Genomic DNA, 56,839 nt, shown 5'->3' on the forward strand with positions numbered 1-56,839 from the left:
ACGCGCTTTCAGATGCGCAGGGAGAACGATGTGATGACCTTGGAGCTACGGTATTGAGCGTCACACCCCCTTGCCTGCGGGTGGCGGCCAGCCACCAAAGCAGCGCCGGGCTTGTGGGTGGAACGTATGATTGCCGCAATGCCCCAGCCAACAACTGCCCCCATGCCTCGCGCCGATCAGACCCCGGCCCGTACCCGCCCGCGGTGGCCGCAGCGCCGACTTGCAAGCTTGCTGCTTGTAGGCCTGAGCCTGGCTTCGCAAGCCTGTCTGGCCAATTCGGGCAAGGCCGCCGCCTTCTACGAAGATGCCCTGAGCCGCTACCAGCGCAAGGACATGTCTGGCGCCATCATCCAGCTGAAGAACGCCTTGCAGCAGGACAAGAATCTACTTCCGGTGCAGGTGTTGCTGGGACGAGCACTGCTCGCCAACGGCGATGCGGCCGGCGCCGAGATTGCCTTTGGCGAGGCCCTGCGCCTGGGTGTGGATCGCAGCGAAATTGCCCTCGCATTGGCTCAATCGCTGGCGGCTCAGGGCAAGCCTGGCCAGCTGTTGGAGCGAACTGAACTCAAGCCTGATGGCCTGCCTTCGGCACTGCGGCAGAAAATGCTCTTGCAATATGCGTCGGCCCATGCCGACAGGGGCGATCTCCGTGCGGCTTTTATGGTGCTGGAAGAGGCACGCGGCATCGACAGGAACAATCTTGAAGTTTGGTTGATGGAAGCGCCGCTGCGCGTGCGAGCGCGGCAACTCGATGAAGCCTTGAAAGTCGCCGAGGGCGCCGTGCGCCTGGCCCCCAATTCGGCCGAAGCACACTATCAGAAAGGCACGGTTCTCCACGCTCGCGGAGATATCGCGGCTGCCGTGGCTGCGTACGACCAGGCTTTGCGTATTGACGCCGCGCACATCGATGCCCGCCTAGCACGGGTCGGCGTACAGATCGACCAGGGCCGTCGCAAAGAGGCGGCCATCGATCTGGGCAAGCTGCTGGAGCTCGCACCCGAGGATCCGCGAGCTGTCTACCTGAAGGCCCTGCTGGCACGCAGCAGCGGCGATATCGCCTCATCCAACGCCGCCCTCAACCGCGTCACATCGCTGCTCGACCCGGTGCCGATCGAATTCATCCGCTACCGCCCGCAGATTTTGATGCTCAATGGGCTGGCGCACTTCGGGCTCAACGAATACCTGAAGGCCCTGCCCTATCTAGAAGCCGCGCACCGTGCGATGGGACCGAGCCCGGTGGTCAAACTGCTGGCGCAGATCTACATCGACGAAAACAAGCCCGAGCGTGCCGCCGAGGTGCTTGAACCTTATCTGCGCGCCCAACCTGCCGACAGTCAGGCTCTGGCCATGTATGCCTCGGTGCTTGTCTCGCAAGGGCGCCATGCCAAAGCAACTTCAATGATGCAGGACGCCTTGCGTGGCAACGATTCGGCTGAGTTTCGAACCGTGCTGGGCCTGGGACTGCTGCAAAGCGGCCAGACGGCCAGTGGCCTAGCGGAGCTCGAAGCCGCACTGAAGAAGGATCCACGCCAGTTGCAGGCCGGCATGGCATTGGTCAGCCGCCATCTGGGCAGCAGGCAATTCAAGAAGGCTGGCCAGATCGCCGACCAATTGGTCAAGCACCATCCGAAGAACCCCAGCGTCTGGACCTTGTCGGGCATCGCCAAGCAGCGCGCCGGCGACTTTGCCGGCTCACGCGCCGCCTATCAAAAGGCACTGAGCCTGGACGCCGAGCTGCTGGAGCCGAGGCTGGGGCTGGCCCGCGTGGAGCTAGCCTCAGGCAAGCTTGCCGAGGCTCAAGCGCAGCTCCAGACCTTGCTCAAGGCCGACGAGCGCAATGCCGATGTGCTCTTCGAGATGGCGACCCTCTCGGAACTCAAGCGGCAGCCCGAAGATGCCTTGCGGTGGCTGGAGCGGTCTGTCGAAGGCAATGGCCCCGGCGCCTTGAAAGCCCAGCACGCACTGGTCGCCTGGCACCTGCGGGCCGGTGACGGCGCAGCGGCCTTGGCGGCCGCCAAGCGCCTGTTGGGTCGCACGCCCGACGACGTCAAGGCCCTGAACGCCTACGCCCAGGCTCAGTTTCTTGGCGGCGATCTTCCCGGTATGCGCAGCACCCTGACGACGGCCGCGCGCAAGGCTGGCTTCGACAGCGGCCTGCTCTTGAGCGTGGCCGAGCTACAAATGACGGCCAATGACCCCAATGCTGCCGTCTACACGCTGGAGAAAGTGCTGTCCACTGAGCCCCAGTCGGTACGGGCACTGGCCATGAACTCCAGCGCCGAATTGATGCGAGGAGATCTCGTCAAAGCTGAGAAGAGCGCCCGCCAAGTCCTGCAACTGCAGCCCCGTGCGGCGATCGGTCACAACCTGTTAGCCGACATTCACATAGCCCGCGAGCAGCCCGGCCCGGCACAAGAGTCACTGCGCCGTGCACTGGAACTCCAGCCCAATAGCACCCATCTGCTGAGGCTGTTCCGCGTGCTCTCGGCACAGGATGGCGGCAAACCCGCGATCCAGCTTGCCGAGCAATGGCTGAAAAGCAAACCCGGGGATCTGCTCGTGCGCAAGGCACTGGGCGACGCCCAGGCGCGCACCGGCGATTTTTCTGCAGCGCAACGGTCTTACGAGGCGGCGTTGAAATTGCGCCCCGAAGACGCGGAGGTCTTGAACAACCTTGCCAATGTGCAGCTGCGCCTGGACCAGCCGGCGGCAGCGGTCAAGACTGCCGAAGCGGCGCTGCAGCAAGCGCCGCGCAATCCGCTGGTCATTGACACAGCCGGTTGGGCCTATCACCGCCTCGGACAAAACGAGCGGGCGCTTCAACTGCTGCGAGACGCCCGACTGCGCGAGCCGGACAATCCCGAGATCCGCTACCACCTGGGCGTGGTGCTTGCGGCACTGGGTCGAAAGGCAGAAGCCCGTGAGGAGCTGCAAGTGGCACTCAAGGGCACACTCGCGTCCGATATCCGCGCCGCAGCCCTGCCTCTGCTCCAAACCCTCAAATGAGGGGGCACTTGGCTGTCAAAAAAGCTTACATTTCTCCCATGGGAAACGCGGGCATCGAAGCTAAGTGCCTGTCAAACCTCAGAATCGTGCGTCTGGCCTGAATTTTGCTTTATGGCAGTCATGATTCATTTTCAAGATGATTGCGTTCCGGAGACATCTATGACGGCAAAAAAACCTCTGAAATGCCTGGCCTTGCTCGCCTTGCTCGGCGCAGGCTTTGCCGCGCCGGCATTTGCAGCGGACTCCTGGACATGGAAAGCCAGTACCTGCACCCAGACGGCCAGCGGGAGCTCGGTGGCAGGCCCCAACGGCACTGTCAGCAATATTGGTAACGCTTATGGTTGCGGCGCCACCTCGGGTGGCGTTGTCAACAACGCTACCCTGACCGGCTGGTCGACGACCGGATTCAGCGGCGCGAGCAGCTCAAGCTATGACAAGGCTTCGGTGCGTAGGTATGACGGCGTCGAGTTCGGCATCGTCAACGACTACAACGAATCCAGCAGCGGCGGTCAGCACTCGGTGGACAACAACACCCACACTGATTCCTTGCTGATCAAGTTCGATTCTGCAGTCGCCCTGAACGCGCTGAACATCGGCTGGCGCTACAACGACGCCGACATCACCATCCTGCGGTACGTCGGCGCCGAGGCACCGAATATCCAGGGCAAGACCACCGCCGACCTCAAAGCCGACATTATTGACGGCAACGGAAAGGGCTGGGAGTTGGTAGCCAATGTCTTTGATCTGCCCGAATCGACCAATACCAACATCCCCAGCGCTACGTTCAATAACAATGCGGATGCCAGCAAGAACAAGAGTTCCAGTTGGTGGCTGATCAGCGCCTTCAACTCGAACCTAGGCGGCGTCGCTGGCGACGGCATGAAGGACTACTTTAAGCTGTTCTCCTTTGCTGGCGCGGGCAAGCAGGAGCCATCGACCGGCATTCCAGAGCCGGCCTCCCTCGCACTGGCAGCAGTGGCCTTGTTAGCCCTGCGCGTGACCCGGCGCTCCTCGCGAGCCTAAGTCCCAAGCACCCCGAGCACAAAGCGCCTCTTGCAGGCGCTTTGTTCGTTTTGGGTCTCCTAAGAAGGATTTGTCCCTGCCGAGACAGCTGCAAATCGAACGCTCGTGCTAAAAAGCGGCAAGTATTCGAGGAGACAGCATGGACCTGAACTTCACCCCCGAGGAACTGGCCTTTCGGGCCGAGATCCGGCAATGGGTGGCCGAGAACCTGCCCAAGGACATCAGCCACAAGGTGCACAATGCCCTGCGGCTGTCCAAGGACGATATGCAGCGCTGGGCCAAGATTCTTGGCAAAAAGGGTTGGCATGGCTGGGCCTGGCCCCAGCAGTTCGGAGGACCGGGCTGGAATGCCGTGCAGCGCCATCTATTCGAGGAGGAATGCGCGCTTGCCTGCGCACCGCGAGTCGTGCCATTCGGCCCTGTGATGGTGGCCCCGGTCATCATGGCCTTCGGCTCACCAGAGCAGCAGCAGCGCCATCTGCCGGGCATCATGAGCGGCGAGGTCTGGTGGAGTCAGGGCTACAGCGAACCGGGCTCAGGTTCGGACTTGGCCTCAGTCAAATGCAGGGCTGAACGCCAGGGGGATAAATACCTCGTCAACGGCCAAAAGACCTGGACCACGCTGGGCCAGTACGGCGACTGGATTTTCTGCCTGGTGCGCACCGACACCTCCGTCAAACCCCAGGCTGGCATCAGCTTCTTGCTGATCGACATGAAGTCGCCCGGTGTTACGGTGCGTCCCATCATCATGCTGGACGGCGAGCATGAGGTGAACGAGGTGTTTTTCGACAATGTCGAGGTGCCCGCCGAAAATTTGGTCGGCGAGGAGAACAAGGGCTGGACCTATGCCAAGTATCTGCTGGCCCATGAGCGCACCAATATCGCCGACGTGAACCGCGCCAAACGCGAACTCGAGCGACTCAAGCGCATCGCCAAGCGTGAAGGCATGTTCGAGGACCAGCGCTTTCGCGACCAGATCGCACTGCTGGAGGTCGACATCGTGGCGCTGGAGATGATGGTCCTGCGCGTGCTGTCGGCCGAGAAGAGCGGCAAGCAAAGCCTGGACGTCGCCGGCCTGCTGAAGATCCGAGGCAGCGAAATCCAGCAGCGCTATACCGAGCTGATGATGCTGGCGGCCGGGCCCTTCGCCCTGCCCTTCATCCAAGAGGCGATGGAGGCCGGCTGGCAAGGCGACCATATCGGCGCAGCCCATTGCGCGCCGCTGGCCAGCCACTACTTCAACTATCGCAAGACCACCATCTACGGCGGCTCCAACGAAGTGCAGCGAAATATCGTCGCCCAGACGGTGCTCGGCTGAAAGAAAGGACGGATCATGGATTTCGACTTCAATGAAGACCAGCAATCGCTGCGCGACGCCGTGCGCCGCTGGGTCGACAAGGACTATGACTTTGCTCGCCGCCACGCCAACGTGAAGGCAGGCGGGTTTTCCAGGCAAGCCTGGGAGGGCTTGGTCGGTCTGGGTCTGACCGCCTTAGCCGTGCCGGAGGACCAGGGCGGCATGGGTTTCGGTCCGGTCGAAGCCATGGTGGTGATGGAAGAGCTGGGCCGCGGCATCGTGATGGAACCCTTTGCCCAGGCCGGGCTGATCGCACCGACCGTGCTCGCCCATGCGCCGACCGAGGTGCAAGGGACATGGCTACCCAGGATCGCCGGCGGCGAGGCCCTGATTGTGATGGCTCATCAGGAGCGTGGCGCACGCTACTGCTTCGACAAGCCCGCCACCCGCGCCGACGGCCTGCTCCTGTCGGGCACCAAGAGCCTGGTGCCGGCCGCCGATCAGGCCGATGCCTTCATCGTCCCGGCGCTGAGCCAGGGGGGCCTGGCCCTCTACCTCGTCGAGCGCGGCGCGGCCGGCGTGTCGACCCGCCCCTACAGCATGCAAGACGGCTCGCGCGCGGCCGAGCTCACGCTAACCAATACGTCCGCCACACTGCTGGTCGGCCCCGAGCGGGGCCTGGCGGTGCTGGAGCACGCTATCGATGTCGGTATCGCAGCACTGTGCGCCGAAGGCGTCGGCGCGATGGAGAAGCTGGTGGCTATCACGGCCGAGTACTTGAACACACGCAAGCAGTTCGGCGTCGCGATCAGCAGCTTCCAGGCCCTGCGCCATCGCATGGCTGATGTGAAGATGCAGCTGGAGCTTGCGCGCTCGATGAGCTATTTTGCAACGCTGAAGTTGGGCGAAGAGCCCAACTCGCGGCGCAGGGCGCTGTCGCAGGCCAAGCTGCAACTGGGCCAGTCCATGCGCTTCGTCGGCCAGCAGTGCATCCAGCTGCATGGCGGCATCGGTGTCACCGACGAGTACATCGGCAGCCACTACTTCAAGCGCCTGACGACCATGGAAATGCAGTTCGGCGACAGCCTGCATCACCTCGGCGAGGTCAGCACCCGCATGCAGGACACAGCCGGCGTCTTCGCCTGAGTCCTGGCCAGACCCAACAAAGCGTGAACAAATTCACGCTTTGTCACGGCGCGGTCATGGGCTCTTCCTAGACTCTCACGCAGTCCAACGCAGAGATAAACCCATGAAATTGCGAGCCGCCGCGCTGGCCAGTCTGATACTGGCCAGCCTATTCGTCACCACTTCGGTCCAGGCCGCCGACCCAATCGTTATCGCTCATCGCGGCGCCAGCGGCTACCTGCCCGAGCACACGCTGGGTGGCTATGAATTGGCCATCAAGCTGGGCGCCGACTACATCGAACCCGATCTGCAGCTGAGCAAGGACGGCGTGCTGGTGGCCATGCACGACGACACCCTGCAACGCACCACCAATGTCAGCAGCCTTTACGCAGCCCGCAATGGCGGCTACAAAGTGTCGGACTTCACACTGGCCGAGATCAAGACCTTGACGGTCAAGCCCTTGGGCACTGCGAGCACCAGCTACCCCGGCTTCAGCCCCGTCAATAGCGACTACAAGATACCGACCTTCCAAGAAGTGATCGATCTCGTGAAGACGCAAAGCGCTTCCACCGGTCGCCAGATCGGCATCTACCCAGAAGCCAAGCAGGCCAATCCGGTGATGGAGAACAAGATCCTCGCCACCCTGCTGCTCAACGACTACGGTCAGTCCACCGACAAGGTCTTCATCCAGTCCTTCAGTGACGCTACCGTCAAGAGCCTGGACGCCAAACAGGCCGCCCTTGGGCTGGATATGCAACTGGTGCAATTGGGCGTGGCCGTCACTGGCGGCGACGGCGTGGCCCGCATGGGCGTCATCGGGTCAGGGCTGTCGCTTCTGTCGCTGGACCAAGTGGCCAGCTTCGCAGACGGCATCGGCGTGTTGATCAACAACGGCAGCTATGCCGTCACCAAGAGCTTCATCGACCAGGCCCATGCCGCTGGCCTGCTCGTGCATGGCTGGACCTTCGCCCAGAGCGATGCCGGCCTCGCCGCCGCAGAGTACCAGCGCTATCTGGACATGGGTATGGATGGAGTTTTCACCAACTACACCGACCTCGCCGTTAGCGCCGTCCAGCAATTCACCAGCCCGGTTCCGGAGCCGGCAACGGCGGCCTTGATGATGGTGGGCCTGCTGGGCTTGGGCCTGCGCGCACGTCGCTCACGTCAAGCCTGAGCGCCGGACGGTTTAGCCTTACGATGAACCCCGCCACGCCTGCGTGCGTGCGGGGTTTTTCGCATTTTGGCGATACACAAGATGGGCATGACCGACGCTTCAAGCATCTGCGATGTACCAGGCCTCACGGTCGGCCACCATACCGACAGCCGCCGACCGACCGGCTGTACGGTGGTGCTGTGCCCGCAAGGGGCCACCGCCGGGGTTGATGTGCGCGGCGCCGCGCCCGGCACCCGCGAGACCGATCTGCTGGCGCCCGATAACACGGTGAACCAGGTTCATGGCCTTTTGCTGACCGGTGGCAGCGCCTTCGGCCTGGATGCCGCCGGCGGCGTGATGCGCTGGCTGGCAGAGCGCGGCCATGGCTTTGCGGTCGGGCCGGCGCGCGTGCCTATCGTGCCGGCCGCCGTGCTGTTTGATCTCTGGTTGGGCGATCCCGCTGTCACCCCTGATGCGGCCTCGGGCTATGCCGCCTGCGAAGCCGCCAGCCGCGAGGCGCCAACCGAAGGCTCGGTGGGCGCTGGCACCGGCGCCACGTTGGGCAAACTGCGAGGCATTACCCATGCCATGAAGGGCGGTGTTGGCACCGCCTCGGTGACGGTCGGAGGGGTCACGGTCGGCGCCCTGGTGGTGGTCAATGCGATCGGTGACATCATCGACCCGGCCAGCGGCCAACTGATCGCCGGTGCGCGCGGCGATGATGGCAGGCCCCTGGGCATGCTGCAGGCGATGCTACGCGGCGAACTGCCCGCTGTGACACTCAGCGGCACGGCCACCACCTTGGGCATCGTCGCAACCGACGCAAGTCTGGACAAGGCCGACGCCAAAAAACTGGCCCAGATGGCACATGACGGCCTGGCCCGCACGATCAATCCGGTACACACCGTCAGCGATGGCGATGTGATTTTTTCGCTGGCCACAGGCACGAATCGCGAGCGCGGCGATCTGCGTCTGCTCGGGCCGCTGGCGGCAGAAGTCATAGCCCGCGCGGTCCTGCGTGCGGTCCGGGCCGCGACCGGCCTGCCCGGCCTGCCGGCATCGACTGAGCTGGCTGGATAATCGGGCCATGCGTTTGTCACAGATTCTTTTTTCCCAAGGCTTCGGTACCCGCCGCTTGTGTGCTGGCTTGATCTACAACGGTGAGGTCAGCGTCAACGGCGAGGTCATCGAGGACGCCGATGCCGATTTCGAGACCGAGGGCCTGGAGTTCGTCGTCAGCGGCAAGACCTGGCCCTTTTACGAGAAGGCCCTGATCCTGCTGAACAAGCCGGCCGGCTACGAGTGTTCCCAGAAGCCTAAGCACCATCCCAGCGTCATGACCTTGCTGCCTGGGCCGCTGCGCGAGCGCAATGTGCAGCCGGTCGGACGGCTCGACGAGGACACCACCGGCCTGCTGCTGCTGACCGATGACGGCAGCTTGATCCACAAGCTGACCAGCCCCAAGCACCACGTGCCCAAGGTCTACGAAGCGCACTGCAAGCACGAGGTCACGCAGGAGCAACTCGAGCGGCTGCTGGCGGGGGTTGAACTGCATGAGCCGGACCCGGCGCCTGGCAAGCCCGCACGCAAGGCCGAACAGGCTCGCGCGGAAGGCGCCGAGGCTTTCGATACAGCGGCTGGCACCCACGGCCTACGCTTGACTTTGATCGAGGGCAAGTACCACCAGGTCAAACGCATGGTCGCGGCGGTCGGCAACCGCGTTGAAACACTGCACCGCCCGCAGTTCGGCGCGCTGCTCTTACCTACCGATCTGAAGCCCGGTCAGTGGACCTGGGTCAGCAGCCCAAGCCTGATCACACCCTGAGTTTCCCTAGGCTTTGCAGCGGCCACACCACGCTTGCGGGTTCCTCCTAGGGTGTTTGTCATCGGCGATCTGTAGAACCTAGGGATTGATGCGGCGAGCGCCTTGCTCGCCGCCACCCGTCGTAGAGTGCCCAGCAAGGGTGCCGCGTCCTAGCTGTATGACACAGACGATCAAAGCCGAGCCCACGAGGGGCCGAGGGAACAACGAATCAAGCGACGACATCACCGCTCAGGTGGCGTCGGAGCGCCTCGCATCGCTGTACGAAATGACGATGGCGCCGACACTGGCAGGCCTTCTGTTCAGCGCCTTCCCGGTCATTTTCTTGTGGCAGCACCTGCCCCGCCCGCTGCTGCTGGGCTGGCTGGCCGCACGGCTAGCCATCGGAGGCCTGCGCTGCCTGGACGTGCTGCAGTTCCGCCGTGCTCGGCCGGCTTGCAGCCACAGTACACACTGGCAGCTGCGCTATATGGTGCTGTTGGCGCTGGACGCGCTGAGCTGGGGAGCAATGGGCTGGTTCTTCCACAGCCCGCCCGTGCCGGACCTGGACGGCATCATCCTGGCCTCGATGGTGGGCTTGGGCGCCGTCGGGCTGTTCTCGCTGGGCAGCGTCTGGCGCGCCCATCTGCTGTTTTCCTTGCTGGCCTTCGCGCCACTGATGGCCTACCACCTCAGCCTGGGCACGCCGGCGGGCCTATTCGTCGGCGCCGGACTGGGACTGTTCCTGGCACTGACCCAGCTCGAGTCGCGCCGCGCCGAGGCCCGCAGCACCGAGCTGCTGCGCCTGCGCTTCGAAAATGCCTGGATCGCCGAGGAGCGCCAGCAGGCGCTGCAGTCGGCCGAACGCGACAGCAGCACCAAGAGCCGTTTCGTTGCGGTGATGAGCCACGAGATCCGCACGCCGCTCAACGGCATCCTGGGCATGACCCAATTGCTGGAGCGCTCCGAGCTCGACGCCCAGCAGCGCGAGCAAATCGATATCGTGCGCCGCTCGGGCCGCCATCTGCTGACCCTGGTCAACGACATCCTGGACCTGTCCCGCATTGAGTCGGGCAAGCTTGTGGTCGAGTCAGGTCCGGTGCTCCTACGAGAAGCGGTCGACGATGTCTGCCGCCTGCTGTCGGGCAGCGCGCGCGAGAAGGGCCTGGCCTTTGAGCTCACTCTGAACCCTGCTTTGCCGGTCTGCGTACTGGGCGACGCCGACCGCATCAAGCAAGTGCTGCACAACCTGGTCGGCAACGCGATCAAGTTCACCGAGCGCGGCAGGGTCGCGATCGAGGTCAGCACGGTGCTGGACATGCGCGCCGGCACCCTCTTGCGCTTTGCGGTACGCGACACTGGCGAAGGCATCGCGCCAGACCAGATGGAGAGGGTCTTCGCGCCCTATGAACAAGTCCTGCGGGGCGAAGGCGCTGCGCCTCGCCGCCAAGAGGGCACCGGTCTGGGCCTGACGATCTCGCGAGAGCTGGCCCGGGCCATGGGTGGCGATCTGCGTTGCGCCTCGATGCCCGGCCAAGGCTCTGTATTCGAATTCACACTGCCGCTGCAGGTCAGTGCGGAGCCCGAAATCAACCAGCCGCCGGCCCCGACCGAGCTGCCGCAGCTGGCCGGCAGGGTGCTGCTGGTCGACGACAGCGTCGTCAATCTGCTGGTCGCCTCCAGCATGCTGGAGCGCTGCGGCCTGGTCGTTGATCAGGCCGAAAACGGCCTGCAAGCGCTCGAGCGGCTCAAGAGTGCCGACTACGACATGGTGTTGATGGACTGCCAGATGCCCGAGCTCGACGGCTTCGAGACCACGCAAAGCTGGCGCGCCCACGAGCGGCGCCAGGGGCTGGCCCGCCTGCCCATCGTCGCGCTGACCGCCAGCGCGGTGAACAGCGACCGCGACCGCTGCCTCGAATGCGGCATGGATGATTACTTGGTCAAGCCCTTCGAGCTGGATGATTTGACGGCCATGGTGCAACGCCATCTGCGCGCGCCGGCTCTCGCCTAGGCCTGCGTAGATAATCCCTGGATGCATGTCTTTCGCGGCTTTCACCATCCCGGCATCGCGCCCGCCTGTGCGCTGACCATCGGCAATTTCGACGGCGTGCATCGCGGCCACCAGGCCATGTTGGCACTGCTGAAATCAGAAGCCCTGCATCGCGGTCTGCCGACCTGTGTACTGACCTTTGAGCCGCATCCGCGCGACTTTTTCGCAGCCAAACTGGGCAAGCCCGAGCTCGCACCGGCCCGTATCGCGCCGCTGCGCGACAAGCTCAGCGAGTTAGAGCGCTGCGGCATCGACCAGGTCGTCGTGCTGCGTTTCGATGAGTCGCTCGCCTCGCTGAACGCGCAGGACTTCATCCAGCAGGTCTTGCAGCAGGGCCTGGGCGCCAAGTACGTGCTGGTGGGAGACGATTTCCGCTTCGGCGCCAAGCGCCAAGGTGACTACGCGACGCTGGACGCGGCCGGCCAGCGCATGGGCTTCGATGTCGCTCGCATGATGAGCTACGAGGTCCATGGACTGCGCGTGTCCAGCTCGGCGGTGCGCGAGGCATTGAGCCAGGGCGACATGGAGGCAGCCGCAAGCCTGCTGGGCCGGCCCTACTCGATCTCGGGTCACGTCGTCCATGGCAAGAAGCTGGGCCGGCTGCTGGGCGAATCGACAGCCGGCGCGGCCGATGGCTTTCGTACGCTGAACCTGCGCTTTCCGCATGACAAGCCGGCCGCTAAGGGCATTTATGCAGTGCGCACCCATGGGTTGACACAGCGCCCGCTGGACGGCGTCGCCTCGCTAGGCGTGCGACCGACCATCGAGCATGCCGGCCGAGTGCTGCTGGAAGTGCATTGCCTGGACTGGCCGGCCGAGCTGGGGGCCGACGGGGCCTACGGTAAACTCCTGCGCGTGGAACTCCTGCACAAACTGCGCGACGAAGCCCGCTACGAGGGGCTGGACGCCTTGACGGCTGCGATCCGTCAAGACGTGGACAACGCGCGCGCTTACTTGGCGGGCCATGTGGCAACCCATGCCTCGTTACGCCGCCAGACCACGCGCGACCGAATTTGAAGCGCTGAGCGCACCTCAGCCTGTGCCCGCCGGGCACACCTCCGATTTGCAGGCTCACGCCTGCCCCTGACTGCCGCCTGCCATGACCGACTCCACCAAACCGGATTACCGCGCCACGCTGAATCTGCCCGACACCCCATTCCCGATGCGCGGCGACCTGCCCAAGCGCGAGCCGGGTTGGGTCAAGAGCTGGGAAGACCGCGGTGTCTACAAGCGACTGAGGGACGCCCGGGTGGGCCGCCCGAAGTTCGTGCTGCACGACGGCCCGCCCTACGCCAACGGCCAGATCCACATCGGCCATGCCGCAAACAAGATCCTCAAGGACATGATCGTCAAGGCGCGCCAACTGGCGGGCTTTGATGCGGCCTACATCCCCGGCTGGGACTGCCATGGGCTGCCGATCGAGAACCAGATCGAGAAGACCTTTGGCCGCGGCTTGCCGCGAGACGAGGTGCAGGCCAAGAGCCGCGCCTACGCGACCGAGCAGATCGACCAGCAGCGCGCCGACTTCAAGCGCCTGGGCGTTCTGGGCGATTGGGAGAATCCGTACAAGACGATGAACTTTGCCAACGAGGCAGGTGAGATCCGCGTCCTCAAACGCTTGTTCGAGCGCGGCTTCGTCTACCGCGGTTTGAAGCCCGTTTACTGGTGCTTCGACTGCGGCTCCTCGCTGGCCGAGTTCGAGATCGAGTACGCTGACAAGCAGAGCCCCGCCGTCGACGTCGCCTTCCTGAGCGCTGAGCCAGCCAAGTTGGCCGCTGCCTTCGGCCTGGCCTCGCTGGCCAAGGACGTCTTCACCGTCATCTGGACGACCACGCCCTGGACCATCCCTGCTAACCAGGCACTGAATCTGAACCCCGAGCTCAGCTACGCTCTGGTCGACACGCCGCGCGGCATCTTCATGGTTGCCCAAGCCCTGGTCGACAAATGCCTGGCGCGCTGGAAGCTCGAGGGCCAGGTGCTGGCCACGACGCTGGGCAAGAACCTGGCCCTGCTGAAGTTCAAGCACCCGCTGGCCCATGTCGATGCCGGCTATGACCGCGAGAGCCCGGTCTATCTGGCCGACTACGCCACCGCCGAGGACGGCACCGGCGTGGTCCATTCGGCGCCAGCCTACGGCCTCGATGACTTCAATTCCTGCGTCGCCCACGGTCTGGACTTCAAGGACATTCTGAATCCGGTGCAGGGCAATGGAACTTACGAGGCCGAGCTGCCGCTGTTCGGCGGCCAGCACATTTGGAAGGCCAATCCGCTTATCGCGCAAGCCCTGGAAGATGCCGGCCGCCTGCTCTCGCACAGCAAGATCACCCACAGCTATCCACACTGCTGGCGCCACAAGACGCCGGTGATCTACCGCGCGGCCGCACAGTGGTTTGTCCGCATGGATGAGGGTGTCGGTGTCTTCGCGGTCGACAAGGCGCCCAAGACCCTGCGCCAGACCGCACTGGACGCCATCGCCGCGACCAGCTTCTATCCCGAGAACGGACGTGCCCGTCTGCACGACATGATCGCCGGGCGGCCCGATTGGTGCATCTCGCGCCAGCGCAGCTGGGGCGTGCCGCTACCGATCTTCCTGCACAAGGACAGCGGCCAGCCGCATCCGCAGACGCTGGAATTCATCGAGCGCGCCGCGCAGCTGGTGGAAGCCGGCGGCGTCGAGGCCTGGGCAAAACTTGACCCCGCCCAATGGCTGGGCGCCGAGGCCGAGGCCTACAGCAAGGGCAGCGACATCCTCGACGTCTGGTTCGACTCCGGCTCGACCTTCCAGCACGTACTCAAGGGCAGCCATGCCGGTGCGGCGCACGACAGCGGCCCCGAGGCCGATCTCTACCTGGAAGGCCATGACCAGCATCGCGGTTGGTTCCACAGCTCGCTGCTGATCAGCTGCGCCCTCAACGACCGCGCGCCATACCGCGGCCTGCTGACCCACGGGTTCACCGTCGACGGCCAGGGCCGCAAGATGAGCAAGTCGGTCGGCAACACGGTCGCGCCCCAGTTGGTCAGCGACAAGATGGGGGCAGAGATCATCCGGCTGTGGTGCGCCGCCACCGACTACTCGGGCGACCTTGCCATCGATGACAAGATCCTCGCCCGCGTCGTCGATGCCTACCGCCGCATCCGCAACACCCTGCGCTTCCTGCTAGCCAACACAAGCGACTTCGATGCCCAGAGGGACGCGGTGCCGCTGGCACAGCTGCTGGAAGTCGACCGCTATGCGTTGGCGCGCGCGGCGCAGTTGCAGGCCGACATCCTGGCGCACTACGAGCGCTACGAGTTCCACCCGGTGGTGGCCAAGCTGCAGGTCTATTGCTCGGAAGATCTGGGAGGTTTCTACCTCGATGTGCTCAAGGACCGGCTCTACACCACCGCCCCCGGCAGCCTGGCGCGCCGCTCGGCGCAGACCGCGTTGTGGCAGATCACCCAGGCCATGCTGCGCTGGATGGCGCCCTTCCTGAGCTTCACGGCCGAGGAAGCGTGGGCCATCTTCGACGGCAGCCATGCCGAAGGCTCGATCTTCACCGAAACCTACTGGCAGTTCCAGGGCACTGACAGCAGCCTGATCGCCAAATGGGACCGCATCCACGACATCCGCGATGCGGTCAATAAGGCCATCGAGGAGGTGCGCGCCGCCGGCGGTGTCGGCTCCTCGCTGCAGGCTGAGGTGAGCCTGGGCGTCAACCCGCAAGATCTGGCTTTGCTGCAAAGCCTGGGCGAGGACCTGAAGTTCGTACTGATTACCTCGTCTGCCACCTTAGTACCGGCCGAGGAGCTCAGCGTTGCGGTCACGCCGTCGAGCCGGGCCAAGTGCGAGCGCTGTTGGCATTACCGCGACGATGTCGGCATCAACCCGGCCCACCCGACGATCTGCGGCCGCTGCGATAGCAATCTTCACGGCACTGGCGAGCCGCGCAGCGTGGCCTGACAGTTGCAAGGGGCGCCGCGGCGCCCCTTGCTTTTTTCCAAACCCCCGGTCTGTCAGGGGAACGCAGGGACGTTGGGCTCCAGGCCCTCGAAGCGCGCCTCGGGATGGGTCCGCTCCAACAGCTGCTCGATCTCGGTGACGCGCGAGCGCGGCACATCGACCATCAGCAGATACTGGCCGGCATCGATGGCCTTATCGAACCGGGTCAACCGCCGGCTGGGTGTCGAGCTGCCTATCATGCTGGAAGACCAAGTGCCTAGCACCGCGCCGATGCCGGCGAGCGCGATCACGATCAGCGCCGGCGGTGCGGTGCCGGCCAGCACATAGGCGCCCACGACGCCCAGGGCCGCGCCGAGCCCGGCCCCCAACAGCAGGCCGGTTTGGGCCGCCTCGACCAGGTCCGAAGTCTGCAGCACATTGGCCGCATGCAGGCCGCTCATGTCGGCGCCTTCGCGGGCGACGAAATGGATATGCGGCTCGCCGATGCGGGCCAGCAAGAGCTCGTTCATCGTTTTGACCGCGCTGCCTTGGTCGGGCAGCAACCAGTAGATCCTCTTGCGCATCGCGAACTCCTTGCAATGACTCAGCGGCCTGGGCGGCCACGAACAGGGCCATAGGCCGCAATGTAGTCCTTGCAGCGGCCACTCGCAACAGCGGCCCTTGCCAAGCAGGCTCGAAGGCCGCTACGCTGCCACGGACGATGGCGACCATGTCGAATCAGCAAGGGTTGATGATGACGAAGCCGTATGCGCACCGGGCGCTCGCCGCCATTTTGCTGTTCATGGTTTTGCCTTCCCAGGCTGCCGCTTGGGTGTCCATTCTCAAGAACACAAGCGCCGAGGCCTTCGACGATGAGGATCTGAAGATGTTCCTGTCGGCCGTCACCAGAGAGCTCACCGCGCAAGACAAGCCCGAGAAGGTGAGCTGAAGCAACCGTTGCCAGCGCAGCCGGCGGACACTTCCAGGAGGTCGGGCAGTCGGTCTCCAAGAGCGGGCTCAGGTGCAATCGCGTGCGATTCGGCACTGATGCCCAGAATCGCGCCGAGAAAGCCGCCGTGTTGACGGCGTGTTGACGGCGTGTCTCACCAAGGCTGGCTGCTGGCTGCTCAGCTCGGCCCGGCCCAGCCCGCTGAAGTGCCACGCCCTGCGCGCTACAGTAGCGCACCCTCTCCTTTCTCCATCCATGGCCGCCTTTAAGTCCTCCTCGTCCTCTTCCCGCCTGGCCCTGTGGCTGGGCATCGCCCTGCTGATCATCGTGCTGGACCAGTTCAGCAAGACCCTGATCCTGGGCCATTTCCAGCTCGGCGACAGCCGTCATGTGACCGATTTCTTCAATGTCGTGCGGGTCCACAACACCGGCGCAGCCTTCAGCTTCCTGGCCGGCGCCTCGGGCTGGCAGCGCTGGTTCTTTGTCGGCCTGGGCGCGGTGGCCACCGTCTTCATCACCATCATGCTTCGCCGCCACGGCCATCAGACCCTGTTCGCCTGGGCGCTGTCGCTGATCCTCGGCGGCGCAATCGGCAATGTGGTCGACCGCCTGCTGCACGGCTATGTGGTGGACTTCATCCAACTGCACTGGGGTGGCTGGTACTTTCCCTCCTTCAACGTGGCAGACAGCGCGATCACGGTCGGCGCCGTGCTGCTGATCTGGGACGAGATCCGCCGCGTGCGCAAGGGCTAAGGAAAGCCCCGCTACCCTCGGCCTCGCGTCTGGCCTAGGCTGGCGCCATGAGCACCAGCGACGAGCCTGCCGACACCTCGGCCTTCGACATCCAGCTGCGCCCGCTGCACTGGGGTGACCCGATGCGCTGGCTGGTGGCTGGCTGGCGCGACTTTATCCGCGCCCCCGGCATCGGGCTGTTTTACGGCTTTTGCTTCATGGCCATGGGCTGGGCTCTTCTGAAGGTCTACGAACATGCGCCGGCCTACACGCTGGCGCTGTCGGCCGGCTTTTTGCTGATGGGGCCCTTCATGTGCCTGGGCCTGTATCAGGTCAGCATGCGGCTGGAGCGCGGCGAGCAGCCCGATTTCGCCGACTCCATCCTGGCTTGGGAGGCGCGGCTGTCGCAGCTGGCGATCTTCGGCGGCGTGCTCCTGATCCTAGAAATGCTATGGGGCCGTGCCGCGCTGGTGATCTTCGCGGTCAGCTTCGACGGTATGCCCGATCTGGCTGGCTCGCTGGCCAAATTTCTCGATCCCGAGAACCTCGGCTTCGTCGTCACCTACCTCGGCGTCGGGGCGGTCTTTGCGGGCCTGATCTATGCAGTCAGCGTCGTCTCGATCCCGATGCTGCTGGACCGACCGGTCGACGCGGTCACCGCAGGCCTGACCAGCCTGCGCTTGGTGCTGAGCCAGACCGGCGTGATGCTGTTGTGGGGTGGACTGATCACCGTGCTGGTGCTGCTGGCCATGCTGCCCTGGTTTGCCGGGCTGCTGGTGGTCGGGCCGGTGCTGGGCCACGCCAGCTGGCACGCTTACCGCTCCGCCGTGACGGACTGAACAAGCAGGCACAAATTCTTCATCTCCAAAGCATCTGGCTCACGCCACAATGGAGGGCGTTGCCCTCCTCCTCCGGCCCCTGCCGCCCATGCTTGACTTCTCCAGCTTGACGCATTACGACTGGCTCGATGTGCCCATGTGGGTCTTCGATCCTGAGCGCCAGCGCAATCTTTGGGCCAATGCAGCGGCGCTGAGCTTCTGGAAGGCCGAGAGTGCCGAGGAATTTTTATCGCGCGACTTCTCCGACACCAGCCCGATGGTGCGAGAACGTCTGGCGGTGACCGCCGCCGATCACGCCCAGGACAAGATCGTGCGGGAACAGTGGACGCTCTACCCCAAGGGCCAGGCCACTACGGTGCTGCTGGTCTCGCGCGGTATTCGTACACCAGACCGGCGCCAGGTCATGCTGTTTGCCGCTGACGCGCTCCCCACCGGCGTCGACAAAAGCATGCTGCGTGGCGTCGAGGCCTTGCAGCACACCTCGGTGCGCATCGCGATGTTCAGCCTGAAAGACGGCAGTGTGCTCATGCGCAACCCTGCAGCCGCCAGTTGCTTCGGCGGTCTGGCCGAGGAGCGAGGCAGCAAGGCCTTCATGGCAATGTTTCCCGAGCCCGAGCTGGCGCGGCGCATCTTCGCTCAGGTGCAGCGCGGCCAGACCTTCAGCGCCGATCTGGAGTTGCTGACCAGCAGCGGCCGGCGCTGGCACGGTGTCGACGCCCGGCCTATGCGCGACCCGGTGACCGGCGAGCTGGTGATGCAGTTCAATGCCCGCGACATCGCCGATCTGAAAGCCTCGCAGGCCGCGCTGGAGGCCGCCCGCGAAGTGGCCGAGGCGGCCAGCCAGGCCAAGAGCAGTTTTCTGGCCAATATGAGCCATGAAATCCGCACGCCGATGAACGGCGTCCTGGGCCTGACCGAGCTGGTGCTGCAGACCGAGCTCAACGAGCGTCAGCGCAAATTCATCGAACTGGCCCATACCTCAGCCAAGGGATTGATGGTCATCATCAACGACTTGCTGGATGTCGCCAAGATTGAAGCCGGCCGGGTCATCATCGACAGCCAGCCCTTCTCCTTGCACGACTGCCTGCGCGAGGCACTGCACCCGCTGCTGCTGCATGCGCACGAGAAGAGCATCTCACTGCATGCCAAGGTGCAGCCGGGCGTACCGCAGCGTGTGCTGGGCGACGCACTGCGGCTGCGACAGGTGCTGGTCAATCTGGTCGGCAACGCGTTGAAGTTCACCGAAAAGGGCGAGGTGCGGCTGGAGGTCCAGCGCCTGGACGAGGACTGCCCACCAGCGCCGCTGCGACTGCGCTTTTCGGTCCATGACACCGGCATCGGCATGACGCGTGAGCAGATCGCCCAGGTCTTCGATCCTTTCACCCAGGCCGACGGCAGCATCACCCGGCGCTACGGGGGCACCGGCCTGGGCCTGACCATCGTGCAGCGCCTGGTGGGCCTGATGGGCGGCCAGGTCGCGGTGGAAAGCCAGCCCGGCACCGGCTCCTGCTTCAGCTTTGAGCTGGCCATGGCCCGCTTGCCAGCACCCGAGCCAGCGGCCAGTCAACCCGCGCCACTACCCTCACCGTCAAATCAGCAACACGCCTGAACCGATGGTCGTGCGCGCCTCGAGTTCGCGGTGTGCCTGCACCACCTGGTCGAGCGCATAGCGCTGCTCGACATGGATCTTGACCTGACCGCTGCCGACGACCGAGAACAGATCATCGGCCATCGCCTGCGTTGCCTCGCGCGTGGCCAGGTGCGTGAACAGGGTCGGCCGGGTCACATAGAGCGAACCCTTGGCGGCCAGTTGGCCCAGTTGCACCGGCGGCGCAAAGCCCGAGGCATTGCCGAAGCTGACCAGCAGGCCGAAGGCTGCCAAGCTGTTGAGTGAGCCCTCGAACGTATCCAGGCCCACCGAGTCGTAGACAACTTTAACGCCCTTGCCGCCGGTGATCTCGCGCACACGCGCGGCAAAGTCCTCTCGCCGGTAGTTGATCGCATGGCTCGCACCCGAGGCCAGCGCCAGTGCACATTTCTCGTCAGAACCAGCCGTCGCGATCAGTTGCAGGCCCAACGCCCTGGCCCACTGGCAGGCGATCAGCCCGACACCGCCAGCGGCGGCGTGAAAGAGCACAAAGTCACCGGCCTGCAGACCGCCCTGCGGCAGGGTGCGGCGTAGCAGGTATTGCGCGGTCAGCCCCTTGAGCATCATCGCGGCGCCGGTCTCAAACGAGATCGTGTCCGGCAATCGCACCACGCAGCGCGCCGGCATCACCCGCGCAGTGCAGTAGGCGCCGGGCGGCTGGCTGGCATAGGCGGCGCGGTCGCCGACGCTCAGATGGGTGACGCCCTCCCCCAACGCTTCGATGACACCGGCGCCCTCCATGCCCAGGCGGGCCGGCAGCGGCAGCGGGTAGGAGCCGTTGCGATGGTAGACGTCAATGTAGTTCAGGCCGCAGGCCTGATGGCGGATGCGAATCTCACCAGGCCCCGGCTCGCCGACCTCGATATCGACCAGTTGCAGCACCTCCGGTGCGCCAGGCTGCAGGATCTGGACGGCTTTTTCGCGACGGCTCATGCGTTCTCTCCTCAACGTCAATGGATGAATTCCGCTATCGTGCCAGCCTTTCCCTGATCTTGCCCGCGCTCCTCATGCTAACCCCGCGCCTTACCCTGATGCTGACCTTGCCGCCGCTGCTGTGGGCCGGCAATGCCGTGGTAGGCCGACTGATGGCCGGCAGCGTGCCGCCCTTGCTGCTCAACGCGATGCGCTGGAGCCTGGTCTTTGTGTTGCTGCTGCCGCTGGCCTGGCGACTGCTGACGCAGCCGCAGCAATGGCTGAGCCGCTGGCGCTATCTGGCGCTCAGCGGCCTGCTGGGCATGGGCTGCTACAACGCGCTGCAGTATCAGGCGCTGCGCAGCTCCAGTGCGCTGAATGTGACCCTGATCGCCGCGAGCATGCCGGTCTGGATGCTGGCCATTGGTGCGCTGGTCTTCAAGGTGCGGCCCAGCCGCTGGCAGATCGGCGGCGCGCTGCTGTCGCTGGTCGGTGTGGCCTTTGTGATCGCGCGCGGCCAGCTCGCCAATCTCGCCCGAGTGCAATTCGTGGCCGGCGATCTGCTGATGCTGCTGGCGGTGTTCTCCTGGGCAATCTACAGCTGGATGCTGGCGCGGCCGCCGTCCCATATGCGGGGCGAGCAAAAGCCCGCCTGGAACTGGGCCGAGATCATGATGTCGCAACTGATCTTCGGCCTGGGCTTCGCCGGGCTGATGGCCGGCGTCGAGCAGAGCTACACCGAGCAGCCTCTGGTCTGGGGGCCAGGTCTTGCCATGGCCCTCGTCTATGTTGCCATCGGACCCTCGCTGATCGCCTACCGATGCTGGGGCCAAGGCGTGGCCGAGGCCGGGCCGGCGATGGCGGCCTTTTTCGGCAACCTGACGCCGGTGTTCGCCGCGCTGATGTCCACCGCGCTGCTGGGCGAATGGCCACAGTGGTACCACGGCGTGGCCTTCGCGCTGATCGCGGCAGGAATCGCGGTCTCGGGACGGCGCTGAACTGCTTGGCAGCTCAGCGCCGCAGGATCAGTGTGTAGCGCGCCTCGCCGGGCAGGAAGGGCAAGGCCTGACCCTGCAGCCAGGCTTGGTGATCGGCCCGGTAGAACGGCGACAGTGGATGGCCCGACTGGCCGGCCGGAACGCTGAGAATGCCCCGGGCCTCCTGGCCCGGCGCCACCACCATGCGCTGGGACTGGCCATGCACGCTCTGCTGCACTCGCGGCATATGGCGGTCGCCGGCCAGCGGCGTGTCAGGCATGTCCAGCCAGGGGCCCAACAGCGGCAGGGCCTGACTGAGCGGATGCTTGATCGCGGCCCGGTTGTGCTCACCCCAGTTGGCGTCAGCCAGTTGGCGGCTGGGCGTGGCTTCTAGGATCTGCTTGCGGCTGTCCAGCACCCCCTGCTCGAGCAAAGCCCGCCACGAGGCCTGCGCCTGCGGCAGCGTGTCGGCGCGTCGTGCCTGCAGCAGGGCCCAGCCGGGAGTCTCCGGCGCCAGCTTCAAATCGCGCAGCCGCAGCTGGCGCGACTCCAGCAGCCCCGCCAGTGGCGCAAACAGCTGCTCAAGCACCCGCTCGCGCCAGGCCCGCAGCAGCCGGTAGCCGACCGCGTCAGGACTGGCCGCAGCAGCACTGTGCTCGATGGCGGCGCGGTAGTCGGCAAGCCCATGCTGCTGCACGAAGGCAGGCGTGAGCACCTCGTCGAGCAAAACCCGGCGCCAGCGCTGCAGGAACAGCGCTCGGTGGTCGAGCTGGATGTCGTGCAGATCGGCCTCGCCGAGCTGAGCCTTGGCAAACAGGGCGTCGCGGATCTGCTGCCCGCGCGCGCCAAGGTCGTAGCCGCCCTCGCCGATCAGGGCCAGCGCGGTGCCCCCGACGGTGCGGGCATTGGCGGTCCACAGCCGCCCCTCGGACGGGTTGACCACTTGTGGCCAGGCGGGGTCGGCCGCGCTGAGGTAGCCACGCCAGCCTTGACGGCCATCGCTCCAGTCCTGCGGCAGGTTCAGATCGTCCAATTGGCGCACGGGCAAAGCGCCGATCAGGGTCCAGCCGATGCGGCCAGAGGCATCAGCGACCAGCAGGTTCTGCGCCGGCAGGCCGGCGCCGCGCGCGGCCTGCATTGCCTCGGCCACCGAGCCGGCCCGCTCCAGGCCCAGCAGCCGCAGATTGAGGCCCTCGACATCGTGGGCCACCCAGCGCAAGACATGCTCCGCGAAGGGTGGGGCCAGACGCGGACCCCAGATTGTTTCATGCACCGTATGCTCCACCGTCTCGCCGCCGGCCACCTCGATGCGCTCGATATGGCGGGTCACTGGTAGCTCGCCCTGCGGGCTTTGGTAATGGGTGCCAGCGGCATTGAGCCTTAGGCGGACCACATCGGCCCAGTCAGCCGTGGCATTGGTGAAGCCCCAGGCGATGGCGCCGTTACTGCCCGCCACGATAGCCGGCGTGCCAGGCAGGCTGACGCCGCTGACCTGGTGCGAGCGGCCGGCCTCAGTCCAGCGCAGCTGGGCCTTGAACCAGATAGCCGGCACGCGAAGACCCAGATGCATGTCATCGGCCAGGATGGCCGCGCCATGCGGGCTCAGCGAGCCGCTGACAGCGAAGTTGTTGCTGCCGATGTCGCGGCTGTCTTGCAGCCCGCAGTCCCCTACGCAGGCCAGCTTGGCTGTACGCAGCGCGTCGGGAAGCGGCGTTGCCGGCACGGCCAACGCCTGAACACGGCTGCCGTCAATGGCGGCCTGCCAGTCGCTGCTGTGCTGGGTCAGGAATGCATACCAGTCGGGTGGCACACTGCCCTTCAGCACACCCATCGCCAGGTCGTCGCGGCCCTGCGAGGACTGTAGATCCAGATACATGCTGTAGATCACCAGCAGCGAATCGGCAGCCTGCCAGGGCCGGGGCGCCTGGCGCAAGAGCAGGTACTCGAAGGGGCGCGCGCCCAGGGCCGTCAGCCCCTCATTGACGCCGGCCGCGTAAGCGTCGAGCAGGTTGCGGTGCTCGGCCGGTAGGGCTGCCAGCGCCACAGCGGCGCGGTAGCGGAAGCGGTGCAGCCGGCGACCCTGGTCCAGCGGCAGCGCCTTGGCGCCGAACAGCGCCGACAGCTCGCCAGCCGCATTGCGCCGCATCAGGTCCATCTGGAAGAAGCGCTCCTGGGCATGGCTGTAGCCCAGGGCACGCGCCGCGTCGGCCCGGTTGGTCGCGCTGATGCTGAGATATCCGCGCTCGTCGCGCGTCAGCGCAACCGCCGCGCTGACCGCGCTGCGGGCCTCGCCCTCGTAGCTTGGCAGGCTTGAGCGCAAGGCCAGCCAGGCGGCCAGCGCGATCAGCAGCACCAGCGCCAGCAGGCCCAGCAGCAGTCGGCGCAGCCACCGCATCAGAAGGTGCCGGGGTAGGCGCCGCCGTCGAGCAGGATGTTCTGGCCGGTCAGGTATCCAGCCTGGGCGCTGCACAGCATCGCGCAGATAGCGCCGAACTCAGCGGCCGAGCCGAAGCGCTGGGCCGGGATGGTGACGCGGCGCTTGGCCGCCATCTCCTCGGCCGAGACACCGCTTTTGGCCGCGCCGGCGATCATGGTTTTTTGCAGACGCTCCGTATCGAAGGCGCCGGGCAGCAGATTGTTGATCGTCACATTGCGGCCGGCAATGCGAGCCTGGCGGGCGATGCCGGCGACGAAGCCGGTCAGGCCTGAGCGCGCGCCATTGCTCAAACCCAGCACATCGATCGGCGCCTTCACCGCGCCCGAGGTGATGTTGACGATGCGGCCAAAGCCGCGCTCGCCCATGCCGTCCACGGTGGCTTTGATCAACTCGATCGGCGTTAGCATGTTCGCATCCAGCGCAGCGATCCACTGCGCCCGGTCCCAGTCGCGGAAGTCACCGGGCGGCGGGCCACCGGCGTTGTTGACCAGAATGTCGACTTGCGGGCACGCTGCCAGTGCGGCCATGCGGCCCTCGGCGGTGGCGATATCGCCAGCCACCGTGCGCACCTGTACCGCCGGGTTCAGCGCCCGCAGCGCCGCGGCCGTGGTCTCCAGCGTCTGGGCGCCGCGCGCAGTGATCACTACATTGACGCCCTCGCCCACCAGGGCCTCAGCGCAGCCGCGCCCCAGTCCCTTGCTTGCCGCGCATACCAGAGCCCAGCGGCCGTTCAGTCCGAAATCCATTGCTTTATCTCCACTTGGTCAACAGCCACACCCCGCCCATCACCAGCACCGTGCCGGCAGCTACCCAGGGAGTGAAAGGCTCGCCGAGTATCCACACGCCCATCAGGATGGTGGACATCGGCCCGATCATGCCAGTCTGGGCTGCCATCGTCGCACCGATGCGCTCGATCGCCATCATCACCATGAGCACCGGCGCAAACGTGCAAGCGGTGGCGTTCAGCAGCGACAGCCAGAGCACCTCGGGGGCCAGGCTCGCCAGCGAGCCTAGCGGTCGCAAGAGCAAGAACTGCGCAATGCACAGCAGGCAGGCCACCGTGGTCGCCAGCCCGGTCAGGCGCAGCGCGCCCAGGCGCTTGACCTCCTCGCCGCTGTAGACCAGATAGAGCGCATAGCTCAGCGCGCTGCCGAAAACCAGGGCCGCGCCCAGCAGCACATCGCTGCCCTGGAGCTGCAACTCCTGGCCGAACACCAGCAGCACACCGGCATAGCTGACGGCCAGTGCGATCAGCTGGCGGCCGGTGACACGGCGCCGGAACAGCGCCCAGCCCAGAAACAGCACGATGGTCGGGTTCAGATAAAGGATCAGGCGCTCGAAGCTCGCGCTGATATAGGCCAGGCCGGCAAAGTCTAGAAAGCTCGCCAGGTAGTAGCCCGAAAAGCCCAAGCCCAGGATCACCAGCCAGTCACGCCGGGTCAGTGGGGGTTTGCCGTGACCGGCCCACCAGCTCAGGACAAGGAACAGCGGCAATGCAAACACCATGCGCAGCATGATCAGGGTCACCGCATCGACGCCGTGTCGGTAAGCCAGCTTGACGATGATGGCTTTGCCGGAGAACGCAATCGCGCCCAGCGAGGCCAGCAATAGGCCCGGCCACAAGGGAGAAACGGCAGGAGGCGCGCTGGAGCTGGACATGGGCCACCGATTCTAGGGCGCGGGCGTACCCGCCATGGACACACCGCGCGCGGCCGGGCGGCTAGCGCGCAGCGAAGGCAGCCAGGTCCACAAGGCGCGCGCATCAACGCGAACAGCACAAGCAATGATCCAGGCGCCAGCATCAAGACCTATCTGCGCCATCTGCCAAGCAACCTCAAGCCCGGCGACACGCCGCCAAAAAGCTGGCCAGCCGGCCAGCCCGACGCCGCTGTGGTCGCGCTATCGCTAAGGCGAGGGCAGCCCAGTGCGCAAGGCCTCAGCGCCAGAACTTGCCGTCGGGGCCGATGATGGACACGTCCCCATAGTCCAGCCCAGTGTGGTCATTGGGGCTGAAGTTCAACTCAAGCCCGCCGAGATCGAACTTGAGCAGGCTGTCCAAAGCCTTGAGCAGGCCGGCCCGGCTGAGATCCTTATCTTTGCTGGCGCGGCGCAGCCCCTCGACCAGCACCTTGGCCGCAGTGAAGCCCTCCAGATTCGCCGGCGTCAGCTCTATCTTCTGAGCCTTGGCCAGTTGCTGGGCTTCGCGCACCAGCGGCATATTGAGCGAGCGCTCCGAAGGGAAGACCTGGCTGACGATGACGCCACGGGCCTGCCCTTTGAGCGACTTGATGAAGCCAGCAGAAGCATTGTTGGACAGCGTCACCAGTTGGGCATTGGAGCCTGCCGCACGCAGCGTCTCCACGCCCTCGGCGACGGCTTCGGCGGCACCGATAAATACCAGGGCCTGGGCATCGGCAGCGGCCATCTGCTTCATCAAGGGTCCCAGAGATGGATTGGTCCGCGGATACTTGATATGCGCCACCGGCTTGAGCTTGGCATTCTCCAGGCCGCGCAAGGCGCCGCTCGCACCGTCGTCGCCGAAGCTGTCGTCCACCTGCACCAAGCCGATGCGCTGCACACCCATGCCCGCCAGATGCAGCACTGCCCGCTCGGCCTCCCGCTGGTACGTTGCCCGCACATTGAAGACATACGGGTTCACAGGTCGGTGCAGCAGCATGGCACCGGTGGATGGAGCAACCAAGGCTACCTTGTGCTCGGCCAGCAGCGGCAGGATGGCCTGACTCTGCGGCGTCCCTCGCGTCAGAAACAGGGACAGCACCCCTTGCTCGATCAACTGCTTGGCATTGCTCGCACTCAGCTTGGGATCGAATTTGTCGTCCAGCGAGATCAGCTCGATCTTTTGACCGGCCACCCCGCCCTGGGCGTTGACCGCATCCAGGTACAGGCGCGCACCTTCAGTGATCTCCTTAACGCCGGCTGCCACCGGGCCGCTGAACCCAGCGGTCTGACCGATCTTGATCTGGGCCCAGGCGGGAAGGCCCAGCAACCCGCCCATGAGGGCCGCCAGCAATGTTCTTTGTATCTTCCGTCGCATGTCTCACTCACTTCCAACACTGATCGCCCGCCGGTCGCAGGCGAGCGGCAAACATGAAAACAAATATCCCGCTGGCCCAGGCTGCTCAGCCACGCCAATCAGCGCCAGAACTTGCCGTCGGGGCCGATGATGGACATGTCTGCATAGTCCAGTCCGGTGTGGTCGTTGGCACGATAGCCCAGCTCCAGACCGCCCAGGTCCAGCTTGTGCAGGCTGTCCAGCGCACGCAGCAGGCCGGTCCGGCTCAGATCCTTGTCATGGGCGGCCTTCCTCAGCCCCTCGACCAGCACCTTGGCGGCCGTGAAGCCCTCCAGCATGCCTGGCGTGAGCTCCTGCTTGTGCGCCTTGGCCAGGGCCTGGGCCTCGCGGACCAGCGCCAGGTTGATGGAACGCTCCGACGGAAAGGCTTGGCTGACGATGACGCCGCGCGCATGCGTGCCCATCAATCGGACAAATCCGGCGGTGGCGTTGTTGGACAGGGTCACCAACTGGGCGGTCGAGCCGGTCGCGCGCAGCGCATGGCTCCCCTCGGCCACGGCCTCGGCCGTGCCGATCATGATGAGCGCCTGGGCCTCGGCCTGTGCCACCTGTTTCATCAGCGGCGTCAGCGCCGGGTTGGCGCGGGCGTATTTCAGATGAGGCGCAGGCTTGAACCTCGCCTTCTCCAGGCCGCGCAGCACTCCGGCCGCGGCATCGTCGCCGAAGCTGTCGTCCACCTGCACCAGAGCCACGCGCCGGATGCCGCGACCGAGCAGGTGCTGCACCGCCTGCTCGGCCTCACGCTGGTAGCTGGCGCGCACATTGAACACATGAGGATTGACAGGCTGGCGCAGCAGCATCGCGCCGGTGGAGGGCGCTACGAGAGCCAACTTGTGCTGGACCAGCAAGGGCAGCATTGCCTCGGTCTGGGGGGTGCCCCGGCTCAAGAACAGAGCCAGCACGCCCCGCTGTTCGATCAGTTGCCGGGCGTTGCCGGCGCTGAGCGCAGGATCGAACTTGTCATCCATCATGATGAGCTCGATCTTTTGCCCGTTCACGCCACCGCGGGCATTCACCTCTTCAAGATACAGACGCGCGCCGTCGGTGGTTTCCTTCACCCCTGCCGCCACCGGCCCGCTGAAGCCGGCGGTCTGGCCTATCTTGATCTGGGCCCAGGCCATAGCCGTCAACCCCAGGCCACAACACAAGGCTATCGCAACACAACGCAGGCGCATGGGAGTCTCCCTTTTGACTGGGGGCGATTGTGGCAAAGCCGCTCGACACCCAGCCGCGCAAAAGCGGGTGAAATATGAGCAATTGATCACGCCGACCAGGGGCCTCGGCAAGCTTAGCCCATCAGACCCCAAGACCCAACAGCATCGCCGCCGCGCTCAGACTCAGCAGCAGGGCCGGCGCCAGCCATAGCGGCCACCAAGTCGCCAGGGCCACCACGGCCAGTGCAGCCAGGGTCAACTGGGCGCCCCATTCGGCCCAGGCGATGCCGGCGTCCGGGCGCGTCCAGACCGTCAGCCACGATAACGCAAACGCTAGCAGTGCCAGAACACGCAAGCCGCGGCGCCAGGCCGGGCTCGGCGCATGACCCAGCGCGTCCTGATGGTGACGCTCCATCGCCAGGCACAGCGCGGCGAAGCCAGCCAGCGAGCACAGCAAGGGGTGCAGGAATTCGATCATCAGGCGCTCTCCATTTGACCGGAGGGGCCAGTTCTTGCCCGGCGGGCGGCGGGCGGCTGGCTTTTCCATGCCAGACATGCCAGCAGCGCCGCCGCCGCCAACAAGGCCAGATCAATGCCCAGCAGCATGCCCTGCGGCAGAGTGCCGGTGTGTAGAACATCGAGCAGCGGCAGGCCGGCAAAAGCCGCCGCGCCGAGCCCAAACACCAGGCGCCAGCCGCCGCCCATCATCGCGATCAGCAGACCGGCGCCCCAAGTCGCGAAGAACACCTTCAGCTCCGCGTCGGGCCGCTGCGTCAGCCCCAGCGGCAGCAGCCGGTTCGCATAGAAGAATCCCGCCATTGCCAGCGGCAGGCCAGCGATGGCCGCGATATTCAGCACCGCGACCAGGCGATGGCCCAAGCCCAGCCGCGCCGGGCCGCGGCGCTCGGCCTCGGCGCGGCGCTTAACGCACCACAGCACCAGGCCGGTCGCGATCATCGCGCTGCCCAGCAGGCCGAAGCCGAACAGCAGCCAGCGCAGCGGCAGGCCGGCGAAGCGGGCAATGTGCAGGCCGTAGAGCACGCCATAGGTCTTGGCGGCCGGCGCATGGGTGTCGGCCAGGTGCAGGCGTTCGCCGCTGCCGGCATCGAAGACCTGGCGCGGGCTGCGGTACTGCAGTCGGTCACCCTCGTGGCGATTGAACTCCACCAGGGTCTGGTCCCCCTCGCGCAGTACCGAGACCGCCTCGATGCGACCCTCGGGCCACTCGGCCCGGGCTTGGCTCAGCAGCCGGTCCCAGGCGCCCTCACCCAGCTGCGGTAAGGGTTCGGTCTCGCCGGATTTCGGCGTCAAGCCGCGGCTGCGCGGCAGCGGGTCGCCGGCCAGCTCGCTGAAGTAAGCACCAATGTCCTTGCCATAGGCCGCCGCGATGCTCGGGGACATGTAGAGACTGTGCAAGGTCATCAGCCCGCTGAATGTGATCAGCAGATAAAAAGGCAGGGCCAGCACGCCGCTGATATTGTGGGCATCGAGCCAAGCCCGCTGGGCCGCTTTCGCGCTGGGCCGGAAGGTGAAGAAATCCTTGAAGAAGCGCCGGTGCGTGACGATGCCGCTGAGCAGCGCTACGAACATCAGCAGCGTCGCGAGCCCGACCAGCCAGCGCCCCTCCAGGATCCAGCGGCTTTGCTGGGCGGAGCGCAGCTCGAAATGGAAGCGGTAGAAGAACTCGCCGGCGCCGAAGGTGGCGCGCGCCTGGACCGGCGCGCCACTGGCCGGGTCCAACCAGCGCTGCTCGAACTTTGCACGCTGGCCCGGCCTGGCAGGATCAGCGGCCTCGCGCCAACTCAGCGCGGCCACCGGCCGGCGCTCGTCGGGCAGGCTCAGGCGCCAGCTCTGCGCGGCCGGTGCCAGCCAGTGCAGGCTGGCCTCGGCACGCGCCAGCGCGACTGCGTCCAGCGGCTGGGCCGGCCCCAGCCCATGCAGCTCGGGCCGGCTCCAGTGATTGAGCTCCAGCTTGAAAAAAGCCAGTGTGCCGCTCAGAAAGATCGCGAACAGCAGCCAGCCCAGCACCAGGCCGACCCAGGTATGCAGCCACGCCATGGCCTGGCGGAAGCCCTCTTTGGCACCGTCGGCTCGCATGGTCAGAAGCGGTAAGCGAGGGTGGCGTTGACGGTGCGGCGCTGGCCGTAAAAGCAGTCGCCGCGCGCCAAGCATTGGGTGATCTGCACTTTGTCGGCCAGATTCACCGCGTTCAGGCTCAGGCGCCAATCGCCCTGGTCATAGGCCAGCATCGCATCGAACAGTGTCGAGGACGGCGTGTCGATCAGCGGCGTGCCGGACCAGGAGCCGCCGACATAGCGCAACCCGGCGCCGGCGCTAAAGCCGCTGCGCCCACCCAGGCTGAAGTGCTGCGTCACCCAGGCCGAGGCGCTGTGCTTTGCAATGCCCGCCACTGGCTGGCCTCTATCGGTGGCATTGCTGCGCGAGATCTTGGCGTCGGTGTAGGCATAGCCCAGGGTCCAGTCCAGATAGCCGGCCAGGCTTCCGGCGCTCTCCAGCTCCAGGCCGCGCACCCGCACCTCGCCGAGCTGCAAGCTGTTCAGCGGGTTGGCCGGGTCGGCGGTCTTGCGGTTGGTGTCGCGCAAATCGTAGACCGTGGCGCTGGCCGAGATGCGCCGCTGCAGCGGCTGCCATTTGACGCCGGCCTCCCATTGCTTGCCGACCTGGGGCTTGTACGGCGTGCCATAGGCATCGAGCCCGCCCAGTGGCTGGAACGACTCGGAATAGCTCAGATAGGGCGACCAGCCGCCCTCGCCCAGGTACAGCAGGCCGGCGCGGTGGCTTGTGGCCCGATCCTCGGTCTTAGCGTCACGCCGGCCGTTGTGGCTGTCGGTCTTGGCATGGTCACGGCGCAGGCCCAGCACCGCGACCCAGCGCTCATCGAACTTGGCATGATCTTGCAGATACAGGCCCAACTGCTGCTGGTCGACCGGCGGCGCCGCCGTGGTCGTGGTCGGCGCGGTGAAGTTGCCATAGACCGGCTGGTAAGCATCGATGGCCGGCGCGCGGGCCCGGAAGGCGCGGGAGGTGCTCCGGTTCTTCTGCGCGTCCAGCCCGATTAGGGCCGTGTGCTGCCAGCGGCCCAACTTCAGTTGGCCCTCCAGTTGGGTGTCAAGCAAGGCCATCGTGCCGCCGTTGAGGTTCCAGACCAGATCGCGCTCCAGCGTGCGGCCGTCGGCGTTGAAGACCGGCCGGCCGGTCGCGGTGAAGCTGGTGTAGATGGTGCGGTAGTCGACGGCGCTGTCGCTATAGCGCAGGTTCTGGCGCAAGGTCCAGGTCTCGTTGAAGCGATGGCTGAATAGATAGCCGATCGAGTCCTGATCGCTGTCGTAGGCGTCCCAGCCGGGCTCGCTGATAAAGGTCGAGGTCGGGATCTGGCCATGTGGCGGGTTAGCCAAGCGAGTGCCCTGCCAGGGAAAGAAACCGATCAGCGAGCCGCTCTTGTCACGCTGGTGGAGCGCCTGCAAGGTCAGCGAGGTCGCAGCGCTGGGCTGCCAGCTCAACGAAGGCGCCAGCACCAAGCGGTCATCGCCCACATGGTCGACCTGGCTGCCGCTGTCACGCCTGACCGCCACCAGCCGGTAGGTCCACTGCCCGGCGGCGTCGATAGCGCCGCTCAGATCGGCGGCAATCTGCCGACGCTCGAAGCTGCCCAGCTGCAGCTGCACTTCGCGTCGCGTCTGAGCCTGCGGGCGCTTGCTCACCAGGTTCAGCACCCCGCCGATGCTGCCCTGGCCGTACAGCACCGAGGCCGGTCCGCGCACCAGCTCGACCCGCTCCAGTGTGTAGGGGTCGGGTCTTGCCGTGTTGTAGGTGCCGTAGCTGCGCATGAGACCGTCCTGGTACTGGCTGACGCTGCCACCGCGCGCGGTAAAGGAGTCGACCCGGCTGTCGAAGTAGGATGAGACGATGCCAGCCGCATAGGCCGTAGTCTGGCGCAGCGTGGTCGCGCCCTGGGCCTCGATCCGGTCGGCCGTGATCACCGAGATCGCCTGTGGCGTCTCGATCAGTGCAGTGTCAGTCTTGCTGGCGCTGCTGGCGCGGCGTGCGACGAAGCCGCTGACCGGGCCGCTGGCGCTCTCCTTGCTGCCCTGCACGCGCACGACCGGCAAGGTGTTGGCCTCGGCGGGCGCGGCGCGCTCCTGGGCCCAGGCGGCTTGCGCCAGCAGCGCGAGCAGGGGCAGCAGACGGGGAGTCGTGTAAGTGTTCATCGCGAGGTAGTTGTCTTGATTCAAAGCCAGCGCTGCAGCAGCACCGCCGCACCCAGCGGCAGGGCCGGCCCCAGGGTCCAGGCCCAGGCGCGCAGCGCGCTGCGGCAGGCGAAGGCCGTCATGAAGGCGCAGGCGTAGACGACGAAGGCCAACATCACGCCGCCAACCGTGGCCTCGCTGCGCGCGACGCCCAGTGCCGGCAGGTGGACGGCGCAGACAGCCGCCACCGCAGCGGCCTGCAGATAGCCGCCGCCCAGCGCGGCGAGCGCGCGGGAGGCGACGCCGGCGCGGTAGTGCCAGCCCACATCGGTCTTGACCATCGCTTAGAAGCGGCCACGCAGGCTCAGCATCACGCTGCGCGGGTCGCCGTAGTTGGGATAGTCGAGATTGGCCCAGTAGCTCTCGTCCAGCGCATTGCGCAGCGACAGCCCCAGGCTTAGGCGCTCATTGAAGCGGTAGCTGGCATGCAGATTGACCAGCGCATAGGCCTTTTGCTGCACCGTCACCGTACCCTGCTTTGGGTGCGGGATGTTGTAGCCGATGATCTTGCTCTGCCAGTTGAGGCCGCCGCCGACGGTGAGTCGTTCCCAGGCGCCGGGCAGGCGGTAGCTGGTGGACAACTGCAGCTCGTGCTTGGGCAGGTTGGCATAGATCAGGTCGTTCTTGTGCCGAGTGATCTTGGTTTGGGAGAGGCCGGCATTGAGGACCCAGCCGGGGCTCAGCTGGCCGGCCACATCGAACTCGAAGCCACGGCTCTTGGTGCCGTTGACGCCGATCTGCGGATAGCTGCCGTCGGGCAGCTTGAAGCTGTCGGGCATCGACATATCGCGCACCGCGTAGTTGTCTTGCTGCGCTTCGAAGACGGCGAAGGACAGGTTCAAGCGCTTGTCCAGCAGCTCGGCCTTGACCCCCAACTCCTTGCTGGAGCCCAGCACCGGCGCCAGCAGGTTGTCGGTCTTGTCGCGAGCGTTCTGCGGCCTGAAGATGTCGGTGTAGCTTGCGTAGAGCGAGAACTCGCTGTTCAGGTCGTAGACCAGGCCGACATAGGGCGTGATCTCATCGCTGATCTTGTAGGCACCGGTGGTGGCGGTGTAGAGGCCGCTGGTGTTGTAGGCGTCGGTCCTGGTCTCCCAGTCGTTGAGCCTTGCCCCGGTGATCAGCGCCAGGTCCTCGCGCAGCCGCCAGCGGGCCGACGCGAACAGGCCCATTTGCTCGGTCGTGCCGATGCGCCAGGCGCCGGTGCGGCCATAGCTCGGAGCCGGTGCCGAGCCGTCCCATGTATTGATATTGGGGATCGCATAGCTCCAGCCGGCCACCGAGCTGAGCGTCGGCGTGTTCGTCTCGGTCTTGAAGTAGCTCGCCCCCAGCATCAGCTCATGCTGGCGGCCGAACAAGACGAACCGACCATTGGCGTAGATATCCAGGCTGTCGCGCGTTTCCTCGCTCTGGCCGACGGCGGCCAGCAGGCGCAGACCGGCACCGGTGACGGGATCGGGATAGCCGTCGCCATAGGTGCGCAGGCTCGTCGAGTCGCCCTGACTGCGGTTGTAAATGGCCTTGAGCTTCCAGTCGGCGCCCAGGCGCTGATCCAAGATCGCATAGGCGGTGCCCGACTGTCGCGACCAGCGGGTCCAGCTCGGCGAGAAGCTGGTCGAGCGCGGCAGCTTGGCCAGCGAACCATCGGCGGCAAAGCGGGGAATCGTGCCCCAGATCGGCGCCTTGGGGACGTTGTCCTGGTTGTGATAACCCAGTTGCACCGTGGTGCCGGGCAGCAGATCGGCCTCGACCACGCCCATATAGCTTGTCTTGCGCTCGCTGTAGCGGTCGCGGAAGCTGTCGCGCTGCTGCAGCGCGGTGACGAAGCGGCTGCGCACACGGCCATCGGCAGTCAGCGGCAGGTTCAGATCCCCCTCCAGACGGCGCTGGTTCCAAGACCCCAGGCTCGCGACCACCGAAGCCTCGAAGCTGCGATGGGCGCGCTTGCGCAGCATATTGACGGTGGCCGACGGATTGCCGGCGCCGCTGAGCAGACCGTTGGCGCCGCGCAGGACCTCGATGCGCTCGTACAGCGCGGTGTCGTACTCCTGGTTGGTGCCGCCGCTGTAGGTCGGCACGCCGTCGACCTGGAAGTCGGTGATCTGGAAGCCGCGCGCGTAGTAGAGCGGGCGCTGCGTGTCGTAGAAAGTCACATTAATGCCGGTGACGTTCTGCAGCACCGCGTCGATGCTGGTCAGCGACTCCAGCTCGATGCGCTCGCGGTCGATGATGCTGAGCAGTTGCGGCGTCTCGCGCGCGCTCAGGCCCAGTTTGCCGGTGGCGGCTTCCAGGGTCTTGCGAGCGCCGTTCACGACGACCTTCTCGAGCTTGCGCCCGCCTGGGGACAAGTCGGCCTCGGTGTCGGCGGCCCGGGCCGTGCCCAGGGACAGCAGGGCCAGGCTCAGGGCCGCAGCCAGGATTTGGTGATCAGGGTAGGACATCTGCAGACGATTTGGGGGAGAGAACGTACTGGAGGCAGGCAAGGCTGCGCCAGCGCGCCCGGCGGGCGCGTGCTGTTGAAGAGTTCGGCGGGCTTAGTTCGCGGGAGTCGCGGCCGGTGGCGGCGGTGGCGGCGGTGGCGGCGGTGGCGACTCCAGGCCTTGAGGCAGGCTAAAATTCAGAGTGGTCACATAGATGCCGACATCAAACTTCTGGCCGGCGCGCTCGACGCCGCCTTTGTCGGTGTGCTTGGCCTCCAGCACGTATGCGCTTTTCCACGGCAGCGCGACGCTGATCAGCCCGTTCTTGTCCGCCTGCACCTCGCGCGACCAGCCCGACGCGGCCGCCACATCGACCTTGGCCTCGGGCAGCGGCTGCCCTTTGTAGAAAACCTGGAACTGACCCGGCTGGCCGGTCGGCACCAGATCCAGGCTCAGCTGGGGGGTGCGGGCCGCGAAGTCGCCGACCCAGCGGGCCGCCGGTACCCAAACATGTCGCTCGATCCTGTCGCCCTGCTTGCGCTCCCATGCCGGATAGCCGAGTTCCTGCGCGATCAACGATTCGCCGGGGATGGCCCGGGCAGCGATCACAAAGCTATTGACCTGCTTGCCCAGCGCGGCAGGCTGCTCACCCTTGGCGGTAATCAGGCTGGCGGTGGGCTGAACGAACTTATCCAGCATGCCCGGCGAGCGCTCGCGCAGATTGTCGGCAAACTCGCCGAGGTACAGGCGGGCGCCGGCGGCATCCTGCTCGATCCAGATCTGGTGGGCCTGGGCACCTGCGGCAGCGGCCAACAGGAGGGAGCCCAGCAAGGCCTTGCGCAGCTTGATCATCAACATGGGTGACTACTCCTCGATTACAAAAGACATGGCCCAGCCGACCTGAGATGGACAGGCAGCATGGGCAGGCATCTGGGAGAGCTGGCGGGCCGTAGACACAGCGGCTGGCGGGCACGAGCCCGGGCTGCGCTCGGCAGCCGGGTCGGCGGGCATGGACTTATTCGCTCAAATGCGAATGATTATTATTGTAAAGTACAAGGACAAAAATAACAATCGACGCAGGACCGAGATTGCGATCAGGCCGCAAATGCCCGCCCTGGCCCGAGCAAGCGCTGCAGCAACTCGCCCACCGAGCGAATCTCCCGGCCAAATGGCAATGCGCCGACACCGCGGAAGAACAAGCCCTTGGTCAGGTCGCCGCGCAGCGCGGCAGCCAACTGGTTGTCAATGCAGAACTGCCCCCAACCCGGCAGCCCGTCGCGCAGCCCGCACTGGGCCAGGCAGTCGAAGGCCTTGGTGCAGCGACTCTTGGCATGCGCCACCGCCTGCAGGCGCGGCTCGGCCCGCAGATAGTTCCTCAGCCAGGGCGTGGCGACCGCGCGCGCCGGCAGACCTGCCACGCTGGTGAACTCCAGCATCTCCTCCTCGCCGGCCTCGGCCAGCACGCGCTTGAACCCGGGATGGGCGTCGCACTCCTGGGTGACCGCGAAGGGCGTGCCCAGTTGCACACCGGCTGCACCCAGGCCCTGCAGGCGTTTGATGTCGGCATAGCTGCGCACGCCGCCGGCCGCGATCAGCGGGATCTGACCGGCCAGACCGGCTTTTTCAAAGAAGTCCAAGCATTCTGGAATGGCGCGCTCGAAATCAAAGCGTGGGTCCTGCAGGTCCGCCACCCTAGCCGCGCCCAGGTGGCCGCCGGCTAGGCGCGGGTGTTCGATCACGATGGCATCGGGCAGGCGCTTCTTGCGCTCCCATTTTTTGACGATCAGTTGCACGCCGCGGGCGTCGCTGAGTATCGGGATTAGCAAGGTGTCGGGATGGTCATGGGCCAGGTCCGGCAGGTCCAGTGGCAGGCCCGCCCCAACCACTACCGCATCGATGCCGGCCTCAAGAGCGGTCTTCACCGAAGCCGCATACTCGCTGACCGCACGCATCACGTTCAGCGCCAGCAGGCCACGCCCGCCGCTGCGCGTGCGGGCGCCAGCGATCTCGCGCCGCAGCGCCTCCAGATTGGCCGCATCGATGGCCTGCTTGGCGGCCGCGCCGGCATGCTGCCCCTCGGTGCGCGCCATCAGGTCAGGGTGGTGGCGCCGCAGGTCCACGGAGCTGAGCGTGCCGACCGCACCGGCCGCCGCCACTGCCCCAGCCAAGCCCTGGGCGCTGATGCCAACCCCCATGCCGCCCTGCACGATGGGGAGCAACTCGCGGCCGCGCAGGCGCAGCGGCCGCAGGCCGCTGCTGTGCAGCAGCGCGTGGAAGAAGGGGGCGATCGGATAAAGCTCGGGCATGGTGGGCACTCTCGGGGCGGACAGAGCGCCACGCTAAGGGCCAGCAGGCCGTGCATAGTTGACAAAAATCAGCACACCCGCAGTTCCAAGTCCATTCAGCGCCTCAAGCAGCTTGCAGCGCTGCCGATACAGCGGCGTGCCAGACCGTCCGGGAGCAGTGGAGACGGGCCATGGCCCGAACAGACAAGAGGGAACACCGATGCGATACCCCGACAGTGTGGCCAAGAGCGCCGAGTACCTGCGCCTGGCTCTGCCCCTGATGACCAAGCAGCGAAGCGCGCTACATCCGCACAGCTATGCGGTTTGGTATGAGTTCGTCAGCGGCCGCAATCCGCGCCTCGCCGAGGCACTGGCCGAGCAGACCCGCGACGGCGCAGGGCTGACCGAGGCCCAGACCGCTGCGCTGTACCAGCACCACGTGGCCCAGCCGGGGTTGGACCCTGAGGAGGCCCAACGCGTCAGCGACAGCCTGAGCCGGGTGCTGGAGAACATGGCCAGCTCGGCCGCCCATGCCGGTGACCAGACTGCACGCTTCGACCAGTCGCTGCTGCTGTGGAGCAGCCAGCTGCTCGACGCGGCCCAAGACGAGCAGGCCGAGCTCTTGCAGGCGCTGATGGCTGGCACGCGCGAGATGCGCGCCGCCATGGCCCAGCTACAGCAGCGCCTGGATGCTAACCAGGCCGAGATCGCCGCGCTGCGCCACGAGGTCAGCCAGGCCCGCAGCGAGGCCTTGGTCGATGCGTTGACCGGCCTGGGCAATCGCCGCGCGTTCGAGCAGCAATTGGCGCAGTGCCTCAGCCGCGAGCATGCCGATACCGCCGCTCCCTGCCTAGTGCTGGGCGATATTGACTTCTTCAAACGGGTCAATGACAGCTACGGCCATTCCTTCGGCGACCAGGTGCTACGCGCCGTGGCCGACAGCCTCAAGAGCCTGGCGCCGCAGCCGCATCTGGTGACCCGTGTGGGCGGCGAGGAATTCGCGCTGCTGCTGCCCGCCAGCAATCTGCTCGAGGCCCAGCAGTTGGCTGAGCAGCTTCGCAGCAAGATCGCCGCCAGCCGCATTCGGCGCGGTGCGCCGCTGGCATCAGCGACCGTGCCGCTGGAGCGCGTCACGCTGTCGCTGGGCGTCACCCAGCTAGCCCGTGGCGAAAGCGCCAACGACTTCTTCGAGCGCGCTGACCGAGCGCTATACGCCTCCAAGCGCAGCGGGCGAAACTGCGTGACGGTGCTGGCGGCCAGGGCGGCCTGAGCGGCCTGAGCCGCCTGTGCGGCCTGAGCGGCAGATGGTCGGGCGGCAGAGCCGCCACGCTTCTTGCCGCGCTGCTGATGTGCTGTAGCGCACAGATGCCGGTCAGCGTTCGCGTCAGCATTGCTCCTATGCGCCGAGCCACCCCCGAGCTCGCGCCTGCGTGTCAAGGCCCGCCATGCAAAGCATCCTTCAAACCAAGTTCGCACCGTTTGCCGGACGAGGCCAAAGAGCCGACGCCAGGCCGGGCGCTGCGGCGTCGCGGCATCCGCCGCACATGGTCCCCGTTGACGAACTCCTGACGCCCAGCTTCCTGATACGGCACACCGGCTACAACAGCCTGCAGGCGTTTCTCTCAGCAGGCGGGATCAGCATGGCGTGTCTGGTGAGCCTAGGGCCGCAAAGCGCCGCCCCCTGGGACGATTTCATCCGCCTGGTGTCCGTCCATCCCAGCTGGCCGGCGATGCTGCGCGAGGCTGGTGTCGAATGGATGTTGCGGCGCCTGGGCCTGCAGGTCGGCGACTGACGACGGCCGCTGGCGCGACAACAAGACCGCTCTAGCGTCGGGCCGATGAGCCCTGGCTGCGCCGCCAGGCAGCAGGCGGCGCGCCGTACTCGCGCCGGAAGGCGCGACTGAGGGCGGTGTCGGTCTGGTAGCCGACCTGCTCGGCAATGCGGGCCAGTTGGGCGCTACTGTGGCGCAGCAGATTGGCCGCCAGCAGCAGTCGCCACTGGGTCAGGTATTGCATCGGTGCACTGCCGACCAAGCGCTGAAAGCGCTCGGCCAGCACCGAGCGCGAGCTGCCGGCATGGCGCGCCAGCTCGTCCAAGGTCCAGGCCCGCGCCGGCTGCTGGTGCATGCCATGCAGGGCTGCGCCCACAACGGGATCGCCCATGCCGGCCAGCCAGCCGCTGCGGCCCTCGCCGGGCGTATTCATGTGCAGACGAAGCATCTCGATGAAGAGCAGCTCGGCCAGCTTGGCCAGCAGACCCTCGGCTCCGGGCTGTGGCGAACGCCCCTGGGCCAGCGCATAGCGCAGCGATGCTTCGAGCCAGTCGCCAGCCTCGCTGCCACGCACATGCACTCGCAGCACCCGAGGCAGACCCGTCAACAACAGCCGCGCCAAACGGGCATCGCAGGCCAGATAGCCGCAGACCAGGCGCGTCCTCGCCCCTCCGCCGCCATAGGCCAGCCGCCGCGGCCGACGCGCCAGCACCTCGTCCAGACGCGCGCCCTGGGCCGGTGGCAGGCCCGGTGTCGACGCCATCCGGTGTGCATCACCCTGCGTGAACAGCACCGCATCGCCAGCCACCAAATGCAGTGGCGGCGCATCACCCAGCTCGACATGACATTCGCCATCGGTAATGAGGTGGAAGATCACCACCCGCTCGGCGCCTGGCTCCAGCAGCGGCGCGGCCGCATCGGCACTGGGCGACTGGTAGCACCAGGGCGCACTGAATCGCCCTTGCAGAAAGATCGCGCCGACCAGGCGCACGATGCGAAGCGTCTCCGAGAGTGCGTCCATGCCGGCGCCTAGCTGGGGTCGATGTCGATCTGCAGTGCCAGGCCGGTGGCCTGCTGCACCGCATTGGGCACCGGCGAGCAACGCAGGCCCTGCGCCACCAGCGCACGCAGCCGCTGCGGCGCCACGCCCGGCGCGCAAATGCGTACCTGCAGCCGCAGCTCGCTCGGGCCGCCAGACACCGGGCGGCCATCGGCCTCGCTCATGCCCAACAGACCGCGGGTGTCCGAGCGGCTGCAGGCACGCACCTCCAAGGCCGTCAGCACCACCCCTTCGCTGGCTGCGGTCAGCACGATCGAGGTCGTGGCGCAAGAGGCCAAGCCGGCACGGAACAGCCAGCCCGGCGTGACGAGCGCGCCGCCGCCACCGAGCTCAGCCGGCATGTCGCTGGCGACCTCGGTTCCGTTGGCATGCCGAGCTGTCACGCGGCAGCCCCCTTGCCAGCACGCGGTGGCCGGCGCATCGTCGTGCAGACCGCTCGCGGGGCGGCGCTGAAGCGTCGCGCGCGCGCGTGCCAGGGCCGCCGCTACATCGGACTGCTGATCGAGCATGGGCTTGCCTTTCGAATACTGGCTGGGCTGCTGCATTCTGCGCCGAGTCGACAAACAGGGGATGCCGGACGCTGGGACAGCTCACAGCGACGCCGGGGCAGGACGGCTAGGCAAGCGCACCGCCACAGTGGGAACAGGTCCAGAAATCGCTGGCCCAGCGCCTTGCCGCCATCACAGGAGATCATCACCATGAGCAGCACCCCCGACCTCGCCGCCCTCAAAGCACGCCAGCAAACCGCCTGGGCCAGCGGCGACTACGCCGTCATCGGCACCAGCCTGCAACTCGTCGGCGAGCAACTGGCCGAGGCCTGCGATCTGAGATGGGACGAGCGCGTGCTCGATGTGGCGGCCGGCAACGGCAACGCCAGCCTGGCGGCGGCGCGGCGCGGCTGCCGGGTCACATCCACCGACTACGTGCCGGGCCTGCTGGAGCGAGGCGCCGAACGCGCCCGCGCCGAGCGCCTGGACTTGAAGTTCCAGCTGGCCGATGCCGAGGCCCTTCCCTTCGAGGACGGTAGCTTCGACGCCGTGCTGTCCAGCTTCGGCGTGATGTTCGCGCCCGACCAGGCCCGCGCCGCCGCCGAGCTGGCCCGAGTCTGTCGGCCCGGCGGGCGCATCGGCCTGGCCAACTGGACGCCAGAGGGCTTTGTCGGCCAGCTCTTCAAGGCCCTGGGCCGCCATCTGCCTGCGCCGGCCGGCGTACCCTCGCCGTCGCTATGGGGCGTCGAGAGTCATCTGCAAAACCTGTTCGGCGACCGGGCAGCGGCTATCGCGGCGACGCCGCGGCTGTTCAATTTTCGCTACCGTTCGGCCGCCCACTTCATTGAGGTGTTCCGCAACTGGTACGGGCCGGTTCACAAGGCTTTCGCGGCCCTACCGGCCGAGCAGGCCAGCCTGCTGGACCAGGAAATCACCGCACTGCTGAACGGCCTGAACCGGGCCGCTGCGGACTCGCTGGTGGTGCCCAGCGCCTATCTGGAGCTCGTCATCACGCGGCGCTGAGCCCGGCTGGGCCGAGCAGGCCGCCAAGCTGCCACAGCGCGAAGCCGGCCAGCGCCACGGCGCTGCTGCGCTGCACGCGACGCTGCCAGCGCTCGTCAAAGCGCTGGCGCAGCCGTCCGACCCCGGCGCTCAGTGTCAGCCACCACAGGGCCGAGCCGACAAACACCCCAAGCACCACCAGGCCCGGCGACGTCGAGGCCGAGCGCGCCGACAGGGCACCGAACACCGCGATGAATGAAAAGATGGTCGCCGGGTTGGACAGGGTCAGCAGCACCGTGCCCGCGAAATAGCGCCACAGGCTGTGGCCCGACAAGGTGGGCTGGGCACTCAGCTGCGCAGCCGGCGCGCGCCACAGACCCCAGGCCACATAGAGCAGAAAGGCCGCCCCGCCCAGGGCCAGCGGCAACCGTGCTGCCGCCAGCGCGGTGATCACGGCATCGACGCCGTAGGCGCCCACCGCGCCATAGAGCGCGTCGGCCACGGACGCACCCAGGCCGGTGGCCAGGCCGGCCCGCGGTCCCTGTTGAAGGCTGCGCTGGATCGTCAGCAAGCCGATGGGGCCGACCGGTGCGGCGATTGCCAGGCCGATCAGCAGGGCCTGGGCAAAAAGGGTCAAGGTGCTGGTGAAGTCCATGCCCAGCACTGTAGGATCAGGGTGGGCGGCGACCAAGTCGAAAATTCAGGCGATTTGCAGCAGCACCGACATTTTTTAAGGTCAGCATGGGTATTTCCTTGCAACTCGATGACAAAGCTTGGCTGCTCCTACAGGCATTGCAGTCCGATGGCCGCGCGCCGCTCAAAACGCTGGCGGCCGCGACCGGCCTGTCGATCCCGGCCACCGCCGAGCGCCTAAGGCGTCTGCAGGAGGCCGGCGTGATCAGCGGCATCCACGCCGAGTTGGACCCCCTGGCCGTCGGCTATGCGGTGCGCGCCATCATCGGCATCACGGCAGCCCAGCCGGCAAAAGCCAAGCTGCTGGCCAAGCTCCGGAGCATGGCCGAGGTGCTGGAGTGCCACCATGTGACCGGCGCCGACTCCTACGTGATGACGGTCGTCGCACCCGGCATGGCCGAGCTGGAAGCGCTGATTGCCCGCATCAACGCCTACGGCGAGACTCGCACCGCCATCGTGATGAGCACTCCGATCCCGCGGCGCGGCCTGCATGCCTTTGCCGCCCAGGGCAAGCCCTGACCCCGTTGTTTCCCACATAATCGATCCATGTCGCGCGCCCACATTCCAGGCACAACCGGTGGTCCTGCCCTTGCCGTGCTGATGCCCATCGAGAGGCGGCGGCCTTGATCCGCCTGGCCAAGTCCTCGCTGCGCAACGCCGTCGTGATGGCGCTGGTGACGGGTCTGCTGGTGCCCACCGGGGCGGTGCTGCTGTTCGAGAGCAATGCCACGCGGCGCGAGGCGATGGACGATCTCAAGCGCGATCTGTCGCGCGTGGTCGAGATCCTGGCGCTGTCGCTGTCGGAGCCGATCTGGCAGGTCTCGCCCGATCTGGCCGAGCCGATGATCAAGGCTCAGGTCGACGACCCCCGCTTTGTCTCCGTGCTGGTGATCGAGCCCTCCTCCCCCAAGCCTTTTGCCGAGTTCCAGCGCGAGGTCGCGGACCGCAGTCTGACTCTGAGCCAGACCCGACCGGTGCTGCGCGACGGCCGCGAGATCGCCCAGATCACCGTGACCATGAGCGCAGCACCGCTGCTGGAGCGCCGTCGCGCCGACATGCTGCAAAGCCTGCTGCGCAGCGGCCTGACGCTGACGCTGTCGCTGGCGCTGATCCTGATCGTCATGCAGCGCCGTGTGCTGCAGCCGATGAACCGACTCAGCCAGGCGGCCGCCAAGCTGGCCGCCGGCAAGCTCGACCAGCCCTTGCAGCAAACGCTGGACATGGGCCGCGACGACGAGATCGCCCGCGTCGGCAAGGCCATGGAGCGCATGCGCCAGGCCTTGCTGGCAGCCTTCGACGAGCTACGTCAGCATGCCAGCACGCTGGAATACCAGGTGGCGCAGCGCACCGCCGAGCTGACCGAGGCCAACATCGAGCTGACCCAGGCGATGGCGAACCTGAAGACTGCGCAGCGCGAACTTGTCGAGTCGGAGAAGCTGGCCTCGCTGGGCCGGCTGGTGGCTGGCGTTGCCCATGAGCTGAACACGCCGCTGGGCAATGCGCTGACCGTGGTTTCGGCGCTAGAAGACCGCTGGGGCAAGCTCGAGGCCATGCTCAGCAATAGCGTACCGATGCGGCGCAGCCTGCTCGAAGAGCTGGCGCGCGACACCCGGCGCGGCCAGGACATCCTACAGCGCAATGTGCAGAAGGCGGCCGACCTGGTGCGTGACTTCAAGCAAGTCGCGATCGATCAGACCACCGACTCGCGCCGCGATTTCGATCTAGCTCAAGTGGTCGAGGATGTGCTGGTGATGGTGGAGCCCAGCTTCAAACACACACCCTATGCGATCCGCACCGATCTGTGCACAGGCGCCGCGATGAACTCCTACCCGGGCGCCCTCGGACAGGTGCTGACCAATCTGCTGATGAACGCGCTGGTACACGGCTTCGAGGGCCGCGAGAGCGGGTTGGTGCAGGTCAGCTGCCGCACGCTCGACGCCGAGATGGTAGAACTGCTGGTGGTCGATAACGGCATCGGCATGGACGAATCGGTGCGACGCCGCATCTTCGACCCCTTTTTCACGACCAAGCTGGGCACCGGTGGCTCGGGCCTGGGCATGCACATCGTGCACAACATCGTCACCAACGTGCTGGGCGGCCAGATCGAGGTCTTCAGCACGGTGGGGGCCGGTACCCGCACCGTGATTCGCCTGCCCCGATTGGCGCCGCAGCGCTCGGCCGTCGACAGCGCTTGATTCAGGGCTGAGCGCCTCAGCGCGATGCGTTTTAGCGCGAGGCAGCCGAGGCCGGCTCGGCCACAGTCTCGCTGTGCGCTGCGATGTCGTGCTTCTCACCGCCCAGATCGATATCGCCGCCCTGGCTGAGGATGAAGAGCGCAAGCGCGGCGAAGGCGGCGAAGCCGGCAATGACTTTCCACATGACTAAGTCCTCCACGAATTGGTTTCGATTGTTGTCAGCCTTGCTGACGGCAGCCTGAGCGGGCCCTGTCAAAGCCAGCGTCAAAGCGACGATCAGGCCACGAGCAAGCATCAGGATAGGGTCTGTCACAGACTCTGACCGAGCCCCTCCCCCACCACCTCGGCATACGGGCCCGCACCGGGCGGCTCGAGAGCTTGAGGTCAGCAAAGTGAGGCGCAATCATTGAAAAAGGCGGCACGCAGGCCGCCTCGAATCAAAGGCTGAGGGCGATCAGTCGCGGGCGTAGATGTCCACGTCCTTGGTCTCCTTGACGAAGATCATGCCGATGACGAAGCTCATCGCGGCGATCACGATCGGGTACCACAGGCCATGATAGATATTGCCGTTCTGCGCCACCATCGCGAAGGTGATCGAGGGCAGCATGCCGCCGAACCAGCCGTTGCCGATGTGGTACGGCAGGCTCATCGAGGTGTAGCGGATGCGCGTCGGGAACATCTCGACCAGCATCGCGGCGATCGGGCCGTAGACCATGGTCACATAGATCACCAAGATGGTCAGGATCGCAACGACCAGGGGCTTGTTGACCTTGGCCGGATCGGCCTTGGGCGGGTAGCCAGCAGCCTTCAGCGAATCGGCCAACTCCTTCTTGAAGGCGGCGATGTTCTTCTTGCTGGCGTCGTCGAAGCTGTAGCCATCGGCGGTGCGGGTGGCGTTCAGAGAGCTGACGACCTTGTCGCCGATCTTGATGCTCGCGATCGTGCCGGCCGGACCTTCAACCGTCTCGTAGCTAGCGGCCGACTGTGCCAGCGCGCGCTTGGCGATGTCGCAGGAACTGGCAAAGTCCACTTCCTTGGCGACCGGGCTGCCCTGGAACGAGCAGGCGGCCGGATCCACCGTCACGACGATCTGTGCCGTTGCCTGGGCGCGGGCCAGGTCGGGGTTGGCGGCGGCGGTCAGCGCCTTGAACAACGGGAAGTAGGTCAGGATGGCGAGCAGCAGGCCGGCCATGATGATGGGCTTGCGACCAATCTTGTCCGACAGCGTGCCGAACAGCAAGAAGAACGGCGTGCCGATGATCAGCGAGACCGCCACCATCACATTGGCCGTCGAGCCGTCCACTTTCAGCACGCTGGTCAGGAAGAACAGCGCATAAAACTGGCCCGAATACCAGACCACGCCCTGGCCGGCGACCAGGCCGAACAGCGCCAACAGCACGATCTTCAGATTCTTCCACTGGCCGAAGGACTCAGACAGCGGCGCCTTAGAGGTCTTGCCCTCGGACTTCATCTTCTGGAAGGCCGGCGACTCGTTCATCGACAGGCGGATCCAGACGCTGATGGCCAGCATCACGACCGAGAGGATGAAGGGCACGCGCCAGCCCCAGTCGGCAAAGGCTTCCTCGCCGATCAGGGTGCGGGTGCCCAGGATCACCATCAGCGACAGGAACAGGCCCAGGGTCGCTGTGGTCTGGATCCAGGAGGTGTAGGCGCCACGCTTGCCCTGCGGCGCGTGCTCGGCCACATAAGTGGCGGCACCGCCGTACTCACCACCCAGCGCCAAGCCTTGCAGCATGCGCAGGATGACCAGGATGACAGGGGCAGCCACACCGATGGTGGCGTAGGAGGGCAGGATCCCGACGATAAAGGTCGACAGACCCATGATCAGAATGGTCACCAAGAAGGTGTACTTGCGGCCGATCATGTCGCCCAGCCGACCGAACACCAGCGCGCCGAAGGGACGCACGATGAAGCCGGCAGCAAAGGCCATCAGCGAGGCGATGAAGGCCGCCTGCGGATCCAGGCCCGAGAAAAACTGCTTGGCGATGATGGCCGCCAGCGAGCCGTACAGATAGAAGTCGTACCACTCAAACACCGTGCCCAGCGAAGAGGCGAAGATGACCTTCTTCTCTTCCCGGGTCATCGGTGTCTTGGCGGTCGACACTGCGCTTGCAGTTGCCATGATGTTTGTCTCCGATATGTTGCGAAGGATCACCGACCGGTGATCCATGGCGCGACTATCGGAGCCGGCTCTGACCCTCATCTGACGCGGCGCTGAACGCTGGCTGACGAAACCCGCTGCAACCCTAGGTTTTCATTTCTCCATGTGAGATGAGAGCCCTGGGCAGGGTAAGCACTGAGGCAGACTCAGTGACGGCGCACGACGCCGGCCCGCTTGGCGCCGGCTGCCTCCCAGGCGCCGCTGGCAAACCAGGGATCGCCTTTCAAGTAAGCGGCCAGCATGGGCAGCGCGTCCAGGCCCCAGAACAGCCGACCATCCACGGCAATCGTCGGCACACCGAACACACCTGCCTTCAGTGCCTGTTCAGTGGCCTGGCGCAGCTGCTCCTTGATCACCTCGCTGCCCGGATCGCGGGCCGGGGCCAGGTCTTGAGTCAGCGCGGCAAGGCGCTCTGGGTTGACAGCGTCGGCGCCGGCCGACCGCCAGACATGGTGCAGGATCTTCTCGACCACCAGACGATTCGGTGTGCCCAGCGGCTGCGTGCCGCAGGCCCAGGCAAGGCGCAGCAGCGGCAGCGGGTTGAAGGGATGCTGGGCCGGCGTGTCTAGCGGAATGTTCAGCTGGTGGGCCAGCCAGGCCACCTGGCGGAAGGTCCATTGGCGCTTGCTCTCGATCTCGGCCGGGCCCTTCTGGCCGATGGCATGCAGCAGGGCCGCGAACAGCACCGGCCGGTATTCGACCGTGTAGCTGCAGCCCACCAGGGCCTCGGGAAGACGGTCGAAGGCCAGCGCCGCATAAGGCGAGACGGGGTCGAAATAAAAGGTCAGGTGTTTCATCAAGGGCCGTCCGTGGAGGCTGCTGCAGTGAAGATGCCCTGCTCGATCAGCGCGGCGCGGCGCTCGGGCAGGCGGGCCAGAATAGCCAGGCGGGTGTTGTCGTCGGCCCTGGACCAGGTCGCAATCTCAGCAATGGTGCGCGCGCAGCCCTGGCACCAGCCGCTCGCCTCATGCATCTTGCAGACGTTGCTGCAAGGCGACTTGATGCTGGAAACAAGCACCGCGTTCATGACGCTTCCTGCACAGGCAACACCACATCAATCACCGGCGCCTCGGTCAGCGCCGCCAGTTCGGCCGGCGTCATCTTGAACACGCCATTCGGATGGCCGGCGGCGGCCCAGATCACATCGAATCGGAACAGCTCCTGGTCCACGAACAGTATCGGTGCGGCCGCCCCCTCGACGGGCGCGAATCCTAGCGGCGAGACACCGCCGATGGAGAAACCGGTGCGCGCCTTCACATAGTCGGCATCGGCGCGTCCCAGCGGGCCGGTCAGTTCCTTGAGCTTCTTTTCGTCCACACGCCGATCGCCCGAGGCGATCACCAGCACCGCCTGCTCGTCCGTCTTGCGGCGAAACACCACCGACTTGGCGATCTGGCCCAGGCTTACACCCAGGGCGTCTGCCGCCTCCTGCGAGGTGCGGGCGGCCACCTCCAACCATAACGGCGCATGGGCATGTTGCTTGGCGGCCAGCGCGGCGCTGACGCGCAAAAAGCCTTCGGGGCGGGCGGGATCGGGGGTTCTTGCTTGCATGCGCTGCATTGTCGCGCAGCTCGCGGGCGAGCCTCTGGCGCGGGTTCAGCCGCCGTGATCAAAGAAGGCGTGGCCGCAGCGCTGGCGCTTGGCTTCATACATGGCCGCATCGGCGCTTCTGAGCAAGGCGGCGGCGCTGCTGCCATCGCCCGGGTAGAGCGCGATGCCGATGCTGGGCTTGATCTGCAAGGTCAGCGGGCCGATACTCAACGGTGCGGACACCGCGTCGAACAGCTTGACTGCCAGCGCGCCCAGCTGCGGCCGGCCCAGCGCCGGCCCCATGCGCAAGCAGGCAAACTCGTCGCCACCAAGGCGGCTGAACATATCCTCGCTGCGCACCACCCGGGCCAGGCGCAGGGCTACCACCTTCAGCACCTCGTCACCGACCTCGTGGCCATGCTGATCGTTAATCAGCTTGAAGTCGTCCAAGTCCAGATAGAACAGCGCCAGCGTGATGTCCGGCGACTCCAGATGTGCCAGCGCGTGATCCAGGCGCTCGCTGAAGAAGCGCCGGTTCGGCAGGCCGGTCAGGCCGTCGTGCAAGGCCAGATGGCGCGCCTTGCGCTCCTCGTCCTGGGTGCCGGCCAGCTCGGCACGCGCCGATGCCAACGCGCTCTGTGCGTCGAACAGCTGCAGCTCCAGCGCGCCGCTGCGTGCCAACTCCTGCACGAGCGTGGCATGGAGTTGATCCAGCGCAGCCACGCATTCCAGCACGCCGGCCTGGACGTGGCTCGCACGAACCGGGGCGCTCAGCACCGTGCGCACTGTCACGCGCTCGCCGACCAGGGCACGAAGCCTGGCCTTCACCGCAGCGAACAGGTCGTTCCAGTCGCACAGGCGGATGTCGGGTCCCTGAGCCGGCTGGGCGCCATTGCCTTGCACAAGTTCAGGCATCACCTGGCGATACTCGGGGCGCGGGAAGCGAGGGCTGGAAACTTCGAAACTAAGCATCGACATGACTCCAGACAGTGATCGAAGAGCGGAGCACAGCGCCTGGCGCCACCCTCGAACGAGGCGGCGATACGGCGGCCGATACCGATATTGGGCAAAGCCCGCCGGGGCTTGTCTGTGCGACACCGCACGCAAGACGCACTGGCGCGGCCTCCCGGCAACAACTGGTAACACCCGATGACGAAAATCTAGAGCTGAGCCGCATAGGACCGCCGATCCGCGCCGTAGCAGCTGCAGGCTGCGGCTTCGAGGCCGGGCCTGTCCAGCACCGTCAGCTCGCCGCGGCGGTAGCTGATAAGGCCCTGGCGCTGCAGCACGCCTGCCGCCACCGTGATGCCGACCCGTCGCACCCCCAGCATGTAGGCGAGGAACTCATGGGTGACATGAAAGCGCACCCCGTGGGCGCGATCCTGGCTCATCAGCAGCCAGCGCGCCAGACGCGGCGCGATCTGATGAAAACGCAGGCAGGCGGAGGCAGTGGCCAGCTGTGCCATCAGCACATACAGATAGCGGTCCAAGCTGCGCTGCAGCGCCGGACTGTCCGCCAGCTCGCGCCTGAACGGCGCCACCGCGATGCGCCAGGCCAGACCCGGCCCCTGCACCAGAGCCCGCAGCGGCGAGGTCGCGACACCTAGGGCCAGATGCACGCCCAGCATGCCCTCGCGCCCCACCATGCCGACCTCCAGCCCTGGGTGGTGATCGACCTGGGTCACCAAAGAGATGAAGCCGTCGACCGGAAAATAGACGTGGCGCGCGAGCGCGCCGTGCTCGGACAGCACTTCGGCCAGCACCAGCTCGACCGGCTCGCACAGGGCCTGCAGGCGCGCGCGGCCCTGCTGAGGCAGTTCAGCGATCAGATGATTCTCGGCAGGCATGGGTGGCAATTTCCAAGTACAAATCTTGCCCCGAGCATGGGCAGCGAAGCGGGTGCGCGTCTGTACGTTGCCGAACCTTGCACGGGTGCGCTGTCGCACAGACCGCGGGGTCGCTCGGCTCTAGCCTGGGGGCAGAACCAGGGGAGATCATGCGCATATTCAGCATCGAACAAAGCCGGCTGGCCTATCGGGCCGATTTCGCCCTCTACGGCCTCGCCTGCCTCCTGCTATCGGCCATCTTGCTGCTGGCAGGCCCGCCCGAGCAGGGCCTTCGCCTGCTGAGCCTGGCAGTGGCCGGGCTGGCAGGCTGGACCCTGCTCGAATATGTCTTGCATCGCTTTGTGCTGCACGGTCTGCCGCCCTTCAAGCGTTGGCATGCCGAGCATCATCGCCGACCCCGCGCGTTGATCTGCACGCCGACCCTGCTCAGCGCCACGCTGATCGCCGGGCTGGTGTTCGTACCGGCCCTGCTGCTGGGCGACTGGTGGCAAGCCTGCGCGCTGACTGCCGGCCTGCTCGTCGGCTATCTGATCTATGCACTGATCCACCATGCCCTTCACCACAGTGGCCGCTGCGCTCAGGTCTGGTTGCAGCGGCGCCAGCATTGGCATGCGCTACACCACGGCTCTCGGCACGCGCTGCAGCGCCAGACCGGGCACTACGGCGTGACCAGCGCATTCTGGGACCATGTCTTCGGCAGCGCCGGGAGCCCGCGCTGAGCGTCGGGGTCACGCGTTCAGCTGGCCTTGCGGTCGGGCAGCAGGCGGTCGTATTCGGCCTTGACGACCGCATAGCACTCGCAGGTGCGCGACTCCAGCCCTGCGCGGTCCAGCACCGAGATGCGGCCGCGCGCGTAGCGGATCAGGCCTGCTTTTTGCAGCTTCAGCGCCCCCTCGGTCACGCCCTCTCGGCGCACGCCCAGCATATTGGCGATCAGCTCCTGGGTCATCACAAGCTCGTTGCCGTCCAGCCGGTCAAGGCTCAACATCAACCAGCGGCACAGTTGCTGGTCGAGCGAATGGTGGCGGTTGCAGACTGCGGTCTGCGCCATCTGCGTGATGAGGGCCTGCGTGTAGCGCAGCAACAGATGCATGACCGGACCGGCGCGATTGAACTCATCCTTCATATGGTGGGAGTGCAGCCGAAAGCCCTGGCCAGCGCTCTGCACCACGGCGCGGCTGGGCGTCGAGCCACCGCCCATGAATAGCGAGATGCCGACCAGACCCTCGTAGCCCACCACCGCAATCTCGGCCGAGGCGCCATCTTCCAGCACATAGAGCAGGGACACGATGGCAGTGGTCGGAAAGTACACATGGCTCAGCGTGCCGCCTGACTCATAGACCACGGCGCCCAAGGGCAGTTCGACTGCTTCGAGCAGCGGCTGCAAACGCTGCCACTCGGCCTCGGGCAAGGCAGCCAGCAGGCGGTTATGGCGGGGATCAGGCGCTGAGGCCATCGGGAACTCCATGCAAAGCAAGGGACCCGACGCGGTCAGGCTCTGAACCGACTATACGCAGTCGGTCCCGATTGATATGTGCGCTATCGAACATAGCGCGCTGCCATGTGGCTCAGCGCACAGACAGTGCCGCAGCGAGTGGCTAAAAACAAAGATCCGGTGCGGCCGGTTCGGCGATTCAGAGAGCGACACGGCGCTTGGTCCTACACAGGCCGGGGCCGGTCGTCCGACAGACGGCGAAGGCCGCGCTGCCTACGATGAATCACGTCACGAGCCCAGCTCGCGGCCTCTTGGCAAGCGCGCCGCTGGTGCGCTCGCTTCTGCCACACGATTGCCGTCGGGCCCAGCGCGCCCGGCGGGCGGAGCCCTCGATGACCACCCCGAACTGGAGCACCTCGTCCTACGGCGATAGCACCGACACCTCACCTATGGAGCTGTCAGCGCTGGGCGAACACCTGAGCCTATGCCGCCGCATGAGCGGTCGCCTGTTCGGCCTGCGCTGCGGCGCCGAACTGCTGCACCGCTTCGTCGCCGCGCGGCTGGTCACGAGCCTGGTGCTGCTGGCCGCGCTGATCATCGCCGGCACCTGGCTGTATTGACTGCGGTCATGGACTGGGCGCCGTCCGAGCTGCTGCGCCTACTCCCAGTTGCCCCGGCGGCGCTGCTGGCCATGCAGGACCAGGACAGCGGTGCGCTGCAGCCGCCGATACGCGCCGAGCTTTTCGGCCCACAGCGCTTCGCCCAGCATGGCCGAAGCCTCGGCGACACCCATCAAGCCACCCGGGGCGGCGCTGGCGCCGCGAGCTTCTTTCCACGCCTGCGCAGCAATATCAGCGTGCTGCGCCAGGCCCGTCACTACATCGGCGCGCAGGCCGCCAGCGGCTACGACATCAGCCCGGCGGCCGAGTGGCTGCTCGACAACTTCCATCTGATCGAGGCTCAGATCAAGGAAATCCATGAGGGCCTGCCCAGCCGCTACTTTCGCGCGCTGCCGCTGCTTATCGCCGAGCCGCTGGCTGGACTGCCGCGCATCTATGGTGTGGCCTGGGCCTTTGTCGCTCACACCGATAGCGCCTTCGACGCCGAGCTGCTGCAGGCCTTCTTGAACGCCTATCAGGAGACGCGCGAGCTGACCCTGGGCGAGACCTGGGCGCTGCCGACCACCCTGCGTGTGGTACTGATTGAGAACCTGCGCCGCCTGGCCGAGCGCGTCGCGACGCAAAAGGCCGCGCGCGAACTCGCCAACCTGTTCTGCGACCGGCTCGACGGCTGCAGCCTGCACGGCCTGGACCAGCTGCATCGTTCGATGCAGCGTCGTGGCGTCGGCCCGGTCTTTCTAGCCCAGCTGGCGCTGCGTCTGCAGGACCGCAGCACGGTGGACCAAGGCCATGTGCAGGGCTGGCTGCTCGACTGGCTGCACCGCGCCCTGCCCGACCCCGCCGCGCTGCAGGCCCAGCTCAGCGCCGACCAGACCGCAGACAACCTCAGCGTCAGCAACGCCGTCAACTCGCTGCGCGCGATTGCCGCCGCCGACTGGCCCGAGCTGATCGCCCACACAAGCAGCCTGATGCGCCTGATGTTGGGCGCGCCAGTGTTTGCCGCCGAACACAGCCAGACACGCGACCAGAGCCTGCACCGCATCGAGCGCCTGGCCAAGCGCAGCGGCCGCAGCGAGCTGTCGGTAGCCAAGACCCTGCTCGACCTGATGCAACTGGCGCCGGACGGGTCGACCAGCGCGCCGGCAGCGGCCGGCTACTGGCTGCAAGGCGCCGGGCGGCCGACCTTGCTGCGCGCACTGGGCCTGCGCGAGCCCGGCCTGCTGGCCTGGCGCACCGGTGTGCGCCGGCTGCGCCTGCCGCTGTATCTGGGTACGCTGGCGCTTGGCACGGCGGCCCTCGTCGGCGCGCTGCTACCCAGGTCTGTAGCCGAGCCCGGATGGCTGCTCTGGCTAGGTCTGGTGCTGATGCTGATCCCAGCGTCCGAGGCCGTGGTCGCACTGCTCAACCGCATGGTCAGCGAATCGCTGCGGCCCCAGCACCTTCCGCGTCTAGCGCTAACCGAGGGCATCCCGGCCGAGCATCGCGTGATGGTTGTGATCCCTGCCCTGCTGGGCGATCTGGGCAGTATCCGCGCGCTGGCGCAGCGCTTGCAGCTACACCATCTGGCCAACCCGGAAGCCCACACCCAGTTCGCGCTGCTGAGTGATTGGGCAGACGCCGAGCAGCAGCAGCTCGACGGCGATGACGATCTGCTGACCGAGGCCGCACAGCAGTTGCGCGCGCTGAACCTGCGCCATCCGGGGGCGCCGGGCGCGCCACCACGTTTTCTGCTGTTGCACCGCCAGCGTCGATTCAGCGCCAGTGAGCAGCGCTGGATAGGGTGGGAGCGCAAGCGCGGCAAGCTCGAACAGCTGGTCGAGGCGCTGGCCACCGGCGACGCCGCCGCCTTCATGCCGCTGGGCGAACTCACGCAGATCGCCGCGGACACGCGCTACATCATCACGCTCGACACCGACACCGGCATGCCGCCTGGGCGCCTACGCGAGCTGGTCGGCGTTGCGGCCCACCCGCACAACCAGCCGCGGCTGGACGCCAACGGCCAGCGCCTGCTGGGCGGGTACGGCATCCTCCAGCCCCGAGTCGTAACCCCGCTGCCAGCAGAGCGCGACATGACGCCCTACCACTGGCTGTTCGCCGGCCGAAGCGGCATCGACCCCTACAGCGCAGCCAGCTCCGAGGTCTATCAGGACCTGTTCCACGAGGGCACGTTTACCGGCAAGGGCCTGCTCCATGTACGCGCCGTGCACGCCCTGCTAGCCGGGCGTCTGCCCGAGGGCCAGGTCTTGAGCCATGACTTGCTCGAAGGTTCGCTGGCGCGCTGTGCGGCGGTCAGCGACATCACGCTCATCGAAGAGGCACCTTTCCACGCCGATGTCGCGGCCTCACGCGTGCACCGCTGGACCCGCGGCGACTGGCAGTTGCTGCCGCTGCTTCTGAAGCCGGGTCGATACCGGCTGCGGGCAATCAACCGCTGGAAGATGTTCGACAATTTGCGCCGCTCTTTGGTGGCGCCAGCCGCACTGGCGCTGCTGCTGCTTTCGCTGGCCGGCCTCGTACTGTCGCCGGCTGCCGCACTGACTCTGGTGCTGGCGGCCTTCACTGCCGGGCCGTTGCTGGGAGCGCTGGCCGGCCTAGCGCCCAGCCGTGACGACCTGGCGCTGGGTCACTTCTACCGCCAGGCGATGCTGGAACTCGTGCGCGCGCTGGCCGGCGGTCTCTGGCATCTGAGCCAGCTCGCGCAGCAGGCGCTGCTGGCGCTGGACGCGATCACGCGCTCGCTCTACCGCACGTTGATCAGCCGGCGCAAGCTGCTGCAATGGACCACCGCTGCCGCCGCCCAGGCCGCCGCCAAGACCGGCTTGCTGGAGAGCCTGCGCCAGCACTGGCGAGCGCCGCTGCTGAGCCTGCTGCTGTTGGGAGTGCTGCTGGCCAGCGGCCGCACGCCCTATCCAGCGCTGACCCTCGCGCTCGCCCTGCTGTGGCTGAGCGCGCCGCTGCTCAGCTGGTGGGTAAGCCGGCCACGGCGCCGTGCCGCCACGCGCCCGGCCGCCGAGCAGGCCTATCTAGGCGGCGTCGCTCGCGACACCTGGCGCTTCTTCGAGCGCTGCGTCAGCCCGGAGGACCTACACCTGCCGCCCGACAATTTGCAGACCCTGCCACATGAGATGCTGGCCCATCGCAGCTCGCCGACCAATTTCGGGCTCTACTTGCTGAGCGTCGTCTGCGCGCGCCAGTTCGGCTGGATCGGCACCGAGGAGCTGCTCAAGCGGCTCGAAGCCACCCTGGCCAGCATGGCCGGCCTGCAGCGCTACCGCGGCCATTTCCTGAACTGGTATGACACACAGACCCGGGCGCCGCTGCTGCCGATGTATGTATCTAGCGTCGACAGCGGCAACCTTTGCGGCCATCTGCTGGCGGTTGCCCAGGCCTGCCTGGAGCTCGCCCAGACCCCCTATGACGAGGGACCCGCCCGCCGCGCGCTCGCCGCCTCGCGGCAGCGGCTGCGCGCCATGCTGCCGGCGGATTCGGCACTTCTGGCCGAGACCTGCAAGGCGGACAGCTTCGCCCAGCTGATACAGGCGGAAAACGCCGCGGAGCCGCTGGCGTGGCTGCTTGCCGACCACCTGGCAACGCTGCGCTCAATGGAGCTGGACCGCCAGGCGATGCTGCTTTGCGGCGAGGACAGCGGCCACAGCGCCCGGCTGCGGCTGCGCGCGTTGGCGCGCGACTGCGAAGTGCTGGCCTGGGCGGCCGACTTCAAGTTTCTCTACAGCGACAAACGCCAGCTCTTTCATATCGGCTTTCGCGTCGCCGAACAACAACTCGACGAGGGCTTCTTCGACCTGCTGGCCTCGGAGTCGCGCCTGACCAGCCTGCTGGCGATCGCCAAGGGCGATGTGCCGGTGCGCCACTGGAGCGCACTGGGCCGGCCCTTCTACGCCCAGGGCACGGCGGCGGGCCTGCGCTCGTGGTCGGGCTCGATGTTCGAGTACCTGATGCCGGGCCTGGTGCTGGACGAGCCGCAGGGTAGCGCGCTGCGCGAGGCCTGCGAGGCCGCGGTGCGCGAGCAGATCGATTTTGGCGAGCAGCACGGCACGCCCTGGGGGGTGTCGGAGTCGGCCTATGCCGGCAGCGACCACACGCTGGCCTACCAGTACGCGCCGCAGGGCGTGCCGCGGCTGGCGCTGCGCCGCACCCCGCCGGACGAGCTGGTGATCGCGCCGTATGCGACGGCCATGGCAGCCCCGCTGGCGCCCCAGCGCGCGCTGCAGAACCTGCAGCGGCTGGAGTCGCTGGGCGCGCGCGGCCGCTACGGCTTCATTGAGGCGTTGGACTTCACGCCCTCGCGCCGCACCGGCGCCGCTGCCTTCATGCCTGTCAGCACCTTTATGTCGCACCATCAGGGCATGAGCATCGTCGCGCTGGCCAATCTGCTGCTGGGCGGCGTCGCACAGCGCTGGGGCATGGCAGATGCCCATTTGCAGGCGGTGGCCTCGTTGCTGCACGAAAGCGCGCCGCGCGAGGTCTCGCGGCTGGCCGCGCCGGAACCGGGCCCGCCGCCGCAGGCCGCCACCGAGCGCAGCGCCGGTCTGCTGCGCGAGGTGGTGCCGGGTATGGCGGCGATCGCACCGACGCATTTGCTGTCGAACGGGCGCTACAGCGTCTCGCTGCGCGCCAACGGCGCCGGCAGCAGCCACTGGGGCCGCCAGGGCATCAGCCGCTGGCGCGACGATGCGCTGCGCGATGCCTATGGCAGCTTCTTCTATGTGCGCCGCCGCCCCGGCGCCGCGCCAGTCTCGCTGAGCCAGCACCCGGCACCTGACCCGGCCGCTCAGTACCAGGCGCTGTTCCATGCCGACCGGGTCAGCCTGTTGGCCGACTGGCCCGATCTGCAAAGCCAGATCACGGCCTGGGTCAGCCCCGAGGACGACATCGAGTTTCGCCAGGTCGAGCTGCGCAATACCG

Annotated in this window: 49 protein-coding genes (2 of these 49 running past the window's edge); 24 read left to right on the forward strand and 25 right to left on the reverse strand. The window is 66.4% G+C overall.

From position 1 onward, the window contains the following. The 11 genes from OOZ63_RS15420 to ileS form a co-directional block, all read left to right on the forward strand. Positions 1 to 57: the 3' end of a retropepsin-like aspartic protease family protein gene (locus tag OOZ63_RS15420; RefSeq protein WP_266006432.1), read on the forward strand. Its footprint begins 594 nt before the window's first position; 57 of the gene's 651 nt are visible here — the last part of the coding sequence; the start codon falls outside the window, past its left edge; its stop codon occupies positions 55 to 57. Between the two features lie 105 nt (positions 58 to 162). Then, positions 163 to 3,006 carry an XrtA/PEP-CTERM system TPR-repeat protein PrsT gene (gene prsT / locus OOZ63_RS15425; RefSeq protein WP_266006433.1) on the forward strand — a complete coding sequence of 948 codons (2,844 nt, stop codon included), beginning with the start codon at positions 163 to 165 and terminating at the stop codon, positions 3,004 to 3,006. Positions 3,007 to 3,117: 111 nt separating this feature from the next. Then, positions 3,118 to 4,029, forward strand: a complete 912-nt coding sequence (gene xdp1, locus OOZ63_RS15430; RefSeq protein WP_266006434.1) for an exosortase-dependent surface protein XDP1 — start codon at positions 3,118 to 3,120, stop codon at positions 4,027 to 4,029. Positions 4,030 to 4,168: 139 nt separating this feature from the next. Continuing rightward, on the forward strand, positions 4,169 to 5,347 hold the full coding sequence (locus OOZ63_RS15435; protein ID WP_266006436.1) for an acyl-CoA dehydrogenase family protein: 1,179 nt from the start codon (positions 4,169 to 4,171) through the stop codon (positions 5,345 to 5,347). A gap of 15 nt (positions 5,348 to 5,362) precedes the next feature. Further along, entirely contained in the window at positions 5,363 to 6,472 is a 1,110-nt protein-coding gene (locus OOZ63_RS15440; RefSeq protein WP_266006437.1) for an acyl-CoA dehydrogenase family protein, read from the forward strand. 103 nt (positions 6,473 to 6,575) lie between these two features. Further along, positions 6,576 to 7,625 (forward strand): glycerophosphodiester phosphodiesterase family protein, encoded by a 1,050-nt coding sequence (locus OOZ63_RS15445; protein WP_266006438.1) that lies wholly within the window; start codon positions 6,576 to 6,578, stop codon positions 7,623 to 7,625. Positions 7,626 to 7,712: 87 nt separating this feature from the next. Further along, the gene (locus tag OOZ63_RS15450) at positions 7,713 to 8,684 is read left to right on the forward strand and encodes a P1 family peptidase (protein ID WP_266006439.1); all 972 of its coding nucleotides are present in this window, start codon (positions 7,713 to 7,715) and stop codon (positions 8,682 to 8,684) included. Positions 8,685 to 8,691: 7 nt separating this feature from the next. Beyond that, on the forward strand, positions 8,692 to 9,429 hold the full coding sequence (locus tag OOZ63_RS15455; protein WP_266006440.1) for a pseudouridine synthase: 738 nt from the start codon (positions 8,692 to 8,694) through the stop codon (positions 9,427 to 9,429). A gap of 271 nt (positions 9,430 to 9,700) precedes the next feature. Beyond that, positions 9,701 to 11,419, forward strand: coding sequence for an ATP-binding protein (locus tag OOZ63_RS15460; RefSeq protein WP_266006441.1), 1,719 nt, complete (start codon positions 9,701 to 9,703; stop codon positions 11,417 to 11,419). Between the two features lie 21 nt (positions 11,420 to 11,440). Then, on the forward strand, positions 11,441 to 12,475 hold the full coding sequence (locus OOZ63_RS15465) for a bifunctional riboflavin kinase/FAD synthetase (RefSeq protein ID WP_266006442.1): 1,035 nt from the start codon (positions 11,441 to 11,443) through the stop codon (positions 12,473 to 12,475). 82 nt (positions 12,476 to 12,557) lie between these two features. Next, entirely contained in the window at positions 12,558 to 15,398 is a 2,841-nt protein-coding gene (ileS, locus tag OOZ63_RS15470; protein ID WP_266006443.1) for an isoleucine--tRNA ligase, read from the forward strand. Between the two features lie 53 nt (positions 15,399 to 15,451). Here the strand turns inward: ileS and OOZ63_RS15475 are convergent, their stop codons facing one another. After that, a complete protein-coding gene (locus OOZ63_RS15475; protein WP_266006444.1) occupies positions 15,452 to 15,961 on the reverse strand; it encodes a DUF1269 domain-containing protein in 510 nt (169 codons plus the stop codon). A gap of 146 nt (positions 15,962 to 16,107) precedes the next feature. Here OOZ63_RS15475 and OOZ63_RS15480 point away from each other — a divergent pair, with 146 nt between their 5' ends. The 4 genes from OOZ63_RS15480 to OOZ63_RS15495 all read left to right on the forward strand — a co-directional run bounded on the left by OOZ63_RS15480 (position 16,108) and on the right by OOZ63_RS15495 (position 19,506). Continuing rightward, complete coding sequence (locus OOZ63_RS15480; protein WP_266006445.1) at positions 16,108 to 16,326, forward strand: hypothetical protein; 219 nt, start codon at positions 16,108 to 16,110, stop codon at positions 16,324 to 16,326. A 255-nt stretch (positions 16,327 to 16,581) separates the two neighbouring features. Beyond that, a complete protein-coding gene (lspA, locus tag OOZ63_RS15485) occupies positions 16,582 to 17,079 on the forward strand; it encodes a signal peptidase II (RefSeq protein ID WP_266006446.1) in 498 nt (165 codons plus the stop codon). 47 nt (positions 17,080 to 17,126) lie between these two features. Further along, positions 17,127 to 17,897: a DUF2189 domain-containing protein gene (locus OOZ63_RS15490; protein WP_266006447.1), complete on the forward strand. Its 771-nt coding sequence runs from the start codon at positions 17,127 to 17,129 to the stop codon at positions 17,895 to 17,897. Between the two features lie 88 nt (positions 17,898 to 17,985). Next, positions 17,986 to 19,506: a hybrid sensor histidine kinase/response regulator gene (locus OOZ63_RS15495; RefSeq protein ID WP_266006448.1), complete on the forward strand. Its 1,521-nt coding sequence runs from the start codon at positions 17,986 to 17,988 to the stop codon at positions 19,504 to 19,506. Here OOZ63_RS15495 and OOZ63_RS15500 read toward each other — a convergent pair. Further along, on the reverse strand, positions 19,486 to 20,478 hold the full coding sequence (locus OOZ63_RS15500) for a quinone oxidoreductase family protein (RefSeq protein ID WP_266006449.1): 993 nt from the start codon (positions 20,476 to 20,478) through the stop codon (positions 19,486 to 19,488). The genes OOZ63_RS15495 and OOZ63_RS15500 overlap by 21 nt on opposite strands. Positions 20,479 to 20,552: 74 nt before the next feature. Here OOZ63_RS15500 and OOZ63_RS15505 point away from each other — a divergent pair, with 74 nt between their 5' ends. Next, positions 20,553 to 21,455, forward strand: coding sequence for a DMT family transporter (locus tag OOZ63_RS15505; RefSeq protein WP_266006450.1), 903 nt, complete (start codon positions 20,553 to 20,555; stop codon positions 21,453 to 21,455). A 13-nt stretch (positions 21,456 to 21,468) separates the two neighbouring features. On the opposite strand, the gene OOZ63_RS15510 is transcribed toward OOZ63_RS15505, so the two are convergent. The 12 genes from OOZ63_RS15510 to OOZ63_RS15565 form a co-directional block, all read right to left on the reverse strand. Continuing rightward, positions 21,469 to 23,829 (reverse strand): penicillin acylase family protein, encoded by a 2,361-nt coding sequence (locus tag OOZ63_RS15510; protein WP_266006451.1) that lies wholly within the window; start codon positions 23,827 to 23,829, stop codon positions 21,469 to 21,471. Next, entirely contained in the window at positions 23,829 to 24,617 is a 789-nt protein-coding gene (locus tag OOZ63_RS15515; protein WP_266006452.1) for an SDR family NAD(P)-dependent oxidoreductase, read from the reverse strand. Before OOZ63_RS15515 ends, OOZ63_RS15510 begins: the two co-directional genes overlap by 1 nt. Positions 24,618 to 24,621: 4 nt before the next feature. Then, positions 24,622 to 25,530, reverse strand: coding sequence for a DMT family transporter (locus OOZ63_RS15520; protein WP_266006453.1), 909 nt, complete (start codon positions 25,528 to 25,530; stop codon positions 24,622 to 24,624). Positions 25,531 to 25,807: 277 nt separating this feature from the next. Continuing rightward, positions 25,808 to 26,926 (reverse strand): ABC transporter substrate-binding protein, encoded by a 1,119-nt coding sequence (locus tag OOZ63_RS15525; RefSeq protein WP_266006454.1) that lies wholly within the window; start codon positions 26,924 to 26,926, stop codon positions 25,808 to 25,810. A 98-nt stretch (positions 26,927 to 27,024) separates the two neighbouring features. After that, a complete protein-coding gene (locus tag OOZ63_RS15530; protein WP_266006455.1) occupies positions 27,025 to 28,086 on the reverse strand; it encodes an ABC transporter substrate-binding protein in 1,062 nt (353 codons plus the stop codon). Positions 28,087 to 28,261: 175 nt separating this feature from the next. Next, on the reverse strand, positions 28,262 to 28,597 hold the full coding sequence (locus tag OOZ63_RS15535) for a DUF3325 domain-containing protein (protein WP_266006456.1): 336 nt from the start codon (positions 28,595 to 28,597) through the stop codon (positions 28,262 to 28,264). Beyond that, positions 28,597 to 30,216 carry a PepSY-associated TM helix domain-containing protein gene (locus OOZ63_RS15540; RefSeq protein WP_266006457.1) on the reverse strand — a complete coding sequence of 540 codons (1,620 nt, stop codon included), beginning with the start codon at positions 30,214 to 30,216 and terminating at the stop codon, positions 28,597 to 28,599. Before OOZ63_RS15540 ends, OOZ63_RS15535 begins: the two co-directional genes overlap by 1 nt. A gap of 2 nt (positions 30,217 to 30,218) precedes the next feature. Next, complete coding sequence (locus tag OOZ63_RS15545) at positions 30,219 to 32,348, reverse strand: TonB-dependent siderophore receptor (RefSeq protein WP_266006458.1); 2,130 nt, start codon at positions 32,346 to 32,348, stop codon at positions 30,219 to 30,221. A 20-nt stretch (positions 32,349 to 32,368) separates the two neighbouring features. Next, entirely contained in the window at positions 32,369 to 32,668 is a 300-nt protein-coding gene (locus tag OOZ63_RS15550; RefSeq protein ID WP_266006459.1) for a hypothetical protein, read from the reverse strand. Positions 32,669 to 32,671: 3 nt separating this feature from the next. Further along, complete coding sequence (locus OOZ63_RS15555) at positions 32,672 to 34,825, reverse strand: TonB-dependent siderophore receptor (protein ID WP_266006460.1); 2,154 nt, start codon at positions 34,823 to 34,825, stop codon at positions 32,672 to 32,674. Positions 34,826 to 34,918: 93 nt separating this feature from the next. After that, complete coding sequence (locus tag OOZ63_RS15560) at positions 34,919 to 35,662, reverse strand: DUF4198 domain-containing protein (protein WP_266006461.1); 744 nt, start codon at positions 35,660 to 35,662, stop codon at positions 34,919 to 34,921. 236 nt (positions 35,663 to 35,898) lie between these two features. Beyond that, complete coding sequence (locus tag OOZ63_RS15565) at positions 35,899 to 37,110, reverse strand: NAD(P)H-dependent flavin oxidoreductase (protein WP_266006462.1); 1,212 nt, start codon at positions 37,108 to 37,110, stop codon at positions 35,899 to 35,901. Between the two features lie 199 nt (positions 37,111 to 37,309). Between OOZ63_RS15565 and OOZ63_RS15570 the strand changes: the two genes are divergently transcribed. Together OOZ63_RS15570 and OOZ63_RS15575 are read left to right on the forward strand one after the other, a co-directional pair. Next, positions 37,310 to 38,359 carry a GGDEF domain-containing protein gene (locus OOZ63_RS15570; RefSeq protein ID WP_266006463.1) on the forward strand — a complete coding sequence of 350 codons (1,050 nt, stop codon included), beginning with the start codon at positions 37,310 to 37,312 and terminating at the stop codon, positions 38,357 to 38,359. A 274-nt stretch (positions 38,360 to 38,633) separates the two neighbouring features. Next, on the forward strand, positions 38,634 to 38,882 hold the full coding sequence (locus tag OOZ63_RS15575) for a hypothetical protein (RefSeq protein ID WP_266006464.1): 249 nt from the start codon (positions 38,634 to 38,636) through the stop codon (positions 38,880 to 38,882). 31 nt (positions 38,883 to 38,913) lie between these two features. Here OOZ63_RS15575 and OOZ63_RS15580 read toward each other — a convergent pair whose 3' ends face one another. Both OOZ63_RS15580 and OOZ63_RS15585 read right to left on the reverse strand, forming a co-directional pair. Next, positions 38,914 to 39,882 (reverse strand): AraC family transcriptional regulator, encoded by a 969-nt coding sequence (locus OOZ63_RS15580; RefSeq protein ID WP_266006465.1) that lies wholly within the window; start codon positions 39,880 to 39,882, stop codon positions 38,914 to 38,916. A gap of 8 nt (positions 39,883 to 39,890) precedes the next feature. Further along, the gene (locus tag OOZ63_RS15585) at positions 39,891 to 40,430 is read right to left on the reverse strand and encodes an OsmC family protein (protein WP_266006466.1); all 540 of its coding nucleotides are present in this window, start codon (positions 40,428 to 40,430) and stop codon (positions 39,891 to 39,893) included. A 189-nt stretch (positions 40,431 to 40,619) separates the two neighbouring features. Between OOZ63_RS15585 and OOZ63_RS15590 the strand changes: the two genes are divergently transcribed. Then, complete coding sequence (locus OOZ63_RS15590; protein WP_266006467.1) at positions 40,620 to 41,432, forward strand: class I SAM-dependent methyltransferase; 813 nt, start codon at positions 40,620 to 40,622, stop codon at positions 41,430 to 41,432. Here OOZ63_RS15590 and OOZ63_RS15595 read toward each other — a convergent pair. After that, on the reverse strand, positions 41,419 to 42,066 hold the full coding sequence (locus tag OOZ63_RS15595; protein ID WP_266006468.1) for a LysE family translocator: 648 nt from the start codon (positions 42,064 to 42,066) through the stop codon (positions 41,419 to 41,421). The genes OOZ63_RS15590 and OOZ63_RS15595 overlap by 14 nt on opposite strands. A gap of 86 nt (positions 42,067 to 42,152) precedes the next feature. On the opposite strand from OOZ63_RS15595, the gene OOZ63_RS15600 reads away from it, so the two are divergent. Together OOZ63_RS15600 and OOZ63_RS15605 are read left to right on the forward strand one after the other, a co-directional pair. Further along, entirely contained in the window at positions 42,153 to 42,623 is a 471-nt protein-coding gene (locus OOZ63_RS15600) for an Lrp/AsnC family transcriptional regulator (protein ID WP_266006469.1), read from the forward strand. A 104-nt stretch (positions 42,624 to 42,727) separates the two neighbouring features. Further along, complete coding sequence (locus OOZ63_RS15605; protein ID WP_266006470.1) at positions 42,728 to 44,299, forward strand: sensor histidine kinase; 1,572 nt, start codon at positions 42,728 to 42,730, stop codon at positions 44,297 to 44,299. Between the two features lie 31 nt (positions 44,300 to 44,330). Here the strand turns inward: OOZ63_RS15605 and OOZ63_RS15610 are convergent, their stop codons facing one another. The 7 genes from OOZ63_RS15610 to OOZ63_RS15640 all read right to left on the reverse strand — a co-directional run bounded on the left by OOZ63_RS15610 (position 44,331) and on the right by OOZ63_RS15640 (position 49,858). Next, positions 44,331 to 44,483 carry a hypothetical protein gene (locus OOZ63_RS15610; protein ID WP_266006471.1) on the reverse strand — a complete coding sequence of 51 codons (153 nt, stop codon included), beginning with the start codon at positions 44,481 to 44,483 and terminating at the stop codon, positions 44,331 to 44,333. A 270-nt stretch (positions 44,484 to 44,753) separates the two neighbouring features. Then, entirely contained in the window at positions 44,754 to 46,442 is a 1,689-nt protein-coding gene (locus OOZ63_RS15615; RefSeq protein ID WP_266006472.1) for an MFS transporter, read from the reverse strand. 185 nt (positions 46,443 to 46,627) lie between these two features. Continuing rightward, on the reverse strand, positions 46,628 to 47,278 hold the full coding sequence (locus OOZ63_RS15620) for a 2-hydroxychromene-2-carboxylate isomerase (protein WP_266006473.1): 651 nt from the start codon (positions 47,276 to 47,278) through the stop codon (positions 46,628 to 46,630). Further along, positions 47,278 to 47,508 carry a DUF1289 domain-containing protein gene (locus OOZ63_RS15625; RefSeq protein ID WP_266006474.1) on the reverse strand — a complete coding sequence of 77 codons (231 nt, stop codon included), beginning with the start codon at positions 47,506 to 47,508 and terminating at the stop codon, positions 47,278 to 47,280. Before OOZ63_RS15625 ends, OOZ63_RS15620 begins: the two co-directional genes overlap by 1 nt. Continuing rightward, complete coding sequence (locus OOZ63_RS15630; protein WP_266006475.1) at positions 47,505 to 48,032, reverse strand: YbaK/EbsC family protein; 528 nt, start codon at positions 48,030 to 48,032, stop codon at positions 47,505 to 47,507. The genes OOZ63_RS15625 and OOZ63_RS15630 overlap by 4 nt, the downstream gene beginning before the upstream one ends. Positions 48,033 to 48,077: 45 nt before the next feature. Next, positions 48,078 to 48,983 carry a GGDEF domain-containing protein gene (locus OOZ63_RS15635; protein WP_266006476.1) on the reverse strand — a complete coding sequence of 302 codons (906 nt, stop codon included), beginning with the start codon at positions 48,981 to 48,983 and terminating at the stop codon, positions 48,078 to 48,080. A gap of 188 nt (positions 48,984 to 49,171) precedes the next feature. Next, positions 49,172 to 49,858, reverse strand: a complete 687-nt coding sequence (locus OOZ63_RS15640) for a Crp/Fnr family transcriptional regulator (protein ID WP_266006477.1) — start codon at positions 49,856 to 49,858, stop codon at positions 49,172 to 49,174. 149 nt (positions 49,859 to 50,007) lie between these two features. Here OOZ63_RS15640 and OOZ63_RS15645 point away from each other — a divergent pair, with 149 nt between their 5' ends. Then, positions 50,008 to 50,577, forward strand: coding sequence for a sterol desaturase family protein (locus OOZ63_RS15645; protein WP_266006478.1), 570 nt, complete (start codon positions 50,008 to 50,010; stop codon positions 50,575 to 50,577). Positions 50,578 to 50,594: 17 nt separating this feature from the next. On the opposite strand, the gene OOZ63_RS15650 is transcribed toward OOZ63_RS15645, so the two are convergent. Next, complete coding sequence (locus tag OOZ63_RS15650) at positions 50,595 to 51,314, reverse strand: Crp/Fnr family transcriptional regulator (protein WP_266006479.1); 720 nt, start codon at positions 51,312 to 51,314, stop codon at positions 50,595 to 50,597. 371 nt (positions 51,315 to 51,685) lie between these two features. Here OOZ63_RS15650 and OOZ63_RS15655 point away from each other — a divergent pair, with 371 nt between their 5' ends. Together OOZ63_RS15655 and OOZ63_RS15660 are read left to right on the forward strand one after the other, a co-directional pair. Then, positions 51,686 to 51,913, forward strand: a complete 228-nt coding sequence (locus OOZ63_RS15655; RefSeq protein WP_266006480.1) for a hypothetical protein — start codon at positions 51,686 to 51,688, stop codon at positions 51,911 to 51,913. Positions 51,914 to 51,921: 8 nt separating this feature from the next. Next, positions 51,922 to 56,839 carry the 5' portion of a GH36-type glycosyl hydrolase domain-containing protein gene (locus OOZ63_RS15660; RefSeq protein ID WP_266006481.1) on the forward strand. The gene runs 3,533 nt beyond the window's last position, so 4,918 of the gene's 8,451 nt are visible here — the first part of the coding sequence; the start codon lies at positions 51,922 to 51,924; the stop codon falls past the right edge of the window.

Origin of the sequence: Paucibacter sp. PLA-PC-4 (assembly GCF_026241155.1) — a bacterium.
Taxonomy (GTDB): Bacteria; Pseudomonadota; Gammaproteobacteria; order Burkholderiales; family Burkholderiaceae_C; genus Roseateles_E.

Coding starts and splice junctions, on each gene's coding strand:
- prsT (WP_266006433.1), top strand. CDS start 163: ATGCCTCGCGCCGATCAGACCCCGGCCCGTACCCGCCCGCGGTGGCCG.
- xdp1 (WP_266006434.1), top strand. CDS start 3,118: ATGGCAGTCATGATTCATTTTCAAGATGATTGCGTTCCGGAGACATCT.
- OOZ63_RS15435 (WP_266006436.1), top strand. CDS start 4,169: ATGGACCTGAACTTCACCCCCGAGGAACTGGCCTTTCGGGCCGAGATC.
- OOZ63_RS15440 (WP_266006437.1), top strand. CDS start 5,363: ATGGATTTCGACTTCAATGAAGACCAGCAATCGCTGCGCGACGCCGTG.
- OOZ63_RS15445 (WP_266006438.1), top strand. CDS start 6,576: ATGAAATTGCGAGCCGCCGCGCTGGCCAGTCTGATACTGGCCAGCCTA.
- OOZ63_RS15450 (WP_266006439.1), top strand. CDS start 7,713: ATGACCGACGCTTCAAGCATCTGCGATGTACCAGGCCTCACGGTCGGC.
- OOZ63_RS15455 (WP_266006440.1), top strand. CDS start 8,692: ATGCGTTTGTCACAGATTCTTTTTTCCCAAGGCTTCGGTACCCGCCGC.
- OOZ63_RS15460 (WP_266006441.1), top strand. CDS start 9,701: ATGGCGCCGACACTGGCAGGCCTTCTGTTCAGCGCCTTCCCGGTCATT.
- OOZ63_RS15465 (WP_266006442.1), top strand. CDS start 11,441: ATGCATGTCTTTCGCGGCTTTCACCATCCCGGCATCGCGCCCGCCTGT.
- ileS (WP_266006443.1), top strand. CDS start 12,558: ATGACCGACTCCACCAAACCGGATTACCGCGCCACGCTGAATCTGCCC.
- OOZ63_RS15475 (WP_266006444.1), bottom strand. CDS start 15,961: ATGCGCAAGAGGATCTACTGGTTGCTGCCCGACCAAGGCAGCGCGGTC.
- OOZ63_RS15480 (WP_266006445.1), top strand. CDS start 16,108: ATGTCGAATCAGCAAGGGTTGATGATGACGAAGCCGTATGCGCACCGG.
- lspA (WP_266006446.1), top strand. CDS start 16,582: ATGGCCGCCTTTAAGTCCTCCTCGTCCTCTTCCCGCCTGGCCCTGTGG.
- OOZ63_RS15490 (WP_266006447.1), top strand. CDS start 17,127: ATGAGCACCAGCGACGAGCCTGCCGACACCTCGGCCTTCGACATCCAG.
- OOZ63_RS15495 (WP_266006448.1), top strand. CDS start 17,986: ATGCTTGACTTCTCCAGCTTGACGCATTACGACTGGCTCGATGTGCCC.
- OOZ63_RS15500 (WP_266006449.1), bottom strand. CDS start 20,478: ATGAGCCGTCGCGAAAAAGCCGTCCAGATCCTGCAGCCTGGCGCACCG.
- OOZ63_RS15505 (WP_266006450.1), top strand. CDS start 20,553: ATGCTAACCCCGCGCCTTACCCTGATGCTGACCTTGCCGCCGCTGCTG.
- OOZ63_RS15510 (WP_266006451.1), bottom strand. CDS start 23,829: ATGCGGTGGCTGCGCCGACTGCTGCTGGGCCTGCTGGCGCTGGTGCTG.
- OOZ63_RS15515 (WP_266006452.1), bottom strand. CDS start 24,617: ATGGATTTCGGACTGAACGGCCGCTGGGCTCTGGTATGCGCGGCAAGC.
- OOZ63_RS15520 (WP_266006453.1), bottom strand. CDS start 25,530: ATGTCCAGCTCCAGCGCGCCTCCTGCCGTTTCTCCCTTGTGGCCGGGC.
- OOZ63_RS15525 (WP_266006454.1), bottom strand. CDS start 26,926: ATGCGACGGAAGATACAAAGAACATTGCTGGCGGCCCTCATGGGCGGG.
- OOZ63_RS15530 (WP_266006455.1), bottom strand. CDS start 28,086: ATGGCCTGGGCCCAGATCAAGATAGGCCAGACCGCCGGCTTCAGCGGG.
- OOZ63_RS15535 (WP_266006456.1), bottom strand. CDS start 28,597: ATGATCGAATTCCTGCACCCCTTGCTGTGCTCGCTGGCTGGCTTCGCC.
- OOZ63_RS15540 (WP_266006457.1), bottom strand. CDS start 30,216: ATGCGAGCCGACGGTGCCAAAGAGGGCTTCCGCCAGGCCATGGCGTGG.
- OOZ63_RS15545 (WP_266006458.1), bottom strand. CDS start 32,348: ATGAACACTTACACGACTCCCCGTCTGCTGCCCCTGCTCGCGCTGCTG.
- OOZ63_RS15550 (WP_266006459.1), bottom strand. CDS start 32,668: ATGGTCAAGACCGATGTGGGCTGGCACTACCGCGCCGGCGTCGCCTCC.
- OOZ63_RS15555 (WP_266006460.1), bottom strand. CDS start 34,825: ATGTCCTACCCTGATCACCAAATCCTGGCTGCGGCCCTGAGCCTGGCC.
- OOZ63_RS15560 (WP_266006461.1), bottom strand. CDS start 35,662: ATGTTGATGATCAAGCTGCGCAAGGCCTTGCTGGGCTCCCTCCTGTTG.
- OOZ63_RS15565 (WP_266006462.1), bottom strand. CDS start 37,110: ATGCCCGAGCTTTATCCGATCGCCCCCTTCTTCCACGCGCTGCTGCAC.
- OOZ63_RS15570 (WP_266006463.1), top strand. CDS start 37,310: ATGCGATACCCCGACAGTGTGGCCAAGAGCGCCGAGTACCTGCGCCTG.
- OOZ63_RS15575 (WP_266006464.1), top strand. CDS start 38,634: ATGGTCCCCGTTGACGAACTCCTGACGCCCAGCTTCCTGATACGGCAC.
- OOZ63_RS15580 (WP_266006465.1), bottom strand. CDS start 39,882: ATGGACGCACTCTCGGAGACGCTTCGCATCGTGCGCCTGGTCGGCGCG.
- OOZ63_RS15585 (WP_266006466.1), bottom strand. CDS start 40,430: ATGCTCGATCAGCAGTCCGATGTAGCGGCGGCCCTGGCACGCGCGCGC.
- OOZ63_RS15590 (WP_266006467.1), top strand. CDS start 40,620: ATGAGCAGCACCCCCGACCTCGCCGCCCTCAAAGCACGCCAGCAAACC.
- OOZ63_RS15595 (WP_266006468.1), bottom strand. CDS start 42,066: ATGGACTTCACCAGCACCTTGACCCTTTTTGCCCAGGCCCTGCTGATC.
- OOZ63_RS15600 (WP_266006469.1), top strand. CDS start 42,153: ATGGGTATTTCCTTGCAACTCGATGACAAAGCTTGGCTGCTCCTACAG.
- OOZ63_RS15610 (WP_266006471.1), bottom strand. CDS start 44,483: ATGTGGAAAGTCATTGCCGGCTTCGCCGCCTTCGCCGCGCTTGCGCTC.
- OOZ63_RS15615 (WP_266006472.1), bottom strand. CDS start 46,442: ATGGCAACTGCAAGCGCAGTGTCGACCGCCAAGACACCGATGACCCGG.
- OOZ63_RS15620 (WP_266006473.1), bottom strand. CDS start 47,278: ATGAAACACCTGACCTTTTATTTCGACCCCGTCTCGCCTTATGCGGCG.
- OOZ63_RS15625 (WP_266006474.1), bottom strand. CDS start 47,508: ATGAACGCGGTGCTTGTTTCCAGCATCAAGTCGCCTTGCAGCAACGTC.
- OOZ63_RS15630 (WP_266006475.1), bottom strand. CDS start 48,032: ATGCAAGCAAGAACCCCCGATCCCGCCCGCCCCGAAGGCTTTTTGCGC.
- OOZ63_RS15635 (WP_266006476.1), bottom strand. CDS start 48,983: ATGCTTAGTTTCGAAGTTTCCAGCCCTCGCTTCCCGCGCCCCGAGTAT.
- OOZ63_RS15640 (WP_266006477.1), bottom strand. CDS start 49,858: ATGCCTGCCGAGAATCATCTGATCGCTGAACTGCCTCAGCAGGGCCGC.
- OOZ63_RS15645 (WP_266006478.1), top strand. CDS start 50,008: ATGCGCATATTCAGCATCGAACAAAGCCGGCTGGCCTATCGGGCCGAT.
- OOZ63_RS15650 (WP_266006479.1), bottom strand. CDS start 51,314: ATGGCCTCAGCGCCTGATCCCCGCCATAACCGCCTGCTGGCTGCCTTG.
- OOZ63_RS15655 (WP_266006480.1), top strand. CDS start 51,686: ATGACCACCCCGAACTGGAGCACCTCGTCCTACGGCGATAGCACCGAC.